At 75.0% G+C, this 56,457-nt stretch carries 52 protein-coding genes and 3 pseudogenes (1 of these 55 only partly in view); 31 read left to right on the top strand and 24 right to left on the bottom strand.

Annotated features, from left to right (window positions below; genetic code table 11):
- Positions 1–275, top strand: partial view of a class I SAM-dependent methyltransferase gene (locus tag ACFFKU_RS07670; protein WP_380136937.1) — the 3' end only. 988 nt of this gene lie to the left of the window's left edge; 275 of the gene's 1,263 nt are visible here — the last part of the coding sequence; the start codon falls outside the window, past its left edge; the stop codon is at positions 273–275.
- Here the strand turns inward: ACFFKU_RS07670 and ACFFKU_RS07665 are convergent.
- Positions 260–559, bottom strand: coding sequence for a DUF1540 domain-containing protein (locus tag ACFFKU_RS07665; RefSeq protein ID WP_380136936.1), 300 nt, complete (start codon positions 557–559; stop codon positions 260–262). The genes ACFFKU_RS07670 and ACFFKU_RS07665 overlap by 16 nt on opposite strands.
- 107 nt (positions 560–666) lie before the next feature.
- Positions 667–1,812, bottom strand: coding sequence for a phosphoserine transaminase (serC, locus tag ACFFKU_RS07660; RefSeq protein ID WP_380138038.1), 1,146 nt, complete (start codon positions 1,810–1,812; stop codon positions 667–669).
- 28 nt (positions 1,813–1,840) lie between these two features.
- Here serC and ACFFKU_RS07655 point away from each other — a divergent pair, with 28 nt between their 5' ends.
- Both ACFFKU_RS07655 and ACFFKU_RS07650 read left to right on the top strand, forming a co-directional pair.
- The gene (locus tag ACFFKU_RS07655) at positions 1,841–2,275 is read left to right on the top strand and encodes a DUF1810 domain-containing protein (RefSeq protein WP_380136935.1); all 435 of its coding nucleotides are present in this window, start codon (positions 1,841–1,843) and stop codon (positions 2,273–2,275) included.
- Positions 2,276–2,472: 197 nt separating this feature from the next.
- Entirely contained in the window at positions 2,473–3,102 is a 630-nt protein-coding gene (locus ACFFKU_RS07650) for a maleylpyruvate isomerase family mycothiol-dependent enzyme (RefSeq protein ID WP_380136933.1), read from the top strand.
- 16 nt (positions 3,103–3,118) lie between these two features.
- Here ACFFKU_RS07650 and ACFFKU_RS07645 read toward each other — a convergent pair whose 3' ends face one another.
- Positions 3,119–4,228: a Gfo/Idh/MocA family protein gene (locus ACFFKU_RS07645; RefSeq protein WP_380136932.1), complete on the bottom strand. Its 1,110-nt coding sequence runs from the start codon at positions 4,226–4,228 to the stop codon at positions 3,119–3,121.
- Positions 4,229–4,366: 138 nt separating this feature from the next.
- Positions 4,367–5,593 (bottom strand): ROK family transcriptional regulator, encoded by a 1,227-nt coding sequence (locus ACFFKU_RS07640; RefSeq protein WP_380136930.1) that lies wholly within the window; start codon positions 5,591–5,593, stop codon positions 4,367–4,369.
- A 144-nt stretch (positions 5,594–5,737) separates the two neighbouring features.
- Here ACFFKU_RS07640 and ACFFKU_RS07635 point away from each other — a divergent pair, with 144 nt between their 5' ends.
- Together ACFFKU_RS07635 and ACFFKU_RS07630 are read left to right on the top strand one after the other, a co-directional pair.
- On the top strand, positions 5,738–6,922 hold the full coding sequence (locus ACFFKU_RS07635) for a Gfo/Idh/MocA family protein (protein WP_380136928.1): 1,185 nt from the start codon (positions 5,738–5,740) through the stop codon (positions 6,920–6,922).
- Positions 6,919–7,713: a sugar phosphate isomerase/epimerase family protein gene (locus ACFFKU_RS07630; RefSeq protein ID WP_380136927.1), complete on the top strand. Its 795-nt coding sequence runs from the start codon at positions 6,919–6,921 to the stop codon at positions 7,711–7,713. The genes ACFFKU_RS07635 and ACFFKU_RS07630 overlap by 4 nt, the downstream gene beginning before the upstream one ends.
- Before the next feature lie 102 nt (positions 7,714–7,815).
- Here ACFFKU_RS07630 and ACFFKU_RS07625 read toward each other — a convergent pair whose 3' ends face one another.
- Positions 7,816–8,004, bottom strand: coding sequence for a hypothetical protein (locus tag ACFFKU_RS07625; RefSeq protein WP_380136926.1), 189 nt, complete (start codon positions 8,002–8,004; stop codon positions 7,816–7,818).
- 151 nt (positions 8,005–8,155) lie between these two features.
- Between ACFFKU_RS07625 and pdxH the strand changes: the two genes are divergently transcribed.
- The 4 genes from pdxH to ACFFKU_RS07605 are packed head-to-tail and all read left to right on the top strand — an operon-like array spanning position 8,156 to position 12,280.
- On the top strand, positions 8,156–8,836 hold the full coding sequence (gene pdxH / locus ACFFKU_RS07620; RefSeq protein WP_380136925.1) for a pyridoxamine 5'-phosphate oxidase: 681 nt from the start codon (positions 8,156–8,158) through the stop codon (positions 8,834–8,836).
- Between the two features lie 50 nt (positions 8,837–8,886).
- Positions 8,887–9,735: a nitrilase-related carbon-nitrogen hydrolase gene (locus ACFFKU_RS07615; RefSeq protein ID WP_380136923.1), complete on the top strand. Its 849-nt coding sequence runs from the start codon at positions 8,887–8,889 to the stop codon at positions 9,733–9,735.
- A 37-nt stretch (positions 9,736–9,772) separates the two neighbouring features.
- Positions 9,773–11,191 (top strand): dihydropyrimidinase, encoded by a 1,419-nt coding sequence (hydA, locus tag ACFFKU_RS07610; RefSeq protein WP_380136922.1) that lies wholly within the window; start codon positions 9,773–9,775, stop codon positions 11,189–11,191.
- A gap of 48 nt (positions 11,192–11,239) precedes the next feature.
- Entirely contained in the window at positions 11,240–12,280 is a 1,041-nt protein-coding gene (locus ACFFKU_RS07605) for a TIGR03842 family LLM class F420-dependent oxidoreductase (protein ID WP_380136920.1), read from the top strand.
- Here the strand turns inward: ACFFKU_RS07605 and ACFFKU_RS07600 are convergent.
- A complete protein-coding gene (locus ACFFKU_RS07600) occupies positions 12,226–13,092 on the bottom strand; it encodes a putative protein N(5)-glutamine methyltransferase (RefSeq protein WP_380136919.1) in 867 nt (288 codons plus the stop codon). The two genes, ACFFKU_RS07605 and ACFFKU_RS07600, sit on opposite strands and share 55 nt — an antisense overlap.
- An 85-nt stretch (positions 13,093–13,177) precedes the next feature.
- Here ACFFKU_RS07600 and ACFFKU_RS07595 point away from each other — a divergent pair, with 85 nt between their 5' ends.
- A complete protein-coding gene (locus ACFFKU_RS07595) occupies positions 13,178–13,699 on the top strand; it encodes a mycothiol transferase (RefSeq protein ID WP_380136918.1) in 522 nt (173 codons plus the stop codon).
- A 3-nt stretch (positions 13,700–13,702) separates the two neighbouring features.
- Here the strand turns inward: ACFFKU_RS07595 and ACFFKU_RS07590 are convergent, their stop codons facing one another.
- Entirely contained in the window at positions 13,703–14,794 is a 1,092-nt protein-coding gene (locus ACFFKU_RS07590) for a fatty acid desaturase family protein (RefSeq protein ID WP_380136916.1), read from the bottom strand.
- A gap of 519 nt (positions 14,795–15,313) precedes the next feature.
- Between ACFFKU_RS07590 and ACFFKU_RS07585 the strand changes: the two genes are divergently transcribed.
- The 7 genes from ACFFKU_RS07585 (at position 15,314) to ACFFKU_RS07555 (ending at position 27,253) form a co-directional block, all read left to right on the top strand.
- The gene (locus tag ACFFKU_RS07585) at positions 15,314–17,587 is read left to right on the top strand and encodes a HelD family protein (protein WP_380136915.1); all 2,274 of its coding nucleotides are present in this window, start codon (positions 15,314–15,316) and stop codon (positions 17,585–17,587) included.
- A gap of 60 nt (positions 17,588–17,647) precedes the next feature.
- Entirely contained in the window at positions 17,648–18,670 is a 1,023-nt protein-coding gene (locus tag ACFFKU_RS07580; protein ID WP_380136913.1) for a sigma-70 family RNA polymerase sigma factor, read from the top strand.
- Positions 18,671–18,736: 66 nt separating this feature from the next.
- A complete protein-coding gene (locus ACFFKU_RS07575; protein WP_380136912.1) occupies positions 18,737–21,157 on the top strand; it encodes a helicase-associated domain-containing protein in 2,421 nt (806 codons plus the stop codon).
- A gap of 10 nt (positions 21,158–21,167) precedes the next feature.
- Positions 21,168–21,998, top strand: coding sequence for a DUF4190 domain-containing protein (locus ACFFKU_RS07570; RefSeq protein ID WP_380136911.1), 831 nt, complete (start codon positions 21,168–21,170; stop codon positions 21,996–21,998).
- 60 nt (positions 21,999–22,058) lie between these two features.
- Positions 22,059–23,732 carry a DNA repair helicase XPB gene (locus ACFFKU_RS07565; RefSeq protein WP_380136909.1) on the top strand — a complete coding sequence of 558 codons (1,674 nt, stop codon included), beginning with the start codon at positions 22,059–22,061 and terminating at the stop codon, positions 23,730–23,732.
- A gap of 77 nt (positions 23,733–23,809) precedes the next feature.
- Positions 23,810–24,970 (top strand): FIST signal transduction protein, encoded by a 1,161-nt coding sequence (locus ACFFKU_RS07560; RefSeq protein ID WP_380136907.1) that lies wholly within the window; start codon positions 23,810–23,812, stop codon positions 24,968–24,970.
- A gap of 33 nt (positions 24,971–25,003) precedes the next feature.
- A complete protein-coding gene (locus ACFFKU_RS07555) occupies positions 25,004–27,253 on the top strand; it encodes a putative bifunctional diguanylate cyclase/phosphodiesterase (protein WP_380136905.1) in 2,250 nt (749 codons plus the stop codon).
- 37 nt (positions 27,254–27,290) lie between these two features.
- On the opposite strand, the gene ACFFKU_RS07550 is transcribed toward ACFFKU_RS07555, so the two are convergent.
- Positions 27,291–28,604, bottom strand: coding sequence for a C45 family autoproteolytic acyltransferase/hydrolase (locus tag ACFFKU_RS07550; RefSeq protein ID WP_380136904.1), 1,314 nt, complete (start codon positions 28,602–28,604; stop codon positions 27,291–27,293).
- Positions 28,605–28,714: 110 nt separating this feature from the next.
- Positions 28,715–30,778, bottom strand: a complete 2,064-nt coding sequence (locus ACFFKU_RS07545) for a M3 family metallopeptidase (RefSeq protein ID WP_380136902.1) — start codon at positions 30,776–30,778, stop codon at positions 28,715–28,717.
- Between the two features lie 164 nt (positions 30,779–30,942).
- On the opposite strand from ACFFKU_RS07545, the pseudogene ACFFKU_RS07540 reads away from it, so the two are divergent.
- Positions 30,943–32,350, top strand: a pseudogene (locus ACFFKU_RS07540) (MFS transporter).
- Here the strand turns inward: ACFFKU_RS07540 and ACFFKU_RS07535 are convergent.
- The gene (locus tag ACFFKU_RS07535; protein WP_380136901.1) at positions 32,284–32,961 is read right to left on the bottom strand and encodes an SDR family NAD(P)-dependent oxidoreductase; all 678 of its coding nucleotides are present in this window, start codon (positions 32,959–32,961) and stop codon (positions 32,284–32,286) included. The pseudogene ACFFKU_RS07540 and the gene ACFFKU_RS07535 sit on opposite strands and share 67 nt — an antisense overlap.
- Positions 32,962–33,229: 268 nt before the next feature.
- Between ACFFKU_RS07535 and ACFFKU_RS07530 the strand changes: the two genes are divergently transcribed.
- Positions 33,230–35,176, top strand: coding sequence for a PhoX family protein (locus ACFFKU_RS07530; protein WP_380138037.1), 1,947 nt, complete (start codon positions 33,230–33,232; stop codon positions 35,174–35,176).
- A gap of 7 nt (positions 35,177–35,183) precedes the next feature.
- On the opposite strand, the gene ACFFKU_RS07525 is transcribed toward ACFFKU_RS07530, so the two are convergent.
- Both ACFFKU_RS07525 and ACFFKU_RS07520 read right to left on the bottom strand, forming a co-directional pair.
- The gene (locus ACFFKU_RS07525; RefSeq protein ID WP_380136900.1) at positions 35,184–35,594 is read right to left on the bottom strand and encodes a DUF3037 domain-containing protein; all 411 of its coding nucleotides are present in this window, start codon (positions 35,592–35,594) and stop codon (positions 35,184–35,186) included.
- A complete protein-coding gene (locus ACFFKU_RS07520; RefSeq protein ID WP_380136899.1) occupies positions 35,591–36,370 on the bottom strand; it encodes a HipA family kinase in 780 nt (259 codons plus the stop codon). The genes ACFFKU_RS07525 and ACFFKU_RS07520 overlap by 4 nt, the downstream gene beginning before the upstream one ends.
- A 76-nt stretch (positions 36,371–36,446) precedes the next feature.
- Here ACFFKU_RS07520 and ACFFKU_RS07515 point away from each other — a divergent pair, with 76 nt between their 5' ends.
- The 3 genes from ACFFKU_RS07515 (at position 36,447) to ACFFKU_RS07505 (ending at position 40,176) form a co-directional block, all read left to right on the top strand.
- The gene (locus ACFFKU_RS07515) at positions 36,447–37,172 is read left to right on the top strand and encodes a response regulator transcription factor (protein ID WP_380136898.1); all 726 of its coding nucleotides are present in this window, start codon (positions 36,447–36,449) and stop codon (positions 37,170–37,172) included.
- A gap of 5 nt (positions 37,173–37,177) precedes the next feature.
- Complete coding sequence (locus ACFFKU_RS07510) at positions 37,178–38,680, top strand: sensor histidine kinase (protein ID WP_380136896.1); 1,503 nt, start codon at positions 37,178–37,180, stop codon at positions 38,678–38,680.
- 170 nt (positions 38,681–38,850) lie between these two features.
- Positions 38,851–40,176, top strand: a complete 1,326-nt coding sequence (locus tag ACFFKU_RS07505; protein ID WP_380136895.1) for a S1C family serine protease — start codon at positions 38,851–38,853, stop codon at positions 40,174–40,176.
- Between the two features lie 70 nt (positions 40,177–40,246).
- On the opposite strand, the gene ACFFKU_RS07500 is transcribed toward ACFFKU_RS07505, so the two are convergent.
- Entirely contained in the window at positions 40,247–40,834 is a 588-nt protein-coding gene (locus ACFFKU_RS07500) for a DUF4031 domain-containing protein (RefSeq protein ID WP_380136894.1), read from the bottom strand.
- Between the two features lie 215 nt (positions 40,835–41,049).
- Between ACFFKU_RS07500 and ACFFKU_RS07495 the strand changes: the two genes are divergently transcribed.
- A complete protein-coding gene (locus ACFFKU_RS07495) occupies positions 41,050–41,340 on the top strand; it encodes a WXG100 family type VII secretion target (protein ID WP_380136892.1) in 291 nt (96 codons plus the stop codon).
- A 128-nt stretch (positions 41,341–41,468) separates the two neighbouring features.
- Here the strand turns inward: ACFFKU_RS07495 and ACFFKU_RS07490 are convergent, their stop codons facing one another.
- Positions 41,469–41,591 (bottom strand): hypothetical protein, encoded by a 123-nt coding sequence (locus ACFFKU_RS07490; protein ID WP_380136891.1) that lies wholly within the window; start codon positions 41,589–41,591, stop codon positions 41,469–41,471.
- A gap of 156 nt (positions 41,592–41,747) precedes the next feature.
- Between ACFFKU_RS07490 and moaA the strand changes: the two genes are divergently transcribed.
- Positions 41,748–42,875, top strand: coding sequence for a GTP 3',8-cyclase MoaA (gene moaA, locus ACFFKU_RS07485; protein WP_380136889.1), 1,128 nt, complete (start codon positions 41,748–41,750; stop codon positions 42,873–42,875).
- 5 nt (positions 42,876–42,880) lie between these two features.
- Complete coding sequence (locus ACFFKU_RS07480; protein ID WP_380136888.1) at positions 42,881–43,210, top strand: MoaD/ThiS family protein; 330 nt, start codon at positions 42,881–42,883, stop codon at positions 43,208–43,210.
- A 4-nt stretch (positions 43,211–43,214) separates the two neighbouring features.
- Here ACFFKU_RS07480 and ACFFKU_RS07475 read toward each other — a convergent pair whose 3' ends face one another.
- Genes ACFFKU_RS07475 through ACFFKU_RS07465 form a run of 3 tightly spaced genes read right to left on the bottom strand, consistent with a single transcriptional unit; the run spans position 43,215 to position 46,209 of the window.
- On the bottom strand, positions 43,215–44,654 hold the full coding sequence (locus ACFFKU_RS07475; RefSeq protein WP_380136887.1) for a flavin-containing monooxygenase: 1,440 nt from the start codon (positions 44,652–44,654) through the stop codon (positions 43,215–43,217).
- Positions 44,651–45,748: an FO synthase gene (locus ACFFKU_RS07470; protein ID WP_380136885.1), complete on the bottom strand. Its 1,098-nt coding sequence runs from the start codon at positions 45,746–45,748 to the stop codon at positions 44,651–44,653. The genes ACFFKU_RS07475 and ACFFKU_RS07470 overlap by 4 nt, the downstream gene beginning before the upstream one ends.
- Positions 45,745–46,209: a molybdenum cofactor biosynthesis protein MoaE gene (locus ACFFKU_RS07465; protein ID WP_380136883.1), complete on the bottom strand. Its 465-nt coding sequence runs from the start codon at positions 46,207–46,209 to the stop codon at positions 45,745–45,747. Before ACFFKU_RS07465 ends, ACFFKU_RS07470 begins: the two co-directional genes overlap by 4 nt.
- A 14-nt stretch (positions 46,210–46,223) precedes the next feature.
- On the opposite strand from ACFFKU_RS07465, the pseudogene cofC reads away from it, so the two are divergent.
- The 4 genes and pseudogenes from cofC to ACFFKU_RS07445 form a co-directional block, all read left to right on the top strand.
- Positions 46,224–46,916 (top strand): annotated as a pseudogene (gene cofC, locus ACFFKU_RS07460) (2-phospho-L-lactate guanylyltransferase); the annotation flags it as partial.
- A 42-nt stretch (positions 46,917–46,958) separates the two neighbouring features.
- Positions 46,959–48,254, top strand: a pseudogene (gene cofG, locus ACFFKU_RS07455) (7,8-didemethyl-8-hydroxy-5-deazariboflavin synthase CofG); the annotation flags it as partial.
- A gap of 5 nt (positions 48,255–48,259) precedes the next feature.
- The gene (locus ACFFKU_RS07450) at positions 48,260–48,853 is read left to right on the top strand and encodes a suppressor of fused domain protein (protein ID WP_380136882.1); all 594 of its coding nucleotides are present in this window, start codon (positions 48,260–48,262) and stop codon (positions 48,851–48,853) included.
- A gap of 50 nt (positions 48,854–48,903) precedes the next feature.
- On the top strand, positions 48,904–50,043 hold the full coding sequence (locus tag ACFFKU_RS07445) for an acyltransferase family protein (protein WP_380136881.1): 1,140 nt from the start codon (positions 48,904–48,906) through the stop codon (positions 50,041–50,043).
- On the opposite strand, the gene ACFFKU_RS07440 is transcribed toward ACFFKU_RS07445, so the two are convergent.
- The 4 genes from ACFFKU_RS07440 to ACFFKU_RS07425 form a co-directional block, all read right to left on the bottom strand.
- Positions 50,044–50,439: a hypothetical protein gene (locus ACFFKU_RS07440; protein ID WP_380136879.1), complete on the bottom strand. Its 396-nt coding sequence runs from the start codon at positions 50,437–50,439 to the stop codon at positions 50,044–50,046. It lies immediately after the preceding gene.
- Between the two features lie 150 nt (positions 50,440–50,589).
- Positions 50,590–52,218 (bottom strand): chaperonin GroEL, encoded by a 1,629-nt coding sequence (gene groL, locus ACFFKU_RS07435; protein WP_380136878.1) that lies wholly within the window; start codon positions 52,216–52,218, stop codon positions 50,590–50,592.
- Positions 52,219–52,477: 259 nt separating this feature from the next.
- The gene (locus ACFFKU_RS07430; RefSeq protein ID WP_380136876.1) at positions 52,478–52,681 is read right to left on the bottom strand and encodes a cold-shock protein; all 204 of its coding nucleotides are present in this window, start codon (positions 52,679–52,681) and stop codon (positions 52,478–52,480) included.
- A 390-nt stretch (positions 52,682–53,071) separates the two neighbouring features.
- Complete coding sequence (locus ACFFKU_RS07425) at positions 53,072–53,377, bottom strand: DUF3263 domain-containing protein (RefSeq protein ID WP_380138035.1); 306 nt, start codon at positions 53,375–53,377, stop codon at positions 53,072–53,074.
- A gap of 243 nt (positions 53,378–53,620) precedes the next feature.
- On the opposite strand from ACFFKU_RS07425, the gene ACFFKU_RS07420 reads away from it, so the two are divergent.
- Positions 53,621–54,277: a uracil-DNA glycosylase gene (locus ACFFKU_RS07420; RefSeq protein ID WP_380138034.1), complete on the top strand. Its 657-nt coding sequence runs from the start codon at positions 53,621–53,623 to the stop codon at positions 54,275–54,277.
- A 23-nt stretch (positions 54,278–54,300) separates the two neighbouring features.
- On the opposite strand, the gene ACFFKU_RS07415 is transcribed toward ACFFKU_RS07420, so the two are convergent.
- Entirely contained in the window at positions 54,301–54,474 is a 174-nt protein-coding gene (locus ACFFKU_RS07415) for a CsbD family protein (protein WP_380136875.1), read from the bottom strand.
- A gap of 122 nt (positions 54,475–54,596) precedes the next feature.
- Positions 54,597–55,100 (bottom strand): OsmC family protein, encoded by a 504-nt coding sequence (locus tag ACFFKU_RS07410; protein ID WP_380136874.1) that lies wholly within the window; start codon positions 55,098–55,100, stop codon positions 54,597–54,599.
- 50 nt (positions 55,101–55,150) lie between these two features.
- Between ACFFKU_RS07410 and ACFFKU_RS07405 the strand changes: the two genes are divergently transcribed.
- Positions 55,151–55,357, top strand: coding sequence for a DUF1737 domain-containing protein (locus ACFFKU_RS07405; protein ID WP_380136873.1), 207 nt, complete (start codon positions 55,151–55,153; stop codon positions 55,355–55,357).
- A 22-nt stretch (positions 55,358–55,379) separates the two neighbouring features.
- Here ACFFKU_RS07405 and ACFFKU_RS07400 read toward each other — a convergent pair whose 3' ends face one another.
- Entirely contained in the window at positions 55,380–56,291 is a 912-nt protein-coding gene (locus ACFFKU_RS07400) for a diacylglycerol/lipid kinase family protein (protein ID WP_380136872.1), read from the bottom strand.
- Between the last annotated feature and the right edge of the window lie 166 nt (positions 56,292–56,457).

Genomic DNA, 56,457 nt, shown 5'->3' with positions numbered 1-56,457 from the left:
ACGTGCTCACCGACACCCTGCGGGCGCTCGTCCTGCAGGCGCTCGGCTACCGCGTCGAGGTCGTCGAGTTCGTCGACTCCAAGCACACCCCCCGCAACGCACTGCTGCGCGCGGTGCGGACGGGATCCGCACCGCGCGCAGCGGTGGTGGAGCGTTTGGCCGAGTTGGACGAGCTCACGACGACCTGGGGCGTCGAGCCCGTGCTCGCGCGGATGCTCTCAGCGGAGCTGGACGCCGCGCGGGTCGACGCGAGGGCGGATCAGGCCGCCGAGTAGGTCAGGCACTCGGTCTCGCCCGAGGCCGAGGTCCCCATCTCGACCGCGGAGGCGGTGCAGGTGAGGTCGGTGTTGTGGGAGCAGTCGGCCAGCTGGCAGGCGCCGACGACCGGCTTGGCCGCCGAGCCGTGCTTGGTGGGCAGACCGAGGAAGGTGCCGCAGTGGTTCGCGCCGTGGTCGCCCACCGTGATGGCGGGGGCGTGACAGCTGACGTCGGAGTTGAAGGTGCAACCGCTGACGGAGCACTGGTGGATGGGGGTGAGTTCCAGGTTCACGGAGGCCATGAATCGACCATAACCGCGAGAATGCGCTCCCGCCACCAAGGAATGCCATACCTGGCCTGTTCCGCAACTATTTAGAAAAGGCCTCCGGAACGTAATTCGGAGAATGGTCAGGCTTTCCTGAGCTCTTCGACCACCGCGTCCACGCACCGGGTCAGCGCCCGGACGTCGTCGGGCTCGACCGCCGGGAAGACCCCGATCCGCAACTGGTTGCGGCCCAGGCTCCGGTAGGGGAAGACGTCGACGATCCCGTTGTGTCGCAGCACCTTCTGCACGGCCTCGCTGTCGATGGAGGGGTCGAGGTCGATCGTGGCGACCACCGTCGAGCGGGCCTGCTCCTCGGCCACGAAGGGCGAGGCCCACTCCCGCCGCTGCGCCCACCCGTAGACGACGTCGGCGGACTCCGCGGTCCGGGCCGCGGCCCACGACAACCCACCCCGTTCGAGCAGCCACTCGATCTGCTCGGCCAGCAGGACGAGCGTGGCCACCGCCGGGGTGTTGTAGGTCTGGTCCTTGCGGGAATTCTCCACCGCGAGCCGCAGGTCCAGGGAGGCCGGCGTCCAGCGCGTGGTCGCGAGCTCCTCGACCCGGCTCAGCGCGGCGGGCGAGAGCAGGGCGACCCACAGCCCCCCGTCGGAGGCGAAGCACTTCTGCGGCGCGAAGTAGTAGGCGTCGGTCTGCGCGACGTCGACCGGCAACCCCCCCGCTCCCGACGTGGCGTCCACCAGGACCAGCGGCCCTCCCTGGTCGGGGCCCGGCCCCGCGGGACGGCGCACCGGGGCCATGACGCCGGTAGAGGTCTCGTTGTGCGGCCAGGCGACCGCGTCGACCCCCGGGGCCGGCGCCCCCAGCGCGGGCAGCGTGCCCGGTTCTCCGCGGACGACCACCGGGTCGGCCAGGAACGGGGCGGCCTGCGCGGCCTGGGCGAACTTCGCCGAGAACTCCCCGAGCACCAGGTGCTGCGAGCGCTCCCGGACGAGCTGGAAGGTCGCGACGTCCCAGAAGGTCGTGCTGCCCCCGTTGCCGAGGACCACCTCGTAGCCGGCCGGGAGGGCGAACAGCTCGGCCAGCCCGGCCCGGACCCGCCGGACCAGCGACTTCACCGGTGCCTGGCGGTGGGAGGTGCCGAGCACGTCGCGGCCGGCCTGCACCAGGGCATCGACCTGCTCGGGCCGCACCCGGCTCGGTCCGGAACCGAACCGGCCGTCGACGGGGAGCATCTCGGCGGGCAGCAACGTCTCGGTCACGTTGGAAATCCTCCCAGCTTGGTGGGACGGTTCGGGCATGGCCCACGAGCACGACGACTTCGACCTGGACCGCTTCGTCGCGGCGCAGGAGACGACCTACGCGACGGCGTTGGCCGAGCTGCGGGCGGGTGACAAGCGGAGCCACTGGATCTGGTGGGTCTTCCCGCAGATTGCCGGGCTCGGGCCGAGCCCCACCTCCGTCAAGTACGCCGTCTCCTCCCTCGACGAGGCCCGCGCCTACCTGGCCCACCCCGTCCTCGGACCGCGCCTGCACGAGGCCGCCCGCACCCTGCTCGACCTGCCCCCGACCGACGACGCGGTGGCCGTGCTCGGCGGGGTCGACGCGATGAAGCTGCGGTCGTCGATGACCCTGTTCGCGGCCGCCGACCCCGACGACGAGACCTTCGAGGCGGTCCTGGCCCGTTTCTTCGACAGCCAGCACGACCCCCACACCCTCCGCCGCCTCGCCTGACCCACCCCGCCCCCTCCCCCTCCCCGTGATCAAGGCATCTTCCCCTCCTGCCGCACGGGTCACACCGGGCGCGTGACGGGCGGTGCGGGAGGGGAAGATTCCTTGATCACGGGGGGACGGGGTGGGGCCGGGGAGGGGGGTGGGCGGTCTGCGGCGATCCGCCCTCGGGCGCCGGAGGCCGGTGCCAGGATCACGGCATGGACCTGTTCGCGGAGATCGCCGCCGAACGGCGGGCGCTGGCCGACCACCTGGCCGACCTCGGCCCCGAGGGGCAGCGCACCCCCAGCCTCTGCGCGGGGTGGACCGTCCACCACGTGGTGGCGCACCTCGTCATGCCGATGGAGGTGAGCCTGCCGCGCGTCGTGCTCACGATGCTGCGGACCGTCGGCGACTACGACCGCGCCAACGACCGCATCACCCGACGGCTCGCCCGGCGCCCGTTCGCCGAACTGCTGGGGGTCCTGCGCGACCGGGCGGACTCGCGGTTCACCCCGCCCGGGCAGGGCCCGGACGCCCCGCTGCTCGACGTCGTCGTCCACGGCCTCGACGCCTGCCGACCGCTGGGGCGGAGCCGGGACGTCCCGCCGGCCCGCCTGCGGCGGGTGCTCGACCACGCCGCCGGCGCCCCGAAGGGGCTGGCCCCGAAGGGCGCGCTCGCGGGGTTGCGGTTCGAGGCCGACGACCTCGACTGGGCGCACGGGGCCGGCCCCGGGGTGCGCGGGCCGGCCCAGGCCCTGCTCCCGGCCCTGACCGGACGGGCCGGGAGCCTGGACGACCTCACGGGGGACGGGGTGCCGCTGCTGCGCCGACGCCTCGCCCGGAGCTGAGCCGGCCCGCGCCGACTCAGCCGCGCGCGACCGGGGCGGGACGCTCGCAGGTCTCGGAGATGGTCTGCACGCCCTTCTCGAACGTGGCCGCCTCCATGGCCTCGAGGACCTCCAGGACGTGCAGCGCGAACTGCCCCGTCGTGCGGTGCGGGGCCCCCTCCAGCGCCTGGACGAGGTCGAGGACGCCGTGCCCGCGGAAGGGGCGCAGACCCTCGTCGCGGGTCGCCGGGAGGACCGGCGGGAGTTCGCGCCACTCCTCGTCACCGCGCTGCTTGATGAGCACGGGCAGGTCGTGGTGGTTGGGGTCGGGCAGCTGCAGCGTGCCCTCGGTCCCGTAGATCTCCAGGTGGGGCAGCGTCGTGTCCCAGATGTCGAAGGACAGCACGGTCGTCACCAGGGCCCCGGACGCGGTGCGCAGCAACGAGGTCGTGTGGGTGGGGACGGTGACGTCGACCGCGTCCACGACCCGGTCGGGGGCGGTCACCGGGATCCGCGGGGTCGGGATCGACGTCGCGCCGACGACCTCGGTGACCGGGCCGAGCAGGTTCACCAGGGCGGAGAGGTGGTACGGGCCCCAGTCGAGCAGGGGGCCGCCCCCGGGGGCGTAGAAGAACGCCGGGTTCGGGTGCCAGGTCTCCACCCGGGAGGAGCGGACGAACGAGGTCGCCGCGAACGGCGTGCCGATCAGGCCGTCGTCGATGGCGGCGCGCGCGCTCTGACCGGAATTGCCGAGGAACGTGTCCGGGGCCGCCCCGAGCAGGCGCCCCGCGTCGCGGGCCTGCTGCAGGTTCTCCCGGGCGGCGGCGACGGTGGCGGCCAACGGCTTCTCGGAGTACACGTGCTTGCCCGCCGCGAGCGCGGCGCGGGTCACCTCGGCGTGGACCACGGGCGGCGTGATGTTGACGACCACGTCGACGTCGGGGTCGGCGTAGAGCTCCTCGGCCGTCCCGTAGGCGGGGATCCCGTAGGTCTCGGCCTGGCGGCGCGCGACGTCGACCACGACGTCGGCCACGCGGACGATGGGCAGCCCGCCGATCCAGGCCAGGCCCTCGGCGTAGGCGGGGAAGATCTTGCCGGTGCCGACGACGCCGATGCGCGCCCGGGTCGGGATGTCAGCGGTGCTCACGGTGGGGAACCTCTCGTGTCGGTGGTCGGTCCGCCAGGATCGGCGGGCCGGGTGGATGAGACCGGGCACGAGGGCGTCGCCATGCAAACACCCCCGCTCCACCCCGGTCAAGCGGGTCGGGCCTCGGGTCGGGACGGGTCAGGCCGGGTGCAGGAGGTCCCCGATCCGGGCCGGGGACAGCAGGTGCTCCAACCCGAGGACGAGCGCGCCGGTCGTCGCCGCCCGCTCCCCCAGGACCCCGGTCGTGAGCGTGAGACGGCGGGTCGCCAGGGGCAGGGCCCGCCGGTACACGACCGAGCGCACCCCGGCGAGCAGGTCGTCGGAGGCCGTGGCCAGCGGACCGCCGAGGACCACGCGCCGGGGGTTGTAGACCGAGATGAGGGTCGCGGTGACCTGGCCGATCACCTCGGCCGCCTCACGGACCGCGCGCAGCGCCACCCCGGAGCCCTGGGCCACCCGCTCGCAGAACCCGGCCTCGTCGAGCCCGGCGAACTCCGCCGACACCGCGGCCGCGGCGGCGAGCATCGCGGGCACGGCGGCGACCGCCTCGACGCACCCGGTGTTGCCGCAGCTGCAGACCGCCCGCGTCGCCACGGGGGCCGGGATGTGCCCGAGGTCGCCGGCCGCCCCGTCGGCCCCGTGGTGCAGGGCCCCGCGGCTGTCCACGATGCCCGCACCGATGCCCGTCCCGACGGTGACCAGGACGAGCGGGCACTCCTCGGGGGCGAGGCTGCGCGCCTCCCCCAGCGCCATCAGGTCGGCGTCGTTGTCGACCAGCACCTCGTGGCCGAGCGCGGCCCCCAGGAACGCCGCCACGCCGAACCCGTCCCAGCCGGGCATGATCGGCGGCCGCACGGGCACCCCCGCGGCCACGTCGACCGGGCCGGGCAGGCCCACGACGACGACGCCGGGGCGCTCCGTCGCATCCGACGGCTCCCCCGGCTCGGCGACCAGCGCGCGCACCGCGTCGACGACGGCGCCGAGCACCGCCTCCGGACCACGGGCCAGGGCGACGTCGAGCACCCGTTCCCCCCGCCGCCGGCCGGTGAGGTCGTAGAGCCCGACGCGGTGGCGCAGGGTCCCGACGTCGACGGTGACGACCCGGGCGGCGTCGGGCCGCAGCCGCAGCCGCCCCGCGGGTCGTCCGCGCCCGGGGGCCCGTTCGGGCGGGTCCTCCACCAGCAGGCCGGCGTCGAGGAGCCCCTGGACGTGCTGGTGCACGGCGGTGCGCGACAGTCCCGAGGCCTCGGCCAGGTCGAGGCGGTGCCGGACCAGCCCGGCCGCCACCAGGCGGGCCAGGCGGGCACGGATCTGCGCCACCTCCGGGCGCAGGGGTGAGGGTTCGACGCCGAGTCTCAGCTGCACGGGACCAGTGTGCGCATATCCTCCGCCAAAAGCACAAGGCCGGGTCCTTGGCGAACATGAACGCCTCGCCTAGCGTCGTCCTCGGATGAGACCGGCACGATCCGCCACCCCGGAACGAGCCCCGACTCGATGAGGAGTACCGCGATGCCGAGCACCGACGTGCCCGGATCCCCCGCCCCGCAGACCCAGCACACCCCGGCCCGGCGACGGTTGCGCGTCGCGATCCTCGGCGCGGGCATGATCGGCGAGGTCCACCGTCGCGCCGCCCTGCTGGCCGGCGCCGAGGTGGCGGGCGTCCTCGCCTCCACCCCGCAACGCTCGGCCGAGGTCGGCGCCGCCTGGGGGGTCCACGGCTACGCCGACCTGGCCGAGGTCCTGGCCGACGACGTCGACGTCGTGCACGTCTGCACCCCCAACGCCCAGCACGCCCCGGCCGCCGCCGCCGCGCTGTCCGCGGGCAAGCACGTGGTCTGCGAGAAACCGCTCGGGATCTCCCTGGCCGAGGCCGAGGCGCTCGCCGCGCAGGCCGAGGCGTCGGGACTCGTCGCGACGGTGCCCTTCGTCTACCGCTACCACCCGCTCGTCCGCGAGCTGCGCGCCCGCGTCGGGTACGGCGAGTTCGGCACCTGGAACCTGCTGCACGGCTCCTACCTGCAGGACTGGATGCTGGCGCCCGAGGCCTCGGGCTGGCGGGTCGACCCGGCCGCGGGCGGGCCCTCGCGCGCGTTCGCCGACATCGGCTCGCACTGGTGCGACCTGGTCGAGTTCGTCAGCGGCGTGCGGTTCGCCGACCTCGTCGCCACGGTCTCGATCGTCGTGCCGGAACGTCCGGCCGCGGGCGGGAAGGCGTTCTCCGGCGACTCCGGCGGCGAGCTCGTCCCGGTCAGCACCGAGGACTCCGCCCTCGTCCTGCTCCGCACCGGCGACGGGGTGCCCGCCTCGACGGTCATCAGCCAGGTCTCGGCCGGTCGCAAGAACCGGTTGTGGTTCGAGCTGGACGGATCCCGCGGCAGCGCGGTCTTCGACCAGGAGAACCCCGAGACCGTCTGGCTCGGCGGCCCCGAGGTGGACCGCGTCCTGCACCGCGACCCGGGCGCCGGTTCCCCCGAGCAGCGCCGGCTCGCGACCCTCCCCGCCGGCCACGCCCAGGGCTACGCGCAGTGCTTCGAACTGTTCGTGGCCGACACCTACGCCGCGATCCGCGGTGAACGACCCGACGGCCTTCCCACGTTCGCCGACGGCGCCCGCTCGGCCCGCATCGTCGACGCCGTCCTGCGCTCGGTGGACGAGGGAACCTGGACCCCGATCTCGAACGGAGCAGAATCGTGAGCACCCCCGGAACCCTCTCGGTACAGGTCTACAGCGTGCGCGACGCGTACGCCGCCGATCCCGCGGCCGCCCTGCAACGCCTGCGCGACATCGGTTTCCGCCACGTCGAACCCTTCGGGCTGGGCGAGGCGGGCGGCGCCGCGAAGGCGACCGCCCTGCGCGCGCACCTCGACGCGGCCGGCTTGAAGGCCTCGGCCGTGCACGCCAGCCTGCCCGAGGACCTCGACGAGCTCGTCGAGCAGCTGCGCACCCTCGACGTCGACACGGTGTTCGTCCCGGTCCCCGCGGCCGTGCACGGTTTCGCCGACAAGGGCTTCGACAGCGGCGTCTTCGACGACGCGGACACCCTCGACGCGTTCACCGACGCGCTGCTGCAGGCCGCGGCCACGCTGCGCGGCTCGGGAATCTCCCTCGGCTACCACAACCATTGGTGGGAGTGGGCTGAGCTGCCGGGCGGGCAGCTCGGCTACGACCGGTTCTGGGACCGGGCCGGCGACGGGCTGCTCGCCGAGCTGGACGTCTACTGGGCCCGCGCCGCGGGGCAGGACCCCGCCCAGGTCCTGGCCCGGCTCGGTTCCCGCGCCGCCTCGCTGCACCTCAAGGACGGCCCGGCCGTCCCCGACCAGCCGCAGGGCCCGTTCGGCAGCGGGGTGGTCGACGTCCCGGGCGCCATCGCCGCCACCGGCGCGCGCTGGCACGTCGCGGAGGTCGACACCACCGACGGCGACCCGTTCGACCTCATCGCGGGCAACGTGGCCGCGCTGCGCGAGCAGGGCCTCTCCGACTTCTGACCCGCCCGGACCGGGCCGGCTGCGGCACAGGGGGACCGTGCGCTCGATCATCGAGCGCAGGGTCCCCCTGTGCCGTCCGGGGTCATGGCAGGGCCGGTCCGCTCAGTGGTCGACGTTCTCGTCGGCGTCCTCGGCCGCCTCGGCGAAGCCGGTGTCGTTGCCGTAGCCGTCCTGGGCGGGGCCCTTCAGGCTGCGGTCCTCCCCGTGCTCGGCAGAGGTGCCGGGCTCGTCGGTGCTGCGGGGGGCCTCGTCGGTGTCCGGTCCGGGGTTCTCGGGGTGTTCGCTCGACATGCGTTCACGGAAACACCGACCCGGCCCGCGCGCACCCCGACGCGACCCCGACGCGACCCCGACGCGACCCCGACGCGACCCCGACGCGACCCCGACGACGCGCGGGCCCGTCCGCGCCACACCGGAAGGTCGCTGCCCCTACCCTCGCGGCATGGAAGACCCCGCCCGTCGTCGCGTCGACTACGCCGACGTCCCCTTCGGCCCGCTCGACCTCGCCTCGACCCCACTGACCCAGTTCGAGCGCTGGTACTCCCAGGCCGTCGAGGCCGGGCTGCCCGAGGTCAACGCGATGGCCCTGGCGACCGCGGGGGCGACCGGACCGAGCCTGCGCACGGTGCTGCTCAAGGGCTTCGACGCCCGGGGCTTCGTCTTCTACACGAACCTGCACTCGCGCAAGGCGCGGGCCATCGCCGTCGAGGCCCGGGTGTCGCTGCTGTTCGGCTGGATCGGGATGCAGCGCCAGGTCGCGGTGCGCGGCCGCGCCGAGCAGGTCTCGCGGGAGGAGACCGAGGAGTACTTCGGCTCGCGCCCCTACGGTTCGCGGATCGGGGCCTGGGCCTCCCAGCAGTCCGAACCCCTGGCCGACGCCGAGACCCTGCAGCAGCGCGTGCGCGAGCTCGCCGAGCGCTGGCCCGACACCGGGTCCCCCGACGACGTCCCGACCCCGCCGCACTGGGGGGGCTTCCTCGTGCGCGCGGGCGAGGTGGAGTTCTGGCAGGGCCGGCACTCCCGCCTGCACGACCGGCTCGTGTTCGTGCCGACCCGGCCCGGCGGACGCCCCGCCCCGCTGGACAACCCGGCCTCCTGGCGGGTCGAGCGCCGCCAGCCCTGAGGCGGAAGGGGTCTTGTGGATCGGCCGCGGCGCAGGCAGGCTCAAGCGGCATGACGACCGTACGCGTTGCGCTGACCCAGACCACCTGGACGGGTGACGAGGAGAGCATGGTCGCCCGGCACGAGCAGTACGCCCGGGACGCCGCCGCGCAGGGGGCGCAGATCATCTGCTTCCAGGAACTGTTCCACGGCCCCTACTTCGGGCAGGTGCAGGACGCCGCGTACTACCGCTACGCACAGGCGGTCCCCGGGCCGTTGACCGAACGGTTCTCCGCCCTGGCCGCCGAGCTCGGGATCGTCGTGGTCCTGCCGGTCTACGAGGAGGAGCAGCCCGGCGTCCTCTACAACACCGCGGCCGTCCTCGACGCCGACGGTCGTTACCTCGGCAAGTACCGCAAGCACCACATCCCGCACCTGGACCGGTTCTGGGAGAAGTTCTACTTCCGCCCGGGCAACCTCGGCTACCCGGTGTTCGAGACCGCCGTCGGTCGGGTCGGGGTCTACATCTGCTACGACCGCCACTTCCCCGAGGGCTGGCGCGCCCTGGGTCTCGGCGGCGCCGAGATCGTCTTCAACCCCAACGCGTCGAAACCCGGCCAGTCCAACCGGCTCTGGGAGCTCGAACAACCCGCCGCGGCCGGGGCCAACGGGTACTTCGTCTGCGTCCCGAACCGCGTGGGCTCCGAGACGGACGAGTTCGGCGAGATCGCGGTCCCCTTCTACGGCACCTCCTACGTGGTCGACCCCCGGGGGAACTTCGTCGGGGACAAGGGGTCGGGCACCGAGCCGGAACTCCTGGTGCGCGACCTCGACCTCGACCTGATCCGCGAGGTGCGCTCCGACTGGCAGTTCTACCGCGATCGTCGCCCGGACTCCTACGACGCCCTCGTCCGCCCCTGACCCCGGCCCCGCGGCACCCGACGAACGGAGGACGACGATGACCCGGATCCTCATCAGCGGCGGGACGGTGGTCTCCGCGACCGGCGCCACGCCCGCCGACGTCCTGCTCGACCGGGAACAGGTGGCGGCGCTGCTCGCCCCCGGCGCGGGCGAGGCGTTCACCGTGGACGAGACCGTCGACGCGAGCGGGTGCTACGTCGTCCCCGGCGGGGTCGACGTGCACACCCACATGCAGATGCCCTTCGGGGGCACCGAGGCCTCCGACACCTTCGAGACGGGCACCCGTGCGGCGGCGTGGGGCGGGACGACGACCATCGTGGACTTCGTGGTGCAGCGCACCGGCGAGGTGGTCGAGGAGGCGCTGGCCGCCTGGCACGCGAAGGCCGAGGGCAACTGCGCCGTCGACTACGGGTTCCACATGATCCTCGGCGGGGTCGACGAGAACTCCCTGGCGGCGATGGACCGCCTGGTCGAGCACGAGGGCATCACCAGTTTCAAGCTGTTCATGGCCTACCCCGGGGTGTTCTACTCCGACGACGGCCAGGTCCTGCGGGCGATGCAGAAGGCCCGGGCCAACGGGGCGACCGTGATGATGCACGCGGAGAACGGGATCGCCATCGACGTGCTCGTCCAGCAGGCCGTCGCGCGCGGGGACACCGATCCGGTCTTCCACGGCATCACCCGACCCGAGGCGATGGAGTCCGAGGCCACGCACCGCGCGATCCGGCTGGCCGAGGTGGCCGGCGACACCCCGCTCTACATCGTCCACCTGTCGGCCTCGCGGGCCCTGGAGGAGATCGCCCGGGCCCGCTCGGAGGGTCGCAACGTGTTCGCCGAGACCTGCCCGCAGTACCTGTACCTGACGCTGGAGGACCACCTCGGCGCCGGGGGGCCGGGCAGTTTCGAGGGCGCCAAGTACGCCTGCTCCACCCCCCTGCGCTCCAAGCACGAGAACCACGCCCGCGACCTGTGGCGGGGGTTGCGCACCGACGACCTGGCCGTGGTCTCCACCGACCACTGCCCGTTCTGCTTCAAGGACCAGAAGCAGCTGGGGCGCGGGGACTTCTCCAAGATCCCCAACGGGATGGGTGGGGTGGAGCACCGGATGGACCTCGTCCACCAGGGGGTGGCCGACGGTCACCTCTCCCTGGCCCGCTGGGTCGAGACCTGCTCGACCACCCCGGCCCGGATGTTCGGGATGTACCCGCGCAAGGGGGTGCTCGCGCCGGGGTCCGACGCCGACGTGGTCGTCTACGACCCGGCGGCCCGGTCCCGGATCAGCGCCGCGACCCACCACATGAACCTGGACTACTCCGCGTTCGAGGGGTTCGAGCTGAGCGGCGGGGTGCGCACGGTGTTCTCCCGGGGGACGAAGATCCTCGACCGGGGGACGTTCACCGGTCGCCCGGGCCACGGCCGCTACGTCCGCCGCGGACTCTCGCAGTACCTGCGCTGACCTCGTCGCCCCACCACCCCCGTCGCCCCACCACCGGAAGGAGAACCCGTGGACCTCGGGGTCGTCCTGCAGTGCACCCCGCCCGCGGCCCGGGTGGTCGAGCTGGCGCGGAAAGCCGAGACGTACGGGTTCAGCCACGTCTGGACGTTCGACTCCCACGTCCTGTGGGAGGAGCCGTACGTCATCCACTCGGCCATCCTCGGCGCGACCCGCACCGTCGTGGTCGGGCCCATGGTCACCAACCCCGCGACCCGGGAGTGGTCGGTGACCGCCTCCACCTACGCCACGCTGAACGAGCTGTACGGGCCGCGGACCATCTGCGGGATCGGCCGCGGGGACTCCGCGGTCCGGACGCTGTCGGGGAGACCCACGACGTTGGCCACGCTGCGCGAGGCCGTCCACGTGATCCGGGAGCTGGCCAACGGCCGGGCGGTGGAGCACCGCGGGCAGACGCTGCGCCTGCCCTGGGCCCCGGTGACCGGGCCCACGAACGCGACCCAGGTGTGGGTCGCCGCCTACGGCCCCAAGGCGTTGCAGCTCACCGGCGAGGTGGCCGACGGGTTCATCCTGCAGCTGGCCGACCCCGACATCGCCGCCTGGACCATCGGCAGCGTCCGCCGCGCCGCCGAGGCGGCGGGACGCGACCCGGCCTCGATCCGGATCTGCGTGGCCGCCCCCGCCTACGTGACCGACGGCAGCGAGACCGAACTGGCCCACGCCCGTGAGCAGTGCCGGTGGTTCGGCGGGATGGTCGGCAACCACGTCGCCGACCTCGTCGCCCGCTACGGCGACGACGGCTCGGTGCCGGCGGCCCTGACCGACTACATCGCCGGGCGGCAGGGCTACGACTACAACGAGCACGGGCGGGCCGGGAACCGGCACGCCGACTTCGTGCCCGACGCGATCGTCGACCGGTTCTGCGTGCTGGGATCCCCCGCGCAGCACGTCGAGCGGTTGCAGCAGCTGCAGGAACTGGGGGTCGACCAGTTCGCGGTGTACCTCCAGCACGACGCCAAGGACCGCACGCTGTCGGCCTACGGCGACGTGGTGCTGCCGGCCGTCCGCCCGTCCGGGGCCGCGCTCGGCTGAGTCCCCACGACCACCACCGTCCCGTCGGTCTCGTCGTCCCGGGTGCCCTCGTCGTCCCGGATGCCCTCGTCGCCGCGGTCGCCCGTCTCGCCGGCCGCAGAGAGCCCCGCCGCCTCCAGCGCGGCCAGGGCGCCGGAAACCTGGGGGTCCGCGACCTCGCTCAGCAGGACCCCGCCCGGGCGCAGCCAGCCCGGTGCCACCGCGGCCAGCCGGCGCAGGACGTCGAGCCCGTCCGGGCCGCCGTCCAGCGCCCACCGCGGTTCGTGCTCCCGCGCCTCGGGCGGCAGCAGCGCGATGGCCGCCCGCGGCACGTAGGGGACGTTCGCCACCAGGACGGCCACCCCTCCCCGCAGCTGCACGGGCAACGGCGCGTCGAGGTCCCCGAGCCGGACGCGGTCAGCGGGCAGGTTGCGCCGGGCCCAGCCGACGGCGACCGGGTCGACGTCGGCGGCCCACACCTCGACCGCGGGCGCGGCAGCCAGCACGGCGGCCCCGATCGCCCCCGCCCCGCAGCAGAGGTCCACCACCACGTCGCCGGGCCCGACCCGGGCGAGCACGGACCGGACCAGGGCCTCGGTGCGGCGGCGCGGGACGAACACCCCGGGCCCCAACCGGATCCGGACCCCGGCGAAGACGACCCCGCCCAGCACGTGCTCCAGCGGTTCCCCGGCCACCCGGCGCTCCACGAGGACCCGGAGCTCGGGCGCGGAACCAGCGGCCGCGAGGAGCAGGTCGGTCTCCTCCTCGGCCCAGACGCACCCGGCCGCCCGCAACCGGGTCACCACGGCGAGCCGCTCGTCCGGGTCCGTCACCCGGGAAGTCTGGCAGGACCCCGCCCCGGCCCCGGGTGCGCGCGGTCGACCGGCGACCATGGCCGGGGCCGGTCAGGCTGGGGCGATGACGCCCATCGACCTGCTCACCGACGCGCACGCGCGGATCCCCGGTGCGGTGCACGGGGTCCTCGACGGTCTCGACCCCGCCCACCTCACCGCGCGACCGGACCCGGGGACGAACTCGATCGCCTGGCTGCTCTGGCACCTCACCCGGGTGCAGGACGACCACGTGGCCGGGGTGGCCGGCCGGGAGCAGGTCTGGACCGCCCAGGGCTGGGCCCGCCGGTTCGCCCTGCCCCTGGACGACGCCGACACCGGCTACCAGCACACCCCGGAGCAGGTGGCCGTGGTCGACGCGTCCGCGGCCGACCTCGCCGGCTACCACGACGCCGTGCACGAGCACACCCGCGCCTACCTGGAGACCCTGTCGCCGGACGACCTCGACCGGGTGGTGGACGACGCCTGGGACCCGCCGGTCACGCTCGGGGTCCGGCTGGTCAGCGTGATCGACGACGACGTCGCGCACGCGGCCCAGGCGATGTTCCTGCGGGGGATCCTGCAGCGGGCGGCCGGGACGACCGGGTGAGGGCTAGGCGCGCAGCTGCATCCGGACGGGGCAGCGGAACGGGTTGCGCGCCACCAGTCCCACGTCGTTGAGGTTGCGCACGATGTCGCGGTAGGCCCCGGCCAGCGTGGTCTCGGTGTAGGGGATCCCCTGTTCCTGGCAGAACCTCACCACGATCGGCTTGGCGGCCCGCAGGTTGGGCCGCGGCATGCTCGGGAACAGGTGGTGCTCGACCTGGAAGTTCAGCCCGCCCATGAACAGGTCCACGAGCCGGTTGCCGCTGATGTTGCGCGACATGCGCACCTGCCGGGAGATGAAGTCGAGCTTGGCCGTGCGCTCCACGATGGGCATGCCGACGTGGTTCGGCGCGAAGGAGCCGCCCATCGACAGCCCGAACGCGGCCAGGTGGACGCCGGCGAACGCGGCGGCCCGACCCGGGCCGAGCAGCGTGAACAGCGTCGTCGCGTAGATCGCCCAGTGCAGGAGGATCAGCGCCACGTCGGCCCGTCGGCCGCGCCCGCCCACGAGGAGCGCCTTCACGCTGTCCACGTGCAGGTTGATCCCGGCGACCAGGAGCAGCGGGAAGAAGAACCAGCCCTGGCGGCGGGTGAACCAGGCCAGCAGTCCGGTGCGCGAGCGGGCGGCGTCCTCGTGGAACGACACGACCTGGGACTCGATGTCGGTGTCGATCCCCCGCTGGTTCGGGGACTGGTGGTGCTTGGTGTGCTTGCCCATCCACCAGCCGTAGCCGAGGCCGGTGACCAGCGCGGCGAAGATGCGCGCGGCGATCTCGTTGCGCCGGTGCGAGGCGAACATCTGCCGGTGGGCGGCGTCGTGGCCGAGGTAGGCGAACTGGGTCAGCACCAGCGCCAGCGGCGCCCCCAGCAGCAGGACCAGCCAGGAGTCGCGCAGCAGCACGACGCCGGCGACGACGGCCGCGAGCGCCAGCGTGGTCGCCGCGATGCGGACCGCGTAGGCGCCACGGCGGCGGGCCATCAGCCCCAGCGCCTGCACCTCGGCGGTGAGGCGGGCGTAGGGGCTGCGCGGGACGCGGGCGGGGCGCTCGACGCCGTGGGCGGGCTCGAGCGGGCCGGCCGGGGTCAGGACAGGTTTCACAGGTTCTCCGGGGGTCGGGACCGCGAGGGTGCGGACGGGGGCCGCACGGTGACGGCCTGGCGATGCCCGGGTGGTCGACCCGTCGAGAGCACGGCTGAGGGATCGCGCCGTCCTCGACAGCGCGTCAGGGGTCCAACGTACGGGACCGTAGGTTCGTGCCCCACCCCCTCCACGGGATCCACCCGCCACCGGGCCCGGCACCGCGCCCCCGTCCGGCCCCCCGACCGGCCCCGCACACGGCCCCGGGGCGCCGCCAGGACGGTGAGGGGCCGGGTGGAGACCGGCGGGGCACCCCCCGGGGGGGTGGCCCACCGGTCCATCCCGGGTCCATCGCCGTCCTGGGGGATGCACCGCCAGGCCGACGAGAGGGCCGATCCCGTCGTTGGATCGGCCCCGAGGAGAACGCCGCGGGGCGCCGCCAGGACGGTGAGGGGCCGGGTGGAGGCCGGTGGGGCACCCCCTAAGCTCTTCCGGTGCCGTTTCTCCGACGGCCCGCCGCCGAGAAGGGAACGCCTCCGCGTGGATCAGCCCGACCGGACCCGTGCGGACGTCGACGCCGCCGAGCTGGCCGCCGAGGACGCGCACGTCGGAGGCCTCTACGCCCGGCTGGACGCCCTGCGTGCGCAGACGTCGGACCAGCTCGCCGAGGTGCGCCGCACGAAGGCCACCGGGACCCACCAGAGCCGCTTCGAGCGGGACGCGTTCGCGACGCTGTACGAGGACCGGCTGAGCCAGCTGTGGTCGGTGGAGAACCGGCTCTGCTTCGGCCGGCTGGACCTGCGACCGGGCACCCCCGACCCGCGTCGTTACGTGGGGCGGATCGGGCTGGCCGACGAGCGGGGCAACCAGCTGCTCGTCGACTGGCGCGCGCCCGCGGCGCAGGACTTCTACCAGGCGACCGCGGCCGCGCCCCGCGACGTGGTCCGGCGTCGGCACCTGCTGACCGCGGGCCGTTCGGTGACGGGGCTGGACGACGAGGTCCTGGTCGCCGACGCGGGCGGCCGCACGACCGGTGACGCGGCGCTGCTCGCGGCGGTCAACGCGCCGCGCACCGGACGCATGGGCGACATCGTGGCGACCATCCAGGCCGAGCAGGACCGCGTGATCCGGGCCTCCGAGCGCGGGGTCCTCGTCGTGCAGGGCGGGCCGGGGACGGGCAAGACCGCGGTCGCCCTGCACCGCACGGCCTACCTGCTCTACACGCACCGCGACCGCCTGGCGCGCAGCGGGGTGCTGCTGCTCGGGCCGAGCCCGGTGTTCCTCCGCTACGTCGAGCAGGTGCTGCCGGCCCTCGGGGAGACCGGCGTGGTCACCCTGACCCTGGCCGAGCTGTTCCCCGGGGTCGTGGCCCGCGGGTCGGACTCCCCCGCCGCGGTCGCGGTGAAGGGGTCGCTGCGGATGGTCGACGTGCTGGCCGCCGCGGTCGCCGAGCGGCAGCGGGTCCCCGCGCGGACGATCCGCCTCGACCTGGACGGGACCCGGGTGCAGCTGCGGCCCGAGCAGGTCGCGGCCGCCCGCACGCGGGCCCGGCGCAGCCGTCGCCCGCACAACGAGGCCCGGGTCGTCTTCGTGCGCGAGGTCCTGCAGACCCTGGCGAACTCCCTCGCGCGCGCCCGGGGGGTCGACGCGGTCGAGGAGCGCGACGACCTGCTCCAGGAGCTGCGCGAGTCGATCGACGTGCGCCGCGAGGTCAACCTCTGCTGGATGCCGCTGACCCCGCAGAAGGTCCTCGCGGGCCTCTACCGCAACCCCGACCGGTTGCGGGCGCTCGCGCCCGACCTGGACCGGCGCGAGCGCGCGGCCCTGCACCGCGACGAACCGACCGCCTGGTCGGAGGCCGACGTGCCGCTGCTGGACGAGCTCGCCGAGCTGCTCGGGGATCTGGACGACGCGACCTCGGCGCAGGCCCGGCGTGAGGCCGAGCGCGAGGAGCAGGTCGCCTACGCCCGCAAGGTGCTCGAGGAGTTCGAGGCCTCCGGGGTCGGCAACGACTACGTCAGCGCGGAGCTGCTGGCCGACCGGTTCGCGACGTCCGGGCCGGTCGGGACCGTGGCCGAACGGGCGGCCGCCGACCGGACCTGGGCCTACGGCCACGTCGTCGTCGACGAGGCGCAGGAACTGTCGGCGATGGCCTGGCGCCTGGTCGAGCGCCGGTGCCCCAACCGGTCGATGACCCTCGTCGGCGACGTCGCCCAGACCTCCTCCCCCGCCGGGGCGCGCAGCTGGGCCGCGGCGCTGCGTCCCCTGGTGGACGACCGCTGGCGGTTGGAGGAGCTGACCGTCAACTACCGCACGCCCGCGCGCATCGCCCGGGTCGCGGCCGACGTGCTGCGGGCCGCCGGGATCGAGGCGACCCCGCCGACCCCCGTCCGCGAGGGCGAGCACGACCCGGTGGCGATCCCCCTGGCCGGCCCCGACGACGTGGCCGGGGTGCTCGCCGCCCTCACCGCGGCCGTCCCGGGCGAGGGCGAGGGACGGTTGGCCGTGATCGCGGCCGAGACCACGGGCCCGCTGGGCTCCGACGCCCTGCGGGCCGCGGCCCGCACCGCCCTCCCCGCGGGCACGGTCGCCGAGGGGCCCGACGACCTGGACGCCCCGGTCTCGGTGCTCGACGTGCACCGGGCCAAGGGTCTGGAGTTCGACGTGGTCCTGCTCGTCGAACCGGCCGCGATCCTGCGCCGCCCGCGAGGGGCCAACGACCTCTACGTGGCCCTGACCCGCGCCACCCAGCACCTGCTCGTCGCCCACGCCGAACCGCTGCCCGCCGGGGTGCGGGTCCAGCCCGCGTCCTGACCTCGACGGACCCCGACGACCCCCTCCCGCGCCGGGGGCGTGTGTGCTGAGCTGTCCCCCGTGTCGACGATCGAGGGTCCCGCCACCACCGCCACCGGCCCCGGGCTGAGCGCCGAGGAGCTGCAACCCCGGTTGGCCGAGCACCGCGGCGAGCTGACCGGGTACTGCTACCGGATGCTGGGGTCGGCCTTCGACGCCGAGGACGCGGTGCAGGAGACCCTGCTGCGGGCCTGGCGGAGCATCGGCGGGTTCCAGGGACGCTCGGCCCTGCGGTCGTGGCTCTACCGCATCGCCACCAACGTCTGCCTGACGATGATCGAGTCGCGGGGTCGGCGGGCCCGCCCGGTCGACCTCAGCGCGAGGGCCTGGGAGCCGGTCGAGGCGTCCTTGGCCGCGCGGCGCGGCGAGGAGGCCTGGCTGGAACCGATGGTCGACGACCGGGTGCTGCCGACCGTGGGCGACCCGGCCGACCTCGCGGTGGCGCGGGAGTCCATCCGCCTGGCCTTCGTCGCCGCCCTGCAGCACCTCCCGCCCCGGCAGCGCAGCGTCCTGATCCTGCGCGACGTGCTGCGCTGGAAGGCGGACGAGGTCGCGGCGCTGCTGGAGACCACGACCGCCTCGGTGAACTCGGCCCTGCAGCGGGCCCGGGCCACCCTGAACGAGCGGGGCGTCGACCGGGACGAGGCGCCGATGGAGCTCTCGGCCGCCGACCGCGCGTTGCTGGACCGCTACGTGGACGCGTTCGAGTCCTACGACATGGACGCCTTCGTCCGCCTGCTGGCCGAGGACGTCACCCAGAACATGCCGCCGTTCGAGATGTGGTTGCAGGGCCCGGCCGACGTCACCGCCTGGATGACCGGGCCGGGCAAGGAGTGCGTCGGCTCGCGCCTCGTCCCCGTCGCGGTGAACGGACAACCCGCCTACGCGCAGTACCGCCTCGTCGGTGGTCGGCACCTCCCCTGGGCGCTGCAGGTGCTCGACGTGCGCGACGGTCGGATCCGGGCGATCACCTCGTTCCTGGACACCCGGTTGTTCGCGCACTTCGGCCTGCCGACCGAGCTGCCGCGGGCGGGGACCGCCTGACGTCCCGACCGGGGCGCCCGTCGCGAGCGCCGTGCGGTGAGCGGTCGCGCACCTAGACTCGGACGGATGTGCGCCGCCGCCCCCCGCACCCTCGCCGAGGAGTTGCGCGCCCGCAGCGACGAGGAGCTGGAGCAGCTGCTCACCGCGCGCACCGACCTGGTGACCCCGCTGCCGACGTCGACGACGGCGCTGGCGACGCGCTCGGCGACCCGCGCCAGCACCCAGCGGGCCGTGGACCGCTTGGAGACCCCGGCGCTGCAGGTGGCCGAGGTGCTGGCCGTCCTGCCCGACCCGGTGTCGATGACCGCGGTCTCCAAGGCGTGGGGCGCGCGCGCGAACGACGTCGTCGCCGACCTGCGGCGGCAGGCCCTGGTGTGGGGTCCGGACCGGGCGCTGCACCTCATCTCCGCGGTCCGGGACCTGCTCGGGCCCTACCCCGCGGGCCTCGGTCCGCCGCTGGCCGACGCCCTGGGGCGGCGCTCCCCCGCCCGCCTGGCCGAGCTGCTGGAGGACCTGGGGCTGGACCCGGCCGGGGACCCGGAGGTGGCGCTGTCGCGGCTGGCCGCGCACCTCGGTGCCGCCGACGCCGTCGAGGCCCTGCTCGCGGGCGCGCCGGAGGGGGTCCGCGAGGTCCTGGCCAAGCTGACCTGGGGTCCGCCGACCGGGGCCGTCGAACGCGCCGACCGGCAGGTGCGGGCCGCCACCTCGGCGAGCCCGGTCGACTGGTTGCTCGCGCACGGGCTGCTGGCGGTCGCCGGGCCGGGCACGGTCGTGCTGCCCCGCGAGGTCGGGATGGTGCTGCGCGGCAACCGGGTCCACCGCTCCCCCGGGCGGCAGGCGCCCGCGCTGACGGGCGCTGCGCGGCGACCGGCGCAGGTGGCCGGGGCCGGGGCGGAGGCCGCGGCCGACGCGGTCCGGCTGGTCGAGGAGCTGGCCCGGACCTGGGGGGTGGCGCCCCCGCCGGTGCTGCGGGCGGGCGGGGTCGGCGTCCGGGAGCTGCGGCGCACCGCGGTCGCCCTCGAGGTCGACGAGGCGACGGCGGCCCTGGTGGTCGAGACGGCCTGGGTGGCCGGGTTGATCGCCGACGACGGCGAGGTCGAGCCCCGCTGGCTGCCGACCCCGATGTTCGACCTGTGGGCCGAGGACGACGTCGCCGAGCGCTGGCTCTCCCTGGCCGGCGCCTGGCTGGGCACGACCCGGGTCCCGGCCCTGGTCGGGACCCGGGACGCCAAGGACTCCGCCCGCAACGCGCTGGGCCCCGACCTGGACAAGCCGTCGGCCCCCGTCGTCCGCTCGGCCGTGCTGGCCGAGTTCGAGGCGCTGCCCCCCGACCACGCCCCGACGGCGGACGACGTGCTGGCCCGGCTGCGCTGGCGCACGCCGCGGCGCAGCGGTCGGTTGTTCGCCGACCTCGTGCAGTGGACCCTGCGCGACGCGGGCTGGTTGGGGTTGCTCGGGGCCGGGGCCCTCACCCCGGCCGGTCGCGCGCTGCTGCAGGGCGACGACGAGGGCGCGGTCGCCGCGCTGCGGGCCGCGCTGCCGGCCCCGGTGTCGGAGATCCTCGTGCAGGCCGACCTGACCGCCGTGGCCCCCGGGCCCCTGGTGCCCGAGCTCGCCCGCCGGCTGGACCTGCTGGCCCGGGTGGAGTCGCGCGGGGGCGCGACGGTCTACCGCTTCGACGACGCCTCGGTGCGACGCGGGTTGGACGAGGGACTGACCGCCGACGACGCGCTCGCCTTCCTCGGACGGGTCTCGGCGACCGGGGTGCCGCAGCCGCTGGAGTACCTGATCCGCGACGTCGCCCGTCGGCACGGCCGGGTCCGGGTCGGCCGGGCCGGCGCCTACGTCCGGGCCGAGGACCCTGCCCTGCTGACCCAGCTGCTCTCCGACAAGCGTTGTGCCGCACTGGGTCTGCGGGCCCTCGCCCCCACCGTGCTGGTCTCCGCCGCCGAGGGCGAGGAGGTGCTGGCCACCCTGCGGGCCGCCGGGCTCGCCCCCGCCGCCGAAGGTCCCGACGGGGAGCTGGTGCTGCGGCCCCGCACGGCGCGGCGGACCTCGCCGCGCCCGGTCCCCCGACCGGTCAGCGGTGAGCCCCCGCCGCCCGCCCAGGCGTTGGTCGGGGCGGCGGTCAAGACGTTGCGGGCCGGGGACGTCGACGCCGACCGGGCCGAGGCCCGGCGCGCGGCCACCCCGGACGCGCCCCGCCTGCCCGCCCTGGACCCGAGCACGTCGATGGCCATGCTGCGCGAGGCCGCGGCGTTCCGGCAGGTGGTCTGGATCGGGGTGGCCGACCGCGACGGCGTCGTCCACCGCAGCCTGGTGGAACCCATCCAGGTGGAGGGCGGGCGGATCACCGCCTTCGACCGCTCCGAGCAGGCGGTCCGCGTCTACTCGGTGCACCGGGTGACGGGGGTCGCCGCGGCGCCCGGCGAGGCCCCGGTCCGGGCGGGGCGCGAGCGCTCGGTGGAGGGCTCGGCGACGTCGTAGGGTCGCAGGCATGAGCGAGCAGCCGCCCCCGCGCGACGAGGGACGAGACGGCACGGGCTCGGACGGCACGGGCTCGGACGGCACGGGCTCGGACGGCACCCGGCGCCTGCCCACCGGGGCGGGCGACCCGTGGTCGAGCCCCGGCGGCACGTCGGGGGCGTCGCAAAAACCCACCCGGGCCTTCGACCCACGACCCGGCGCCCCGACCGAGTCGTTCGCCGCCCGCCCCGACGCGGGCGACCCCTACCGGTCGGAGCCCTCCGGCGCCGGGGCTCCCGTGCCGACGGGCACCGGCTGGGCGGCGGACCCCTGGTCGGCTGGCTCGACGGGCGCGCCGGCGTCGGCACCGCGTCCCGCCCCCGACGGGGGTGCTGCACGCGACGGCTGGCCCGCGCAGTACGGCCAGGCCGGGCCGTACGGGCAGTCCGCCCCCTACGGGAGTGCCGGGCAGCACGGGCACCCCGGCCAGCACGGGGACCCCGGGCAGTACGGCTGGTCCCCCGGCGCCCAGCCCCCGCTGCCGCCCGTGGCGGGTCTGGCCCAGGGGGTCCTCTGGACCGGGGTGGGCTCGCTCGCGCTGTGGCTGCTGAGCGCGGGCCTGCTGAGCTGGATCCCGGCGATCGTCGCCCTGGTGCTGGCCCCGGGAGCGCGACGCGCGGTCCGGGCCACCCCGGGCGGACGCGGCCAGGGTCACGTCACCGGCGGGGTCGTGTGCGCCTGGGTGGCGCTGGGCCTCTCGTTGCTGACGGTGGCGATCGTCGCGGTCCTCGCCGTGTCCTGGATCGGCGTCCTGGGGGCGAGCACCTGGAGCGACCCGGGCGCCCCCTGGGAGAACGTGTGACCCCCGCCGCAGGTACGACCACCGCGGAAGCACCCGGGGGCGAGGAGTGTTGAGCCTGCCGTGAACGACGGCCCCCTCATCGTCCAGAGCGACAAGACCCTGCTGCTGGAGATCGACCACGAACGGGCCCCGGCCTGCCGGGCGGCGATCGCCCCCTTCGCCGAGCTGGAACGGGCCCCCGAGCACGTCCACACCTACCGGTTGACCCCCCTGGGCCTGTGGAACGCCCGCGCCGCCGGGCACGACGCCGAGCAGGTGGTGGACACCCTGCTGGAGTTCTCCCGCTACTCGGTACCGCACTCCCTGCTGGTCGACGTGGCCGAGACGATGGCCCGCTACGGGCGGCTGCAGCTCATGAACGACCCGGCCCACGGGCTCGTCCTGCACGCCATCGACGCCCCGGTGCTCGAGGAGGTCCTCCGCTCCAAGAAGGCCTCCCCCCTGCTCGGAGAGCGGGTCGCGCCGGACACCGTGCTGGTGCACCCGAGCGAGCGCGGCAACCTCAAGCAGGTGCTGCTGAAGCTCGGTTGGCCGGCCGAGGACCTGGCCGGGTACGTCGACGGCGAGGCGCACCCGATCGACCTGGCCGAGGACGGCTGGACCCTGCGGCCCTACCAGTCCGACGCGGTCGAGAACTTCTGGCACGGCGGTTCCGGCGTCGTCGTCCTGCCCTGCGGGGCCGGGAAGACGCTCGTCGGCGCGGGGGCGATGGCCCGGGCGCGCGCGACCACCCTGATCCTCGTCACCAACACCGTCTCGGCCCGGCAGTGGCGCGACGAGCTGCTCCGGCGCACCTCGCTGACCGAGGACGAGATCGGTGAGTACTCCGGGGCCCGCAAGGAGATCCGTCCGGTGACGATCGCGACCTACCAGGTCGTGACCACCAAGCGGAAGGGGATCTACCCGCACCTGGAGCTCTTCGACGCCCGCGACTGGGGCCTGATCCTCTACGACGAGGTCCACCTGCTGCCCGCGCCCATCTTCCGGATGACCGCCGACCTGCAGGCCCGCCGCCGGCTGGGGCTGACCGCGACCCTGGTGCGCGAGGACGGTCGTGAGGGGGACGTGTTCTCCCTCATCGGCCCCAAGCGCTACGACGCACCGTGGAAGGACATCGAGGCCCAGGGTTACATCGCGCCCGCGGACTGCGTCGAGGTCCGGGTCACGCTGCCGGACTCCGAGCGCCTCGTCTACGCCACCGCCGAGGACGAGGACCGCTACCGGTTGTGCTCGACCTCGCCCGAGAAGTCGCGCGTGGTCGAGAAGTTGGTCGCCCAGCACGCCGGCGAACCGACCCTGGTCATCGGGCAGTACATCGACCAGCTCGACGACCTCGGTCAGCGCCTCGACGCCCCGGTCATCAAAGGCGAGACGACCGTCAAGGAGCGGCAGCGCCTGTTCGACGCGTTCCGCAGCGGGGAGATCACCACCCTGGTCGTCTCCAAGGTCGCGAACTTCTCCATCGACCTGCCCGAGGCGAAGGTCGCGATCCAGGTGTCGGGCAGCTTCGGCTCCCGCCAGGAGGAGGCGCAGCGGCTCGGTCGGGTGCTGCGCCCCAAGGGCGACCACGGTTCGGCGCGGTTCTACACCGTCGTCTCCCGCGACACCAAGGACCAGGACTTCGCCGCCCACCGGCAGCGGTTCCTGGCCGAGCAGGGCTACGCCTACCGGATCGTGGACGCCGACGACATCGACGGCGGCGTCCCCGACGCCGACGGGGTGCTGCCGGACTGACGGCTCGCCCGCCGGGTCAAGCCGCCCGCCGCGGCGACCGATGGAGTCCCGTGGACCAGCGGAGCACCGATCGGTGGATGGGTACGGGGCGCGTCGAGCAGGCGGACGACCTCGCGGGCCCGGTGCTGGCCGCGCGGGTCGCGACGGCCGTCGCCGAGGCGTTGGCCGGGCGGACCGCCGCGCTGGTCCTCGCCCACGTCGACCACCGGCTCGACCTGCCCCTGGTGACCGCCGCCCTGCAGGCGGCGGCGGGGGCCGCCCCGGTCCTCGGCGCCACCACCGGCACCGTCTACAGCGGCACCGACGAGCAGCCCGCGGTCGTGCTGGTCACGGCCCTGGGCGGGGACGACCTGCAGGTCGGCGCGGCCGTCGACGCCCGGCCCGACCCGACCGAACGGGCGACGGTGGTCGCCGAGCGGGCCGCGCTGGGGGTCGACTCCCCGCACCGACTCATGATCATGCTCCCCAACGGGACCGCGGGCGACCAGCAGGCCATGGTCCTCGGCGCCTACGACGTCCTGGGGCCGGCGGTGTCCATCGTCGGCGGGGGCGCCGACGGAGACCTCGAGACCAACCGCTCCTGGCAGTTCCTGGGGACGACCATCGTCGAGAACGGCCTGGCGGCGGCCGTCCTGGGCACGGACCGACCCGTCGGGGTGGCCGCGGCGCACGGGTACTCGCGGCTCGGCCGGGGCATGGTCGTGACCGACTCCGACGGGCAGCTGCTGCGCGAGCTCGACGGCCGGCCCGCGCTCGACGCCTACCTGGACAACCTGGCCGACGCCGGGATCGACGTCGGCGACCGTGACGACGAGGCCGCGCTGACCCGGCTCGCCTTCGCCCACCCCCTCGGCCTGGCCCGACGCCGGCGCGACGAGGCGCGCACGATCGTCAGCCTGGACCTCGCCGCCCGGACCATGACCTTCGTCTCGACCGTCGAGGCCGGCGGGCTCGTGCACCCGCTGCAGGGTGACGAGCAGGACATGCTGGCCGGCGCCGCGCAGGCGTGCGACCAGGCCGTCCGGGCCCTCGGCGCCGACCCTGTGGGCATGGTGCTGTTCAGCTGCATCGCCCGGCGGGCCCTGCTCACCGAGGAGGGCCGGCTGGCCGAGCTGGACGCCGCCCGCGACGCGGGCTGCCGCGGGGAGGTCACCCTCGTGCACAGCTGCGGCGAGATCGCCCGCGTGTCCGGGTCGGCCGGGTGCCACAACCAGACCGTCGTCGCGCTGGCCTTCTGAGCGGGCCCGGGGGGGGAACACGTGGACGGGTCGATGAACCTGCAGCTGGTCGAGCTGCTGACGCTGCTGAGCAAGCAGCCGGACGCCACCGCGATGGCGACCCGCGCCGCCCGCTGGGCGGCCGAGGCCCTCGACGCCGAGACGGCCGCCGTCGTGCGCGCCGGGGTCGTGCTGGCCGGGGTCGGCGTGCGCACGGGGGCGAACCCGCTGGTCGGCGAGGTGCTCGCGGCCGCGGGTCGCCCCGAACCGCTCGACCTGCCCGAGCTGCCCCGTGCCTTCGTCGCCGCGGCCCCGGTCACCGACCGCGGACCGCAGCCGACCCAGCTGGTCCTGGCCCGGGCCGAGGAACCCTTCGAGGTCGAGGAGCGGCTGCTGCTGGTCGGGACCGGTCGCCTGCTCGGCCAGGCCCTGCAGTCGGCCCGGGCGCTGAGCGACGAGCGCGAGCACCGGCGGCGCAGCGAGGCGCTCGCGACCGAGCGGGAGCAGCTGCTGGGCACCCTGCGCGAGCGCGAGCAGCTGCTCAGCAGCCTGCTCGACCTGCAGCAGGCCGTGGCCCGGCGCCGTCCGGTCGAGGAGGTCCTCGACCTCCTCGCCGCCCGGGCCCGGGGCGTCCTCGAGGGCGACGCGGTGGTCGTCGTCCTCGAGGACCCGCTGCACCCGGAGGCCCTGCGCGTGGTCGCCCGTGACGACCGGCCGGGCGCCCTCCCCTGCGCCGCGGCCCTCGCCCACGCCCGCGCGGCCCTCGCACCCGCCGGCCCCGGGCGCGGGATTCACCCGGGCTGCGTCTGGCACGTGGCGCCGGTGCGGGCCCAGGGCCGGGTGGTCGGAGGCGTCGTGCTGCTGGACCCGACCGGTCGGACCGAGGGACGCGAGCACCTGCTGGGTGCCTTCGCCGAGCACGCGAGCACGGCCCTGAACGACGAGTACACCTCCACCTCGCTGCGCGCCTCGTACTACGACCAGCTCACCCGGCTGCCCAACCGCACCCTCTTCCTGGACCGGTTGGCCCAGGGCACCGGGGGCACCGGGGGCACCGGCACGCAGGGCACCGGCGCGCAGAGCGGTGACCCGGGTGAGGGCGGGCTGGCCCTGCTCTACGTCGACCTCGACGGGTTCAAGGCGATCAACGACCGGCACGGCCACCAGGTCGGCGACCTGGTGCTGGCCGCCGCCGCGGCCCGGCTGCAGACCGCGCTGCGCACCCAGGACACCGCGGCCCGCCTCGGCGGCGACGAGTTCGCCGTCCTGCTGCACGACGTCACCCCGGAGCAGGCCGTCGCGATCGCCCGCCGGTTGCAGGACCAGCTCGCCGAACCCGTGCTGCACGAGGGGACCGCCCTGCGCGTGGGCGCGAGCATCGGGGTGGCCGTCGTCGGGCACGAGGGCACCACCCCGGCGTCCCTGGTCCCCGACGCCGACGCGGCGATGTACACGGTCAAGGGGGCCGCCCGCGGGCCCGAGGCCGACGGCGTCGGACTCTTCCACGCCGAGCTGCACCGCGCCCGCACCGCCCGCCTCCGGCTCGAGGCCGACCTGGCCCGCGCGGTGGAGACCGACGAGTTCGTCCTGCACTACCAGCCCGTCGTGGACCTCGAAGGCCGCCCGCTGGGGTGCGAGGCGCTGCTGCGCTGGCAGCACCCGGAGGACGGCCTGCTCTACCCCGACCGGTTCGTCGGGGTGGCCGAGCGCTCCGGGGCCATCGCCCGGATCGGGGCGCTCGTGCTGCGGCAGGCCTGCCGGCAGGTGGCGCGCTGGCGCCGGGAGGGGCTGACGGTGGACGTGGCCGTCAACCTGTCCGGCGCCCAGCTGCGCCCGGCCCTGCTCGGCGAGGTCCGGGCCGCACTGGCCGAGGCCGACCTGCCGGCCACGGCGTTGACCTGCGAGGTCACCGAGACCGTGCTGGTCACCGAGGCCCACGCCATCGCCGTGCTCGCCGACCTGCGCGCGCTCGGCGTCCGGGTCGCCGTCGACGACTTCGGGACCGGCTACTCCTCGCTGGCGGCCCTGCGCCGCCTGCCGGTCGACGTGCTCAAGATCGACCGCTCGTTCGTGGCGGCGCTGGACCAGCCGGGCGACGCGGCCATCGTCGAGGCGGTCCTCCGCCTGGCCCAGGCCCTGGACCTCGACGTGGTCGCCGAGGGGGTCGAGACCGAGTTCGAGGCCCGGGTGCTGCGCGAGCTCGGCTGCCCGACCGGCCAGGGTTACCGCTGGGCCCGTCCGCTGCCGGCCGAGGACTTCCGGGCCTGGTGGGCGGCCCGCGTCGGGACCGGCGCCCTCGTCTGAGGGGTCTCGCGCCGACTGCCGCCGGTCTCGCGCGTCGTCAGTGCCAGCGCGCCCAGGCGGCCTGCTTGGTGGTCCCGGACAGGGCCGCGACCTGAGCCCAGGAGCCCTGCTCGGCGATCCGCCGGGCGGACTCCCCCAGGGCGAGCCCGACGTGGCCGCTGAGCCCGGTGAGCAGCGCGAAACCCTCGCCGCTGCCCCGGCGGGCGAGCTCGTCGATGCCGGCCCGGACCAGGGCGGCCAGGTCGGCGGAGGACCGGTCGGCCCAGTCGGCGGGCAGCTCGGCCACCGGCTCGGCGGCGGCCGTCGCGCCCGGACGGTCGGGGGTCGCGGCGGGGTCGGGGGCGTCGAGGTTCGGCATGGTGGACCAAGTGTCGGCGTCGCCGAGGATCACGTCCACCGTGGCGTCCGGCGAGTCGAAGCGCCGCTCCCACACGATGCCGGGCCAGCGGTACGTGAGCGTGCCCTCGGCCGGGCGGTAGTCGGCGGTGAACACCGTCCCGAACCCGTGCGCGTAGTCGCGGGTGTAGAGGGGCGCCTCGAGCAGCGCGGCGACCATCGCGTCGGCGTCGGCCCCCTCCTCCTGCAACCCGCCGAGCAGGTCCAGCCGTTCCACGCTGCGGTAGCGCGCGGCGTGCGCCGGGTCGACCGGCTCGGTCCACCGGTGGTTGGTGGCGCAGGAGACCGGGCGGATCTCCGCGGGCCGGTCGGGCCCGACGTGCGCGGTCACCGAGGCGCCCGTGGCGTCGAGGAGGGTGACGTTGTAGGTCATCGCGATCGGCAGCCGGGCGAGGACCCGACCCGCCTCCTCGACGTCGGTGCAGGTCTCCAGGAGGTAGCGCAGCACCAGCGGGATCCCGAAGCCCTCCCCGTGGGCGCGGTCGCCGCCGAAGGTGAGGGAGACGACCAGACCCGCGTCGTTCATGCCGTCGAGCAGGCCCCACAGGCAGTCGCCGGTGCCCAGGACCGGGCGGCGGTAGTCGGTGGACAGGCTGGTCTGCTCGAACAGCCCCGGTGCGTAGTCGTAGTTGCGGGCCAGGGCGGGCGCCGGGTCGAGGGCGACGACCTGGCTGCAGGCGGCCGGGGCGAAGGCGGGCAGGTTCCACTGGGTGAGGAAGACCGCGGCGTCGTCGTCGTCGCCCGTGAGCGCGACGAGCTGCTCCCAGGTCTCGTGCAGCTCGGGCATGTGGGTCTGCAGCGCGGCCTCCGCCTCGGCGCGGGTGGGGCGCGCGTCGCGGCCCTCGGAGAGGTGGAAGCGGCGGTAGGCGGGCCACGTCGCGTCGAACAACGCCTGCCAGCGGGCGCCGGGACGGGCCTCGGTGATGCCGAACATGGTGAACGGGTACGTGGTCATGGCGTCAACGCTAGGTTGACGATGGCGGCTCGTCAACTCGATCTTGACGCTCGCCCGGTCCCGTCCAACGCCCCCCGCTCCCGGGCCCCTCCGGGGTCGACGGCGGCGGCTCACCCCACCGCCGCGAGTCCCCGTCGGCGCAGCAGCGGCTCGATCCGGGCGTCGCGACCGCGCACCTCCCGGTAGGCCTGCAACGGGTCGACCGACCCCCCGCGGGCCAGCAGACCGCGGCGGAACCGCTCGCCGTTGGCCCGGGTCAGCCCGCCGTTCTCGGTGAACCACTCCACGGTGTCGGCGTCGAGGACCTCGCTCCAGATGTAGGCGTAGTAGGCGGCCGCGTAACCCCCCGCGAACACGTGGGCGAAGTACCCGCTGCGGTAGCGCGGCGGGACGGCCGGTACGTCGACCCCGGCCGCGCGCAGGGCCGCGGCCTCGAACTCCTCGACGTCGGTGACCGCGGCGGCGTCGACCGCGCCCAGCCCGTGCCAGGCCTGGTCGAGCAGCGACGCGGCCAGGTACTCCGTCGTGGCGAAACCCTGCCCGCTGCGCTCGGCCGCCCGCAGCGCCTCGGCGGTCGCCACCGGCAGCACCGCGCCGGTCTCGACGTGGCGGGCGTACCCGACCAGGACGTCGGGGTCGAACGCCCACATCTCGTTGACCTGGGAGGGGAACTCCACGAAGTCGCGCGGCACGGAGGTTCCCGAGAACTGGGGGTACCGGACGTCGGAGAGCAACCCGTGCACGGTGTGCCCGAACTCGTGGAACAGGGTGACGACCTCGTCCGGGGTGAGCAGGGCCGGGGCGCCCGCGGGCGGTTCCGCGACGTTCAGGCAGTTCACCACCACCGGCCGCTGCCCGAGCAGACGCGACTGCTCCACGAAGGAACTCATCCAGGCCCCGCCCCGCTTGGCCGGCCGGGCCCACGGGTCGAACAGGTACGATCCGACCGGACCGTCCTCGTCGAACACCTCGAACACCCGGACCCCGCGGGAGTACCCGGGCAGGTCGGGACGCGGTTCGAACCGCAGGCCGTACAGACCGTGCGCGGCGGCGAAGACCCCGTCGACCAGGACGCGGTCGAGCTCGAAGAACTCCCGCAACCCTTCCGGGTCCAGGTCGAAACGCTTGCGCCGCAGCCGGGCCGCGTAGTAGGCGTGGTCCCAGGGTTGCAGCGGTCCCTCGTGACCGTCGGCGTGCAGGAGTTCTTCCAGCTCCGCGATCTCCGCCCGGGCGTTCGCGACCGCGGCCGGGACCAACCGGTCCAGCAACCCGCGCGCCGCCGCGGCGGAACCCGCGGTCTCGTCGGCCACCACCCACTCGGCGTGGGACGCGAACCCCAGCAGTTCCGCGCGTTCGGCCCGCAGCCGCACCGTCCGCAGCACCAGGTCGACCGTGGGGTGCGGACCTCCGGCGCTCCCCCGGGCCACCGCCGCGCGGTGCACCCGTTCCCGGACGTCGCGCCGGACCAGCGACTCCAGGACCGGTTGCGGGGTGGGCAGCACGAGGGGGAGCAACCACCCGGCCTCCCCGCGCACCTCGGCCGCCGCCCGGGCCCGCTCGACCTCCGCCGCGGACAGTCCCTCCAGCTCCGCGACGTCGGTGACCAGGACGGCGCGGGCGTTGGCGTCGGCCAGCAGCTCGGTGTCGAAGGCGCTGGTGAGCGAGGAGAGCTCGGCGTTCAGCGCCCGCAGGCGTTCCTGGTCGTCCGGGGCGAGCAGCGCCCCGGAGCGGGCGGCGTCGTCGTGCAGCCGCTCGAGCAGGCGGCGGGACTCCGGGTCGAGCTCGTCGCGATCGGCGTGCAACGCGGCGATGCGCGCGACCAGGCGGGGGTCCAGCCGGACCGCGTCGGCGTGCGCGGCCAGCAGCGGGGCGAACTCGGCCCGGACCGCGTTCATCTCCTCGTCCGCGTCGGTCCCGAGCAGGTTGAAGAACACCGCCCCGACCCGTCCCAGCAGACGTCCGCTGCGCTGCAGCCCGGCGAGGAACTCCGTGGCGGGAAGGTCCTGGGCGAGCAGGTCCTCGAGCTCGGCGCGGTGCTCGGCCATGCCGGCCCGCAGGGCGGGGGCGTAGTGCTCGGTGCGGATCTCGCCGAACGGCGGGAGCTCGTAGGGCAGGGTGCTGGGCGCGGAAAAGGGGTTGTCCGGGGCGAGCGCGCGGTCCACGGTGGCGTCCATCGGCCGATCGTGTCAGACGCCCCCGACGCGACGCCGATGAGTTCCGCGCCCCGTCGCGGTCCCCCGTTCAGCGACGCCCGTCGACCGGCCCGGTCGGTGGACCACCGAGGAGAGGAGCCCCCGTGCCCGAGCGCGACGCCCCGACCCCGCGTCCCCGGCTCGACCTGCGCCGCGGCGACCAGCGCGTCTTCGCCCACCTGCTGCTCAGCAACGGTGCGGTCAACATCCTCAACTACACCGTCTGGTTCGCGGTGACCTTCTGGGTCTACCTGGAGACCCGGTCGGTCTTCGCGACCGGGATGATCGCCGGGATCTTCGTGGCCGCGACCGCGGCGACCGGGATCTGGTTCGGCAGCCTCGTGGGACGACCACCGCAAGAAGGACGTCCTGCAGGGCTCGGCCGTGGCGTCGTTCGTCGTGTACGCCCTCAGCCTGGCGCTGTACCTGCTGACCCCGCCGGAGCGGTTCACCGACGTCGGTTCGTGGTCGCTGTGGGTCTTCGTCGTGCTGCTCATGCTCGGGGTGATCGCGGGCAACCCGCGCAGCATCGCGCTGCCGACACTCGTCACCCTGCTCGTCCCCGCCGACCTCCGCGACCGCGCCAACGGCCTGCTGGGCACGGTCAGCGGGGCCTCGTTGCTGGTGACGTCGGTGATCAGCGGGGTCCTGGTCGCGACCGGGGGGATGCTGCACGTCCTGCTGCTCGCCCTCGTGGTGCTGGCCGCCTCGGTGGTGCACCTGGCCCGGGTGCAGGTGCCCGAGCACCGGACGGTCGCGACGGGCGACGCGACGCCCGGGCCGCGTCAGGGGGTGGACCTGCGCGGCACCTGGCACCTGGTCCGCGGGGTCCCGGGCCTGGTCCCGCTCATCGCGTTCACCTGCTTCAACAACGTCATCGCCGGCAGCTTCATGGCCCTGATGGACGCCTACGGACTGTCGTTGGTGCCGGTGCAGGTGTGGGGGCTGCTCTGGGGCGGGCTGAGCGCCCTGATGATCGTCGGGGGTCTGCTGGTCGCCCGGGTCGGGCTCGGCTCCCGTCCGGTACGGATCCTGCTGCTGGTCAACCTCGCCGCCTGGGGGGTCACGGTCCTCTTCCCGCTCCTCGCCTCGGTCGTGACGCTCACGGTGGCGATGGCGGTGTTCATGACCCTGATGCCGTTCGCCGAGGCCGCCGAGCAGACCGTCCTGCAACGCGTCGTGCCCTACGAGCGGCAGGGCCGGGTGTTCGGCTTCGCCCAGAGCGTCGAGCAGTGCGCGGCCCCGGTCACGGCCTTCCTGGTGGGCCCGCTCACCCAGTTCGTCGTCGTCCCGTTCATGACCGACGGGGCCGGCGCGGCGGCCATCGGTGGCTGGTTCGGGACCGGGCAGGCCCGCGCGATCGCCCTCGTGTTCGTGGTGACCGGTGTCCTCGGGGTCCTGGCCACGCTGGTGGCGCTGGCCAGTCCGCAGTACCGGGCGCTCTCCGCCACGGTCGCCGCGGTCGCCGCGACGCCCCCGCCCGCGACTCAGGACCCGTCGACCACCACGTCCACGGTCCAGGCCCCCTCGGGCTCGGAGTGCAGCCGCCAGTAGTGCTCGGCGATCCGGTCCGGGTCCAGCGAGGTCCCCGGGGCGATCACCCCGACGACGGTGACGCTGCCGACGTGCACGTGGGCCGGGGCCAGCTGCTCGTGCAGGACGGTGACCGCCGCACGCAGCGCCGACTTGCCCAGGGTCAGACTGGCGTGGGCCGGGTCCGGGACGAGCCCCGGTCCCCCGCCGGTGACCAGGAACGTGCCCGCCCCCGCCGCGCGCATCCCCGGGGTGAGGACCTGGGCGGTGGTCACCGCCCCCACCACGTCCACGGCGAGCGCGTCGAGCAGGTACTCCGCCGAGGCCTCGAGCAGGTCGTCGGCGGCCACCAGCCCCACGTTGTAGACGACCACCGCGGGGGTGACCCGGTCGGCGACCTCCAGCAGGGCGGCCCGGAACCCCACCGGGTCGGCCGCGTCGGCGATGACCGTCGTGACCGCGACCCCGCCCGCCCGCAGTTCCGCGGCGAGCGGGTCCAGGGTCTGCGGCGTGCGCGCCACCAGGGTGAGGGCGAACCCCTCCCGGGCGAAACGTCGGGCGACGGCCGCCCCGAGGCCCGGCCCGGCCCCGACGACGACGGCGTGGCGCGGGTCCAGGGGGCCGCTGGGCACGGGGTGACTCCTCGGGTCGGGGGCGACGGTCACCCCGCATGCTGCCCGAGGGGTCGCGATCCGGCCCGCGCGGACGAGGGCAGGTGTGCCTCACCTTGCTTCACAACCGCCGCACAGGATTCACGTGGAGGTCACGCTCCCGTCCTCCCCCCGGCCCGGCGACGTTCCTACCGTCGCCGCCGTGACCCCCCACACGCCCTGCTCCCCGTCCGCCGGAGCGACCGCGCTCCCCCTCCTCGACTACCGGCCCGCCGGTCGCCGAAGCCCGATGACCTGCCACTACCGGTGCGCCACGTCCTGCGCCCGGCCCGTCCCCAACGAGAGCGACAACGCCTACTTCGGCGACGTCGTCCGGGCGGCGGTCTCGCGCCGCGGCGTCCTGGCCGGACTCGTCGGCCTCGGCGTGGCCGGCGCCGCCCTGCAGCAGGCCGCGCCGGCGAACGCGGCCGACGGTGACGCCCGCCTCTTCGCGATGCCCTACGCGCCGGGCCACCAGCTCGACTTCGACGCCATCGCACCGGTCCCCGGTGAGGCCGACTCCTTCGACGTGCCGGCCGGGTGGGCCTGGGCGCCGATCATCTCCTGGGGCGACCCGATCCTGCCCGGGGCGCCGGAGTTCGACATCGACGCGCAGAGCCCCGAGGCCCAGGAAGGGCAGTTCGGCTACAACAACGACTACACGACGCTCATCCCGCTGCCCGGGCGCACCGACCGCGCGCTCCTGGTGTGCAACAACGAGTACACCAACGAGGAACTGATGTTCCGCGGGTTCGTCGACGCGGCCTCGGCCACCGACGAGCAGCTGCGCATCTCGATGGCCGCGCACGGGATGTCGGTGGTCGAGGTGCGCCGCACCGACGCCGACTCCCCGTGGGGCTACGTCCGCGACTCCTCGTTCAACCGCCGGATCACCCCGGGCACCGAGTTCTCCTTCACCGGGCCGGCGCGCGGGTCGCGACTGCTGCGGACCACCGCCGACCCGGCCGGCACGACGCCCGTCGGGACGTTCGGAAACTGCGCCGGCGGGACCACCCCGTGGGGCACGGTCCTCTCGGGCGAGGAGAACTTCAACGGCTACTTCGCCGCTCCCGAGGAGACCGACGACGCGGCCGAGAAGCGGTACGGCGTCACCGAACCCGGCCGCGGCTGGGAGCGGGTCGACCCGCGTTTCGCCACGACCGTGGAACGCCAGGAGCCCAACCGGTTCGGCTGGATCATCGAGGTCGACCCGTTCGACCCGACCTCGACGCCGAAGAAGCACACGTCGCTCGGGCGGTTCAAGCACGAGGGCGCCACGATCTCCCTGGCCGCCGACGGCCGGGCCGTGGCCTACATGGGCGACGACGAACGCTTCGACTACGTCTACAAGTTCGTCTCCCGCGAGCGCTTCCGCGAGGGAGACCGGGCGCACAACCTGACCCTGCTCTCCGAGGGTGACCTCTACGTGGCCCGCTTCACCGGCGACGGCGCGGAGGACCGACGGGCCGACGGGCGCGGGGAATGGCTGCCGCTGCTCACCGACGGGGTCTCGCGCGTCCCCGGGTTCTCGGTCGAGGAGGTGCTCGTGCACACCCGGCTCGCGGCCGACACCCTGGGCGCCACCAAGATGGACCGCCCCGAGGACGTCGAGCGCAACCCGGTCAACGGCCGGGTCTACGTCGCCTGCACCAACAACACCCGTCGCGGCACGGTCGACGACGAGGGGGTGCCCCGTCCGGGCATCGACGAGGCGAACCCCCGTCCGGAGAACAAGGACGGTCACGTCGTGGAGATCTCCGAGGACCTCGACGACGCCGCGGCGACCGCGTTCTCGTGGAACCTGGTGCTGGTCTGCGGCGACCCGGCCGCGGCCGACACCTACTTCGGCGGGATCGACAAGGACCTGGTCACACCGATCTCCTGCCCCGACAACGTCGCGTTCGACACCCGCGGGAACCTCTGGATCTCGACCGACGGGAACACGTTGGGCAGCAACGACGGGCTCTACGAGGTCACCGTCGACGGTCCGCAGCGGGGTCTGGTCCGGCAGTTCCTCTCCGTCCCGACCGGGGCGGAGACCTGCGGACCCGTCATCAACCCCGACGGCGTCGTGCTGGTCGCCGTGCAGCACCCGGGCGAGGTCGACGGGGCCTCCCCCGACGCCCCGGCCTCGCTGTTCCCCTACGACGGCACCGGTCAGCCCCGCCCGAGCGTCGTGCAGGTGTGGAAGGTCTGAGCCCGGCTCAGCGGCCGACGACCAGGCGGGTGAACAGTCTCCGGAGTTCACCCGCCGGGTCGGCGGTCCGCCCGCAGTGCACGGGCGAGGTCTGCACGACGGTGCTGCGCGGGGCGGTCAGCCAGCGGAACCGCGCCCCCGCCGCCTCCCCCGCCCCGGAACCGGCCGTCCCGGCGCAGACCCCCTCCCAGGCCGCGACGTGCCGCGTCACCGCGTCGAGGTCGGCGTCGGGGGCCAGCACCCGCAGCCGGTCGCTCGGGTCGGCGGTCAGCGCGCCGAGGAACTCGACCGGACGGCACCACAGGACCACGCCGGCGTTGAGGAACTCGGCCCGCTCGACCCGCGGCACCACCCGGATGACCGCGTACTCGTAGACGTGCAGCGGGCCCGGCCCCGGCGGCGGGGTCGCGGCGCTCATCGGGCGGCCCGCTGGACCGCGGCGAGCTCGTCGACCCAGGGCCGCGGCCCGGCCAGGCGGCCCGCGAGCCACTCCCGGTAGGCGGCCCGCACCTCGCCGACGTCACCGAAACCCGGCTCGTCGGCCAACCATTTGTCACCGACCGCCCCGACCACGGCCTCCAGCACGTCGGGGTCGAGCGCCGCGGCGCTGGCGGCGTCGACCGTGGTGACGTCGGCGGCGGCCCGCAGCAGCAGGTGGTCCTCGGCGTGCCGCAACGGCCGGGCGACGCTCGCCGCGGAACGGGCCCAGTCGTGGTGGAAGTACAGCGCCGCACCGTGGTCGATGAGCCAGGGCCGCCCGCCCCACCACAACGCGTTCGGGTTGCGCCAGGACCGGTCGACGTTCAGGCAGAACGCGTCGAACCACAGCACCCGTGCCGCCCACCCGGGGTCGACCGGGTCGACGGCGGGATCGAACGACAGCGCACCGGGCAGGAAGTCCATCCCCAGGTTGGTGCCGACGGAGCGCAGCAGCAGGTCCTGCACCTCCTCGTCGGGCTCCCCGCGCCCGATCACCGGGTCCACGTCGACCAGCACCAGCTCGGGGACGTCCAGCCCCAGGGCGGCGGCCAGCCCGGCGCACAGGATCTCGGCCACCAGCACGCGGCGCCCCTGCCCCGCACCGACGAACTTGACCACGTACATGCCGTCGTCGTCGGCCTCGACCAGACCGGGCAGGCTCCCGCCCTCGCGCAACGGGGTCACGTAACGCGTCGCGACGACCGACCTCAGCACCCGGCCGAGTCTGCCATCCGAACGACGTTCGGCAGACTCCCAGGCAGCGTCCAGGCAACGGGAGCAGACTCGCAGCGTGCGCAACGTCAATCCACAGGCGAGGTCCGCCGAGGCCCGTCTGCTCGTCGTGGACGACGAGCCCAGCATCCGCGACCTGCTGGCCACCAGCCTGCGCTTCGCCGGCTTCGAGGTGGCCGCGGCCGCCGACGGGGCCGAGGCGATCCGGCTGGCCGAGGAGTTCCGCCCGGACCTCGTGGTCCTCGACGTCATGCTCCCCGACCTCGACGGCTTCACCGTCACCCGCAAGCTGCGCGAGCGCGGACGGGTGGTGCCGGTCCTGTTCCTCACCGCGCGCGACGACACCGCCGACAAGGTGGCCGGGCTGACCGTCGGCGGGGACGACTACGTGACGAAACCGTTCAGCCTGGAGGAGGTCGTCGCCCGGATCCGGGCGGTGCTGCGCCGCACCGGCGCCGGGGCGGGACCGGACTCCGGCCGCCTCGTCTTCCACGACCTGGAGCTCGAGGAGGATTCCCACGAGGTCCGTCGCAACGGCCAGGTCGTCGAACTCTCCCCCACCGAGTTCAAACTCCTCCGCTACCTGCTGATGAATCCGAACCGGGTGCTGTCCAAGGCGCAGATCCTCGACCACGTCTGGGACTACGACTTCAACGGCGAGGCGGGGATCGTCGAGAGCTACATCTCCTACCTGCGCCGCAAGCTCGACACCGAGGGGCTGGACCCGTTGATCCACACCAAACGCGGTGTGGGTTACGTCCTGCGGTCCCCGCAGCGGGTCTGAACCGCGTGGTCCGGCCGAGCATCCGTCACCTCACGCTGCAGTCCCGGCTGCTCGTCATCACGGCGCTGCTGCTGCTGGCCGCGATGACGACGGTCGGCGTGGCCTCGACCCAGCTGCTGCGGCAGAACCTGGAGAGCCAGGTCGACGACGCGTTGCAGGAGAACGCGGTCGCGGTCACCGCGTCGCTGCCCGACCTGCTCGCCACCGGGCGCCTGCTGCTGCTGTCCGACACCTACCTCGAGGTCAGCGACGCCGACGGCAGCTCACCGCGGGCGTTCTGCACCCGCAGCGCCGGGGACGGCTGCGCCGCGGCCCCCGCCCTGCCCGCGCTGACCGCCGACTACGTCGCCCGCCACCAGGGTCGACCGCTCACCCTGACCGACCCCACCGGGACCACGAGCTGGCGGGTCGTGGTGGTGGCCGACCCGACCGCCCCGGTGAACATCGCGGTCGCCCTCCCCCTGACCGAGGTCGAGGACACCCTCGACCACTTCCGCACGGTCGCGGTGCTGGTCGGGTTCTCGGTCCTGGTGGCCGGGACGGCCCTGGCCGCGCTCGCGATCCGGCGGTCCTTCCGCCCGCTCGCCGACATCGAGTCGACCGCCGAGGCGATCGCCTCGGGGAACCTGTCCCGCCGCATCCCCGCGGCTCCGCCGACGACCGAGGTCGGCCGGCTCGGGGCGGCGCTGAACGCGATGCTGACCCGCATCGAGCGGAGTTTCCGCGCGCAGGAACGCTCCGAGGAGCAGATGCGCCGCTTCGTCGCCGACGCCAGCCACGAGCTGCGCACCCCGCTGGCCGCGATCCGGGGGTTCGCCGAGCTGTACCGGCAGGGCGCGGTCCGCGGCGAGGAGGACGTGGCCCGGGTCATGGGCCGGATCGAGGCCGAGTCGACCCGGCTCGGCCGGTTGGTCGAGGACCTGCTGCTGCTCGCCCGCCTCGACGAGGCCCAGCGGCGCAGGGCCGCCGAACCCGAACCCGTCGACCTCGCCGTGCTGGCCTCCGACGCGGTCCACGACGCCCGCGCCCTGTCCCGCGACCGCGAGGTGCGCCTGACCGGGATCCTCGCGGGCAGCGGGCCTGGTCCCGCCGTCGTGCTGGCCGACGACGCCGGGTTGCGGCAGGTGGTCACGAACCTGCTCGCCAACGCCGTCCACCACACCCCGCCCGGCACCCCCGTCGAGGTGGCCGTGGGTCGCGTGCAGGGACCCGGCGGCCCCGAGTCGGTCCTCGAGGTCCGCGACCACGGCCCCGGCCTGACCCCCGAGCAGGCCGAGAGGGTCTTCGAGCGCTTCTACCGGGTCGACGCCTCCCGTATGCGGGGCAGCGGCGGCGGCTCCGGCCTGGGGCTCGCCATCGTCGCGACCATCGTCACCGGGCACGGGGGGACCGTCGCGGTCGACGAGACCCCCGGCGGCGGGGCCACCTTCCGCCTGCGGTTCCGGGCCGCCGGGCACCCCGGCCCCGACCCCGACCTCGACGACCAACCCGGTCCCGACGAGCGCTGAGGCGCCCGCCCACCGCGGATCGCCGGCGGGCGTCCATCCGCGTCTCACAGACAGGTTCCAGGCAACGTCGAGGACGGTTCAAGCCTGACGACGCAGAGTGGTCGTCGTAGGGGCGGCCGAGACCGACCCGCCGACCACCTGACCGACCTCAACCCCGAGGTGAGAGCACCGTGAACCACGACGACCGTCGGGCCTCCGACACCATGACCTTCCCCGGTCCGCCCGAGCGGGCCAGCTACGACCCCTGGGCCACCCCGGGTGGCGGGCAGCCCCCGCACCACGGCGGCGGGGACGGCGGCTCCGGCGGCGGGGGCGGCGGGTCGCACGGCCCGCGCCGGCCCGGATGGCTGGCGCTGGGCGGGGCCGCGGTCGCGAGCGCCGTCGCGGCCAGCCTGCTGACCGCCGGCCTGGTCGGTGCGTTCGGCCAGGCCCCCGCCGACGGCGGGGACGGCGGCACCGGTACCGGAACCACGACCTCCTCGGTCCCGGTCCCCGGCGTGAGCCAGACGACCACCGACTGGCAGAAGGTCGTCGCGGCCGTCGAGCCGAGCGTCGTGACCATCACCGTGCAGTCGGCCTCCGAGGAGGGCGAAGGCTCCGGCATCGTCTACGACAGCAAGGGCCTGATCGTCACCAACAACCACGTGGTGAGCGGCGCCGGCAGCGACGCGACCATCACGGTGACCCTGAACGACGGCCGCGAGTACCGGGCGACCGTCGTCGGCACCGACCCGGCCACCGACCTCGCCGTGATCAAGCTGCAGAACGGCCCGACCGACCTGCCCGCGGCGACCTTCGCCGACTCCGACCAGGTCGTGGCCGGGCAGCCGGTGATGGCGCTCGGGAACCCGCTGGGCCTCTCGGGCACGGCGACGACGGGCATCGTCTCCGCGGTCGACCGCCCGGTGCTGACCCAGACGTCGAGCCAGCAGTCGGCCGACCCGTTCGGCGGGTCGGGTCAGGGTGCGACCGCCGAGACCGCGGCCACCGACGCGATCCAGACCGACGCGGCCATCAACCCGGGCAACTCCGGCGGGCCGCTGCTGGACACCGCGGGCCGGGTCATCGGGATCAACTCCTCGATCGCCTCGCTCAACGGTTCGGAGTCGCAGCAGTCGGGCAGCATCGGCGTCGGCTTCGCCATCCCGGCGAACGAGGTGAAGCTCATCGCCGACCAGCTGATCGCGACCGGTTCGGCCGAGCACGCCTGGTTGGGCGTGAGCCTGGCCCAGCAGCCGGCCACGGTGACCGTCGACGGCGCCGGACGCTCCGGCGCCGGGGTGGCGGCCGTGCAGTCCGGCACGCCGGCCGCGGAGGCCGGGCTGCAGGCCGGCGACGTGGTCACCGCGGTCGACGGCAAGGCCGTCAACGGGTTCGAGTCGCTCACCGCGCAGATCCGCGGCATCAAGGTCGGGACGACGGTGCAGCTGACCGTCGTGCGCGACGGTCGGCAGCAGACCCTGGCGGCGACGCTGAGCGCCCGCCCGCAGGACTGACCCGCCCCGGCCCCCGCGACTCCCGGCGGACGGACGCCCCCTCCCCCGCCGGGTCGACGAGCCCTCCCCCTCAGGGCTCCACCAACGGCGCCCACCAGACCTCCGGGTCCTGGTGGGCGCCGTCGGCGTCCCCGGTCCGGGTCCCGGTCCCGGTCCCTGCCCCGGGCGGCAGCAGCGTCCAGACCACCTCGTGCTCGACGCGGCGGGCCCCTTCGGCCCTCACCCAGTGCCGACGGAAACCCAGGACCCGGGCCCCCGCCTGGTCGGGGGCCTGCGCCACCCGCCGCGCCCCGGCGGCGTGGAGCACGACGTGGCCGACCACGGACTCGGGCACCCGCGCGCAGCGGACAAGATCCGTGCGCCGGTCGGGCCCCTCGGAGCTGGCGAGCACCTTCTCGCCGCGCCGCTTCGGGGTGCGCAGCCCCGACTCCCGCAGGACCCGCAGCACCCGGCGGGTGTCGACCGGGTGCGCACCGAGGGCGACCGCCTGGGGCAGCAGCTCGGCGGGGACGTCGTAGTGGTCCCCCTCGAAGGCCCGGCGGGGCACCTCGAGCCGGGCGGCGAAGTCGTGCAGCTCGGCCAGGGAGTGGTCGCTCACCAGGTGGGCCCACCAGCGGCCGTGGGCCGGGTGCTCGGCACGGTCGACGTAGACGGTCATGCGCGACCGGGCCCACGCGGTCCGGCCCCGCCGTCGGCGGCTCCGGGTCGGGGCCGGGTTCGGGGTCGTTCCTCCACAGGGGAGATTCTGCCCCGGTCCGACCCCGCGCTGTGGACGACGGGAGAAGGGGGCCCGGTCGTTCCTAGCGTTCCTCCCGACCGGTCCGCACGGGCGGCCGGCGGGCCCGCGGGTACGTCCCGCAGGAGGAGCGCACGATGAGCCGGTTCGAGGTCGACAGCGCCCAGATGGCGGCGACCAGCTCGGCGGTGCAGTCGTCGTCGTCGGCGGTCGCCGGTGAGGTGGCGGCGCTGATGCGCAACCTGGAGGCGCTGCCCTCCAGCTGGCGGGGGCAGGCGTCCTCGGTGTTCCAGGAGCTGGCCCAGCGCTGGCGGGTGACCCAGGACCGGGTCCGGCAGGACCTCGACGACATCAACCGGGCCCTGGCGGCCGCGGGTCAGCAGTACGCGGAGGTGGAGGCCGCCAACGCCCGGATGTTCGCTGCGTGAGTCGAGGGGGCGGGCCTCAGCGGGCGCGGCTCCACGGGCCGCCGACCGGGGTCCCGCGCCAGGAACGACGACGGGCCGACCCCTTCGGTGGGGCCGGCCCGTCCGGGGTCCGGTGGTGACGGCGCATCTCAGGCGGCGGCCGCCAGCGGCGTCGACTCCTGCAGCGGGGTGATCCAGCGCATCTCCAGGTGGCGCTGACCCTGCGTATCGGTCACGGTTACCCAGACGGCCTGGGGAGCGGTCGTGTTCATCATGATGCACCTCGCGTTCATCTGTTGTTCACCTAGAACCTAGTCCTCGGCCACCTGGCTCGGCAACCGGAGCCGTTGTGACGTAGCTCATAGGTGATGGCCGGTCACCAACGGTCGCGACGAGGAGGGTGGTTCCCGGTCACCTACGCTGGCCCCGTGACCGTTGTCTCGTTGGGCGTGCCCCGCGTCGGACCTCCGGACGCCGCCCGACGCGCCGGAGCGGGCGAGGACGCCCCGGACCTGGCCAGCTTCGCCTCCGGCCCGCTGGCCGACACCCATGGCCGGGTGGCCCGGGACCTGCGGGTCTCCCTGACCGACCGCTGCAACCTGCGCTGCCACTACTGCATGCCTCCCGAGGGGCTGCCGTGGCTGGAGAAGGCGGAGACCCTCGACGACGCCGAGACGATCCGCCTCGTCACCCTCGCCGTGCGCGAGCTCGGGGTGGACGAGGTGCGCTTCACGGGAGGTGAGCCGCTGCTGCGCCGCGGCCTCGAGGACGTCGTCGCGGCCACCGCGGCCCTGACGACCGCCACCGGGGGACGCGTCCGCACCTCCCTGACCACCAACGGCATCGGTCTGGCCCGACGGGCCGCCGGGCTGGCCGCCGCCGGCCTGGGACGGATCAACGTGTCGCTGGACTCGTTGCGGCCCGAGCGGTTCGCGGCCATCACCCGCCGCGACCGGCACGCCGACGTCCTGGCCGGGCTGCGCGCCGCGCAGGAGGCGGGGCTGACCCCGGTCAAGGTGAACACGGTGCTGCTGCGCGGGGTCAACGACGACGAGGCCGCGGACCTCCTCGGCTGGGCCCTGCGCGAGGGGTACCGGCTGCGCTTCATCGAACAGATGCCGCTGGACCCGCACGGGACCTGGCAGCGGGCCGACATGATCACCGGCGCCGACATCCACGACCGTCTGGTGGCAGGCGGTTACCGCCTCACGCCCCTGCCGGGCCGGGGCTCGTCCCCGGCGGAGGGGTTCGCCGTCGAGGGTCCGGCCGGTCCCGGTGGATCGACCCTGCGCGGGGAGGTGGGGCTCATCGCCTCGGTCACCGCGCCGTTCTGCGGGGACTGCGACCGCACCCGGCTGACCGCCGACGGGCAGGTCCGCACGTGCCTGTTCTCCACGACGGAGACCGACCTGCGCGACGCCCTGCGCGGCGGGGCCGACGACGCCGAGCTGGCCGCGCGCTGGCGGCGGGCCATGTGGGGCAAGCTGCCCGGCCACGACATCGACGACCCGGCGTTCCTGCACCCCACCCGTCCCATGAGCTCGATCGGAGGATGACACCCGTGCCCCGGCCCACCGCCCCGTCCTCCCCGGCACCGGTCCCGGCACCGACCCCGGCCGCCGCGGACCCGACCGGGCCCGAGGGGACCGTCCTCGTGCGGTTCTTCGCGGGCGCCGCCGCCGCGGCCGGCCGGGAGGAGCAAGCCCTCCCCCTGACCGGACCCGTCCCCCTCGCCGCCCTCCTCGACCGGCTCATCGGGCAGCACGGTCCCGACCTGGGCCGCGTGCTGGGCGCGTCGACGTTCCTGCTCGACACCGTGGCGGCCCGGCGCGACGACGTCGTGGGGCCGGGGTCGACCCTGGACGTCCTGCCCCCCTTCGCGGGCGGCTGAGCCCTCAGCCCCGCCCGAACGGGGCGGGGTCGAAGGTGCCGTTGCGGGCCCGGAACTCCGCGGCCGAGCCCGGCCAGACGAGCGTGAGCCGTCCGCTCACCGGGTCCCGGTACCAGCTGCGGCACCCGTCCAGCCAGACGGTGCCCGCCGCCATGGCGTCGATCTCCCGCGTGTACGCGTCCTCGGCCGCCGCCGAGACCGCCAGCGGGCGCGGGTCGGCGTCGAGGTGGTCCAGCGCGCCCAGGAGGTAGTCGATCTGGGCCTCGATCGTGGTCAGCGCCGAGTTGTGGCCGAGGCCCGCGTTGGGCCCGCCCAGCACGAACAGGTTCGGGAACCCGGTCACCACGGTCGAGGCCACCGACGTCATCCCGCGCGCCGACCAGTGCTCGGCCAGCGTCGAGCGTTCCCCCCGCACCCGCTCGGCGTAGGGCGGCCGGGCCGCCCGGAACCCCGTGGCCAGGACCAGGGCGTCGACGTCGTGCTCCCGCCCGGCGGCGGAGACCACGGTGCGGGGGCCCGTGACCGCCCGCAGCGCCGTCGGTTCCAGCCGGACGTGCGGCAGCTGCAGCGCCGGGTAGTAGTCGTCGGAGAGCAGGACCCGGCGGCAGCCGATCTCGTGCTCGGGCCGCAGCCGCGCGGCCAACCCCGGGTCGCGGACCTGCCGGGCCCGGTGCTGCTCGGCCCGCTCGCGGGCCCGCCGCAGGGCCGCCGCCTCACCGCGACGGGCGGGAATCTGCCCCTCGAGCTCGGCGAACACCTGCTGCCGGTCGCGCTCCCCCGCCCGCCAGGGCCCGTCCCCGCGCGGCACGATCCACGGCGCGCTGCGCTGGAACACCACGAGACCGGCCGCGACCCGGGCCAGTTCGGGGACCACCTGCACCGCCGAGGCACCGGTGCCCACGACCCCGACCCGGGCCCCGCGCAGGTCGAGGTCTCCGGGCCAGCGGGCGGTGTGCACGACGGGTCCGGCGAGGTCGGCCAGACCGGCCACGTCGGGGAACCGGGGTTCGGTCAGCCGGCCCGCCGCGAGGACGAGCGTGCGGGCCCGCACGGCTCCCGCGCTGGTCTCGAGCTCCCACCGGCCGTCGACACCACCCGCGGACCCGTCCCAGCGGGCGCGCAGCAGCTCCGTCGACAGGCGCAGGTTCTCGCGCACCCCGTCCCGGCGCCCCAACGAGCGCAGGTGCTCCTGGATCTCGGCCCCGGGGGCGAAGACCCGGCTGTGGTCCACCGGCGCGAAGGAGAGGGAGTAGAGCGGGGCCGGGACGTCGCAGGCCACCCCGGGGTAGACGTTGTCGCGCCACGTGCCGCCCACCTCGGGCGCCCGCTCCAGGACGACGAAGCTCTCCCGCCCGCGCCCGGCCAGCCGCAACGCCGTGCCGAGCCCGGCGAAGCCCGCCCCGACGACGGCGACGTCGACCTCGGTCCGGTTCCCGGTGCTCACGCGGGGCGGTGTCGACCGTAGGTCGTGCTGCGCTCGCGCGGGGGGCGACCGAGACGGTCCGCGAGCGCCGCGACGTCGGCCCGGCTCAGCCGACGACCCGCCTCGGCCCCCGCGGCGGGGTCGAGGAGGCCGTCGACGAGCAGACCCCCGACGTCGTCGGCCCCGCTGCGCAGGGCCACCTCGGCCAGCGGCAGCCCGAGCTTGGGCCACGCCGCCTGCACGTGGTCGATCCGCCCGGTCAGCAGGAGCCGGGCGACGGCGTGCACCGCGCGGACCTCCCGCTCGTCGCGGGGGCGGGCCAGCCGGGCGGGGCCGTGCAGGCCGGGCGTGTAGGGCATGGCGATGAATTCGGTGAACCCCCCGGTGCGCTCCTGCAGCACCGTGAGGGCCCGCAGGTGGGCGACGACGTGGGCCGGGGTCTCGACGTGCCCGTGCACGAGGGTGGCGGTCGAGGGCAGCCCGTGCCGGTGGGCGGCCTCCACGGTCGCCAGCCACGCGGCTGCGGACGTCGGGGCGGCGGACGTCGGGGCGGCGGACGTCGGGGCCGCGGGGTCGCCCGGCCCGGTCAGGGCTGCGCGCACCCCGTCGTCGAGGACGAGCGCCCCGGTACCGGGGACCGATCCGAGACCCGCCGCGCGCAACCGCCCGAGCAGGTCCCCGACGGCGATCCCGTCGCGGGCGGCGGCGTCGGCGATCTCGGCGGGCCGGAAGGCGTGCAGGTGCACGGGCGCGGCCGTGGTGACGAGGACCACCAGGGCCTCCAGCTCGGCCCCGCCGACCCCGGCCGGCAGCGGTCCCTGGACGCAGATCTCGGTGGCCCCGAGGGCGTGGGCCTCGGCCACGAGCGCCCGCGTGCGGTCCGGGTCGGCCAGCGCGGTCGCGGTGTGCAGGTTGCGGTTCACGACGAAACCGAGGCGGTCGCCGACGGTGGTGGCGCGCCGGGCGTCGGCCAGGGCGGTCAGCCGGTCGAGCTCCGGACCGGAGGCGCCGAGCAGGGCCACCGCCTCGGCGTCGGTGAGCCCCGCCGGGTCGGTCGCGGCCCGCGCCAACGCCTCGGCGAGGGGGCCGGCCCCGGCGGTGGGGACGGGGGTCACGGGCAGGCGACCCACTCCGAGGTCCCGTCGGCCAGGTGCTGGTGCTTCCAGATCGGTACCCGGTCCTTGATCTCGTCCACGAGCCGGGCGCAGGTGCCGAAGGCCTCGGCGCGGTGGGCCGCGGAGACCGCGACGGCCAGGGCGCAGTCCCCGACCGCCAGCGGGCCGACCCGGTGGGCGACCGCGACGGCGTCGACCGCGGAGGTCTCGACGACCTCGGCCACCACCCGGGCCAGCGTCTCGCCGGCCGTGGGGTGGGCGACGTACTCCAGGCCGAGGACGGCGCGGCCGTGGTCGTGGTTGCGGACGTTGCCCGCGAAGGTGGCGACCGCGCCCGCCACCGGGTCGGCCACCAGGGCGGCGAAGCCGGCCACGTCGAGCTCCTCGGGCCCCACCCGGACCAGGGTCACGCGGCGTCCGGGGGTGCTCAGCCGGGAATCGTCCCGGGTGGGGGTGCTCACCCGGGTCAGGGTACGTGCGCGAGACTGCGGTGGTGGCACGTGGCACCCAGGCGGACCTCCCCGGCGACGGGGGCGCGGAACGGGACGGTCGGGACGGATCCGCCGGCCCCGACGCCGAGGGGGGCGCGACGGTTCCCGGGTGGACGGTGGTGGTCCCGGTGAAGGGGGGCAGCGCCGCCAAGACGCGGCTGGGGCTGCCGGAACGACAGCGCAGCGAACTCGCCCTGGCCATGGCCCTGGACTGCCTGGACGCCGTGCGGGCCACCCCGTCGGTCAGCTCGGTGCTGTGCGTGAGCGACGACCCGGTGGTGCGCGAGGCCGTCCTGGAGCTGGGGGTGGTGGTCGTGCCCGCCGGGGGCCCGGGGCTGGACCGGGCCGTCGTGGCCGGCCTCGCGGCGGCCGCGGGGGCGCCGTCGGCGGGTCCGGTCGCCGTGCTGGTGGCGGACCTGCCCGCCCTGCGCCCGGTCGATCTCGAGCACGCCCTCCGCGACGCGACGACGGGCCCGGGACCGGTCTTCGTCGCCGACGCCGACGGGACGGGCAGCGTCCTCGTCGCCGACCGGGACGGTGCCCCGCCGCACCGGTTCGGGCCGGGTTCGGCGGCCGCGCACCGCACCGCCGGGGCCCGGGCCCTGAGCGACCCTCTGCCCTCCCTGCGCCGGGACGTGGACACCCCGGCGGCCCTGACCGCGGCGGGGACGCTGGGTCTCGGACCGCGGACCGCGGCCCTGCGGGCCCGGACCACCCCCCTGCCCGCCCCCCGCCGCCGGCCCCGGTCGACGACGTCCGCCGACCCGCACCGCGACCGTCCCGGTCCGGAGCGCGTGGCCGCCGCGGTCGCCGACCTGCGTCCCGGCACCCCGCCCGCCGACGTGGAAGCGCTGCTCGCGGCCCGGGGGCCGGAGCTCGCCCGGGTGCTCGCGGCGGCCGCGACCGTGCGCGACGTCGCCCTCGACCGGGCCGGGCGCCCCGGCGTGATCACCTACTCCCGCAAGGTTTTCCTGCCCATCACGCGGTTGTGCCGGGACCGCTGCCACTACTGCACCTTCGCCACCACCCCGAACCGGGTCCCGAGCGCGTTCCTGTCCCCGGCCGACGTCCTGGCCGTGGCCCGGGCCGGGGCCGAGATGGGCTGCAAGGAGGCGCTGTTCACGCTGGGCGACGCCCCGGAGGACCGCTGGCCCGCGGCCCGCGCCTGGCTCGACCGGCACGGTCACGCGAGCACCCTCGACTACGTGGCGGTTCTGGCCGAGCTGATCCTGGCCGAGACCGGGCTGCTGCCCCACCTCAACCCGGGGGTGCTCGGTGCCGCCGCGCTGCGGGACCTGCGGCCGCTAGCCCCCTCGATGGGGATGATGCTGGAGACGACGTCGCGCCGGCTGTGGAGCGAGCCCGGGCAGGTCCACCACGGCTCCCCGGACAAGGACCCGGCCGTGCGGCTGCAGGTGCTCGCCGACGCCGCGGCCGCCGAGGTGCCGTTCACGACGGGCATCCTCGTGGGCATCGGCGAGACCCTCGCCGAGCGGGCGGCGACGGTGCTCGCCCTGCGCGCGGCCGCCGCCGCGGGCAACGTCCAGGAGGTGATCGTGCAGAACTTCCGGGCCAAGGACGACACCGCGATGCGCGGCGAGCGCGACCTCGACCACCAGGAGTACCTCGCCGCGATCGCCGTCACGCGCCTCGTGGTGGACGCCGACGTCTCGGTGCAGGCCCCGCCGAACCTGTCCGACCCGGGGCAGCGGGCCGACCTGCTCGCTGCCGGGGTGGACGACTGGGGCGGGGTGTCGCCCCTGACCCCGGACCACGTCAACCCTGAACGGCCCTGGCCGCAGCTCAACGAGCTCGCCGCGACGACCCGGGCGGCCGGCCTCGAGCTGGGTGAACGCCTGACCGCCCATCCTCGGTTCGTCCTGGACGCCCTGACCGGCTCCGAACGCTGGATCGACGCCCGGCTGCACCCGGCCGTGGCCGCGCTGGCCGACCCGGCCACCGGCCTCGCCCGGGCCGGGGCCCGGCCCCGCGGGCGGGGTCTGCAGCTGCGGGACGCCGGGTGAACCCCACCGACGACGGCCCCACCGACGCCGAGGTTGCGATGGCCCGCTACGCCGCCGCCCGGCTGGCCCCGGGTGCCCCGCTGCGGGTGGAGGAGTTCGAGGACTCCGCCGGCCGGACGCGGCTGGACGTCGCCGTGTTCCCCGACGTCCCGGTCGCCGGCCTGCACACCGTGGCGACGCTGTCGCTGCACCGCCACGCCGCGGCGGTCGCCGACCCCGCCGACCCGGTCGAGCTGCTGACCGTGCTGGAGTCCCCCGACGTCGACCTCGTCGCGGGCCTGCTGGCCGCCTGCTGCTTCGCCCTGGTGGCCGAGGGGGAACCCGCCCGGGCGGGGACGGTGCTGCCCGACGTGGCCGGCGACCTCCTCGAGGTGCCCGTCCCCCACCTCGTCCTGACCGCACCCGGAAGCTTCCCCGGGCTCTCCCGCTACCGCCTGGCCGACGGTGTCGACGTCCACTGGCTGCAGGCGGTCCCGCTGCACGAGACAGAACGGCGGCTCCTGCAGGAGCGCGGTCTGGACGCGCTGGAGGACGCGTTCGAGGCGGCCGGTGTGGACGTCGCCGACCTCTGGCGCAACCCCGTCGTCTGACCCGGCCCGTCGACCGGCGCCGACCCGGCGGGCAGGCCATGATCGGCGGCGTGACCCGTCCAGGGCCGTCGGTCGGCGGTGTCGGTGACCGGGCGCCCCACGGTCGCCTGCGCAGCCTCGACGCGCTGCGGCTGCTGGCCGCGCTCGGGGTGGTGCTGTTCCACTTCACCGCCCGTGACCACACCCGGTTCGGGTCGCTGCCGACGACCGTCTTCCCGCACCTGTCCGCGGTGACCGTGTACGGCTACGCCGGCGTGCACCTGTTCTTCGTGATCAGTGGTTTCGTCGTGGTGCGGTCGGCCCGCGGCCGGGGGGTGGCGACCTTCCTGGCCTCGCGGATCACCCGGCTCTACCCCGCCTACTGGGCGGCGGTGCTGATCACGGCGGCGCTGCGCTGGGCGCTGCCGAGCATCGACGACCGCAGCCCGGTCGAGGTGCTGCTCAACCTGACCATGGCCCAGGACCTGCTGGGGGTGCGCCGGGTCGACGGCGTCTACTGGACGCTCTGGGTGGAGTGGCAGTTCTACCTGCTGCTGGTGCTCCTCATGGTCGCGGGCCTGACCCGGGGGCGGCTGGTGCTGACCGCCGGGTGGTCGGCCACCGTCGGCACGGCTCTCGCGCTCCTCCTCGGCCCCGGGGCGCCGGTGCTGGCGGGCTTCCTCCCGGTCTTCGCGGCGGGGGTCCTCCTGCACGTGCTGCACGACGAGGGCCCGACCCCGGGGCGCTGGCTGCTGCTGGGCCTCGTCTGCGCCGAGGCGGCCGTGCTGGCCACGTTCCGGCAGGGCGAGGGGGTGGCCCGGATCGTCAGCGGGGTCCAGGTCCGACCCGTGGTCCTCGCCCTGGTCGTCCTGGCGGCGGTCGCCGCCGTCGCGGTGTGCGCGCTGGTGCCCGCGGTGCGCGACCTGGACCTCGCGGTCCTCACCGCGGCCGGGACCCTCACCTACCCGCTGTACCTGACCCACGAGTACGTCGGCTGGGCGCTCATCGGGGCCACCCGCGGACTCCTGGGGGCGTGGGGGGCCCTCGCAGCGGCCGTCCTCGGCTGTCTGCTCCTGGCCGCCGTCCTGCACCGGGTCGTCGAGCGACCGGTCCAACCGCGGCTGCGGCGGTGGCTGCAACCCCGCCTCGCCGCCCTCGGCGCGCGGCTGCCCACGTCCCTCCACGCCCGGGCCGTCGGTCCCGGGCGGTGATCAGGGACGCAGCCGGGCCGGGGCCTTGGCCTGCCACGCGGCGGTGAGGGCGTCCCGGACGTCGTCGGCGCGGGCGGCGTCGAGGGCCACGAGGTACCCGGCGAAGCGGGCGAAGTGTTCGATGTCGAAGAACCCCGGACGCTCCTCGGCCAGCACGGCCGCCTTCTCCCCCAGGTCCTCGGTGACCAGGGCGACCAGCGGACCCGTCGGCGCCTCCACCGGGGGGTCGGCGGCGCGGAACCGCTCCTGGTCGGCCTTGGTCAGCGGCCGCACCCAGGCGAACTTCCGCCCGGCCACCGCCCAGGCACGGTGTCCCCACGTCGTCGTCTCGCCGACCTCGGGCAGGGCCGTCACCGCGGCGACGAACCCGTCGAGGTCGAGATGCTCCTCGGACATGAACCTCTTGTAGCGCAGCGGGGCCGCTGCTGCCCAGCGCCGGACGGACCGGTCCGGGCGGACGCCACGAGGGCGGCCCTCCGAAGAGGACCGCCCTCGTGGGTGGAACGGGTACCGCGGGGCCGCCGGGCGGCCCGGGTCAGGCGTGGATCAGAAGTCCATGCCGCCCATGCCGCCGTCGCCACCGGCCGGGGCCGCGGAGGCCTTCTCCGGCTTGTCGGCGATGACGGCCTCGGTGGTGAGGAAGAGCGCCGCGATGGAGGCGGCGTTCTGCAGCGCGGAGCGCGTCACCTTGACCGGGTCGTTGATGCCCGCGTCGAGCAGGTCGACGTAGTCACCGGTCGCGGCGTTGAGGCCGAAACCGGGGTCGAGGTTGCGGACCTTCTCGGCCACGACGCCACCCTCGAGACCGGCGTTGACCGCGATCTGCTTGAGCGGGGCCTCGATGGCGACCTTGACGATGTTCGCCCCGGTCGCCTCGTCGCCGACGAGCTCGAGCTTCTCGAAGGCCGCGACACCGGCCTGGATGAGGGCCACGCCACCACCGGCGACGATGCCCTCCTCGACGGCCGCCTTCGCGTTGCGGACGGCGTCCTCGATGCGGTGCTTGCGCTCCTTCAGCTCGACCTCGGTCGCCGCGCCCGCCTTGATGACGGCCACGCCGCCGGCGAGCTTGGCGAGACGCTCCTGGAGCTTCTCGCGGTCGTAGTCGGAGTCGCTGCGCTCGATCTCGGCGCGGATCTGGCCCACGCGACCGGCGATGGCGTCGGCGTCGCCGGCCCCCTCGACGATGGTGGTCTCGTCCTTGGTGACGACGACCTTGCGGGCGCGGCCCAGCAGGTCGAGGTCGGCGGTGTCGAGCTTGAGCCCGACCTCCTCGGAGATGACCTGGCCACCGGTGAGGATGGCGATGTCGCCGAGCATGGCCTTGCGGCGGTCACCGAAGCCGGGGGCCTTGACGGCCACGGACTTGAAGGTGCCACGGATCTTGTTGACCACGAGGGTCGCGAGGGCTTCGCCCTCGACGTCCTCGGCCACGATCGCCAGCGGCTTGCCGGACTGCATGACCTTCTCCAGCAGCGGGAGGAGGTCCTTCACCGAGGAGATCTTCGAGTTGAGGATCAGCAGGTACGGGTCCTCGAGGACCGTCTCCTGACGCTCGGCGTCGGTGACGAAGTAGGGCGAGATGAAGCCCTTGTCGAACCGCATGCCCTCGGTGAGCTCCAGCTCGAGCCCGAAGGTGTTGCTCTCCTCGACGGTGATGACGCCTTCCTTGCCCACCTTGTCGAGGGCTTCGGCGATCAGCTCGCCGATGGAGGCGTCACCGGCGGAGATCCCCGCGGTGGCGGCGATCTGCTCCTTGGTGGTGACCTCCTTGGCGGCGCCGAGCAGCTGCTCGGTCACGGCCTCGACGGCCTTCTCGATGCCGCGCTTGAGGCCGAGCGGGTTCGCCCCGGCGGCCACGTTGCGCAGCCCCTCGCGAACGAGGGCCTGGGCCAGGACGGTCGCGGTCGTCGTGCCGTCACCGGCGACGTCGTCCGTCTTCTTGGCGACCTCCTTGACGAGCTCGGCCCCGATCTTCTCGTAGGGGTCCTCCAGCTCGATCTCCTTGGCGATGCTCACACCGTCGTTGGTGATCGTGGGGGCGCCCCACTTCTTCTCCAGCACGACGTTGCGGCCCTTGGGGCCCAGCGTGACCTTGACGGCGTCCGCGAGCTGGTTCATGCCGCGCTCGAGGCCGCGACGAGCTTCCTCGTCGAAGGCGATGATCTTGCTCATGCCTGGTGTTCCTCCCGAATGGGGCGGTGGCTGGTCGGACCGGCGCCCGCGACGGACGACCTGCCGGACCGGGGTCACGTCCCCCGGGCACCGCAGGCCTCACCGGACCGACCGGGAGTGCGAGGCTCCCGGGTCGAGATGCTGACACTGCTGTCACTCTCGACTCGAGAGTGCCAACCTCATGTTGGCACTCTCCCCGGGCGAGTGCAAACCGCCGGGGGTCGCCCACCAGGTCACCGGGAGGAGCTCCCGGACGGGCTCAGATCGCGCGGACGGACTCGGCCTGCGGACCCTTCTGCCCCTGCCCGACCTCGAACTCCACCCGCTGACCCTCCTCGAGGGAGCGGTAGCCGTCGGCGACGATCGCGGAGTAGTGGACGAAGACGTCGGCGCCACCGTCGTCGACGGTGATGAACCCGAAACCCTTCTCCGCGTTGAACCACTTGACGATGCCCTGAGCCATTGCGTTCTCCAGTGGTGCGATCAACCGAGGGCGCCGACGGTGCGTCACCGGCAGCGGGTCTCACCTGCGCCGCCGGGGACGGGGGCGAATGATCGACCGGTCGTCAGCGTAGTGGCGTGCCGCCCGGATGGGCAGGGAATGAACGACAAACGTGAACGGGTGAACGTCACAGGAATGTCACGAATTAAATGCGCGGTGAGCAGGACCGGGGTCAGAGGGCGCCGACGACGTCGAGCAGGGGCCGGGCCACGGCCCGCACCAGCGCGAGCGCCGCGAGGAGCAGCAGCAGGGCGACCACGACCCAGACCACGACGAGGACCGCCACCCCGAGCGGAGACCGGCGGGTGCGGTGCGCCCCGCGCCGCTGCGGCAGCTGGCGGCCGCGACCGCTCAGGGCTGGACCCCGAGGCGGCGGGCTGACCGGTTGCGCTGGCGGGTGGACCGCATCCGGCGCAGCCGCTTCACGAGCATGGGGTCGTGGCGCAGGGCCGCCGGGGAGTCGATGAGGGCGTTCAGCAGCTGGTAGTAGCGCGTCGGCGAGAGGTCGAAGAGCTCACGGACCGCCTGCTCCTTGGCCCCGGCGTACTTCCACCACTGCCGCTCGAAGGCCAGGATCTCGGCCTCGCGCCGGCCGAGCCCCTCGGGGAGCCCCGCTCCGGCCGGACCGTCGTGGTCCGTCCCGGGGCCGGTCCCCACCTGCTGCTCGACCCGCTGCACCGCGTCGCCGTCCACGCGCGACCGCCTCCCCCGTCATCGTCCTGCGCCCTCACCTTAGGCAGGAACTACACGGCTGTCATTCCCCGCCCGGCGCGTCGCCCGGCCCCGGCGCGCCTCGACTAGGTTCGGCGGGTGACTCCCGCCGCAGGCGTCCCGCCCGTCCCGCCCGCCCCGTCCGAGCCGGCCGTCGGGACTCCTGACGGCGACCCCGCGGGGCTCGGCCTGGACACCCTGGACGCGGGGTGGGCGCGGGCCCTGGCCCCGGTCCACCCGCGGCTGCGCGAGCTCTCGGCCTGGCTCGCGACCGAGGCCGACTGGCTCCCCGACCCGGCGTGCGTGCTGCGGGCGTTCCGCCAGCCCTTCGCGGACGTGCGCGTCCTGGTGGTCGGGCAGGACCCCTATCCGACGCCCGGCCACCCGGTCGGGCTGTCCTTCGCGGTGGAGCGTCACGTCCGCCCGCTGCCGCGCAGCCTGGTGAACGTCTACAAGGAGCTGCACGCCGACGTCGGCGTGCCCGTCCCCCCGCACGGAGACCTGACGGCCTGGACGCGGTCGGGGGTGATGCTGCTCAACCGCGTCCTCACGGTGGGGGCGGGGGCGTCGGGGTCGCACCGTCGGCGCGGCTGGGAGGAGGTCACGGCCACGGCGGTCCGGGCCCTGGCCGGACGCGGGACCCCACTGGTCGCGCTGCTCTGGGGGCGCGACGCGCAGACGCTGCGACCGCTGCTCGGCGACGTCGCCGTGGTCGAGGGGGTGCACCCGAGCCCGCTCTCAGCGTCCCGGGGGTTCTTCGGGTCCCGGCCCTTCAGCGCGATCGACGCCCTGCTCAGGGAGCAGGGCGCCGACGCGGTGGACTGGAGGCTCGACCTCGACGGGTGATCCCGCCGGACCGGGCCGCCCGGTCAGCTCTTGAAGACGTCCTTGACGTTCTCGCCGGCCTTCTTGGCGCTCGCCGCGGCCTGGTCGTTGCGACCCTCGGCCTCGAGACGCTCGTTGTTGCTCGCGCTGCCGGCCGCCTCCTTGACCTTCCCGGCGACGTCCTGGGCAGCGTTCTTGATCTTGTCTGCAGCGCTCACGACAACTCCCTCTGAGTCACGGCCCTCCTGCGCGGAGCCTCGTGGCTACACCGTAAAGCTGGGCCCCGCGGGCCGCACCCGGAGTCGATCGGCTCCGGGAGCAGGCCGACCGCCGCCGACGGTCAGCCGCGGACGACGGTCACGCTCGGCGGCGTCTGCAGGGTCTGCGCGATGACGCAGTACCGCTCGGCGAGGGAGACGAGCTTGCCCTCGGTCGCCTCGTCGGCGTCGGAGGAGAAGGAGAACGTGATGGTGACGTCGGTGATCCCGACCGGGGCCTCCTTGGACACCCCGAGCGTCCCGCGGGCGTCCCAGTGCGCGTCGACGGTGACCGAGGCCTCGCGCAGCTGCACGCCCATGGCCGTCGCGACGCTGCGCAGGGTGACCCCGGCGCACGCGGCGACCGCCTCGCAGAGCATGTCGGCCGAGCACGCCTCGGTGCCGTCGCCCCCCGCGGCCCGGTGCAGCCCGGCGCGGGTGGTGCCGGCGAACCCGTCGACGGAGACCCCGATGGTCTGCCCGTCCAGGACGGCGACCGCCCGCGCCGGGATGCGGGCCTGCTCCGGGTCCTCCCGGTAGGTGTCCTTGAGCGGCTTCTGCAGTGCACGGAGTTCGGTCGCGTCCATGCGCCGGAGGCTAGTTCATCGTCGCGACCCCGCTCGGTTAGCGTCCGGGCATGAGCGAGACGAGCACCCCGAGCCCCCGGCTGCGCTACCGGTTGCTGACCGGGCCCGACGACCGGTCGTTCTGCGAGAAGGTCTCCGCGGCCCTCGACGACGGCTACGTCCTGCACGGCAGCCCGGCGATCGCGGTCGGACCGGACGGTCCGGTCGCCGCGCAGGCCGTGGTCCTGCCGACCCCGCTCGCCCCCGGCGAGGTCTGAACCCTCCGCGGTCCGACACCCCTCAGCGGGGGCAGACCGCCCGCCAGGCGTCGGCGCGCATCTCCCAGCGCACGGAGGTGCGCGGGTCGCCCACCTCGCCGTCGGAGTTGAGGCGGAAGTGCCCGCTGCGCGCGCTCACCTCGACCACGTGGCCCCGGGCGGTGGTGACGTCCTGGCGTTCGACGTGGACCCCCTGGCGCAAGCCCCGGGCGAAGCCGACCCGCGCCCACGGCGAGGTCGACGTCGACACCACGACGTCGGCGACGCCGTCGTGCGGGTCGGCCCCGGGGACCAGGGGTGCCCCGCCGCCGATGGTCCCGCCGATGCCGACCCCGACCATGAGGACCGGGCGGTCCCCGTCGACGAGCACCTCGCCGTCGACCTCGACGCGCAACGGGTAGCCGCGCCCCGCGCTCACCCCGGCCCAGGCCGCCCCGACCGGGTAGGCCGCGGCCCCCAGCGACGACTTCCACCGCTGGGCGCGGGCCGTGGCCGAGGCGCCGATGCCCGCGTGCACCGTGTTGACCGTCACCCGGTCGAGGTCGTCGACCAGCAGCTCCAGGCCCCGCGGCGTGCCGGTCGCGGCCACGACCGCGGCGGTCACCGGTTCCAGCGGCAGCCGCAGCGACCGGGCCAGGTCGTTGCCCGTCCCCAGCGGGATGAGCCCGAGGGGCCCCACGGCGTCGGCGGCTCCCGCGTCGTGCAGCAGCTGCAGAGCGGTGTGGACGGTCCCGTCACCCCCCATCAGCACCAGCCGGCGCCCGCCGGGGTCGAGCAGGGTGTCGCGCAGGTCCTCGAGGGTCTCGGTGAGGCGCAGCTCGGCGTCGGCGTGCCGCGCCAGCTCGCGCATGACCGCGTCGAGCACGGCGGCCTTGGCCGTCCCGGCCTTGGCGTTGGCCACCGCGAGGATCCCCCGCGGTTCGTCGTCGCTCAACGGTTGCTCCTCCTCCGACGTCCCGGACGCGGACGACCCGCCCGCCCCCGACCCAACGCCCTCGGCCCCGGGTGCGTGCCCCCGGTCCCCCGGCGCAGCCGAACCTTCGCAGCATCACCCCACCCCCGCACCCCACCCCCGCACCCCACCCCCGCACCCCACCCCC

It is taken from the genome of Kineococcus gynurae, from assembly GCF_042433995.1.
Taxonomy (GTDB): domain Bacteria; phylum Actinomycetota; class Actinomycetes; order Actinomycetales; family Kineococcaceae; genus Kineococcus; species Kineococcus gynurae.
Note: the sequence above shows the minus strand (reverse complement) of the source record. Positions and strands in the feature narration are given on the sequence as shown.

Excerpts from the sequence above, each read along its gene's own strand:
- ACFFKU_RS07665 (WP_380136936.1), bottom strand. The coding sequence starts at position 559 with ATGGCCTCCGTGAACCTGGAACTCACCCCCATCCACCAGTGCTCCGTC.
- ACFFKU_RS07655 (WP_380136935.1), top strand. The coding sequence starts at position 1,841 with ATGGCCCACGAGCACGACGACTTCGACCTGGACCGCTTCGTCGCGGCG.
- ACFFKU_RS07650 (WP_380136933.1), top strand. The coding sequence starts at position 2,473 with ATGGACCTGTTCGCGGAGATCGCCGCCGAACGGCGGGCGCTGGCCGAC.
- ACFFKU_RS07635 (WP_380136928.1), top strand. The coding sequence starts at position 5,738 with ATGCCGAGCACCGACGTGCCCGGATCCCCCGCCCCGCAGACCCAGCAC.
- ACFFKU_RS07625 (WP_380136926.1), bottom strand. The coding sequence starts at position 8,004 with ATGTCGAGCGAACACCCCGAGAACCCCGGACCGGACACCGACGAGGCC.
- pdxH (WP_380136925.1), top strand. The coding sequence starts at position 8,156 with ATGGAAGACCCCGCCCGTCGTCGCGTCGACTACGCCGACGTCCCCTTC.
- ACFFKU_RS07615 (WP_380136923.1), top strand. The coding sequence starts at position 8,887 with ATGACGACCGTACGCGTTGCGCTGACCCAGACCACCTGGACGGGTGAC.
- hydA (WP_380136922.1), top strand. The coding sequence starts at position 9,773 with ATGACCCGGATCCTCATCAGCGGCGGGACGGTGGTCTCCGCGACCGGC.
- ACFFKU_RS07595 (WP_380136918.1), top strand. The coding sequence starts at position 13,178 with ATGACGCCCATCGACCTGCTCACCGACGCGCACGCGCGGATCCCCGGT.
- ACFFKU_RS07575 (WP_380136912.1), top strand. The coding sequence starts at position 18,737 with ATGTGCGCCGCCGCCCCCCGCACCCTCGCCGAGGAGTTGCGCGCCCGC.
- ACFFKU_RS07570 (WP_380136911.1), top strand. The coding sequence starts at position 21,168 with ATGAGCGAGCAGCCGCCCCCGCGCGACGAGGGACGAGACGGCACGGGC.
- ACFFKU_RS07560 (WP_380136907.1), top strand. The coding sequence starts at position 23,810 with ATGGGTACGGGGCGCGTCGAGCAGGCGGACGACCTCGCGGGCCCGGTG.
- ACFFKU_RS07555 (WP_380136905.1), top strand. The coding sequence starts at position 25,004 with ATGAACCTGCAGCTGGTCGAGCTGCTGACGCTGCTGAGCAAGCAGCCG.
- ACFFKU_RS07550 (WP_380136904.1), bottom strand. The coding sequence starts at position 28,604 with ATGACCACGTACCCGTTCACCATGTTCGGCATCACCGAGGCCCGTCCC.
- ACFFKU_RS07545 (WP_380136902.1), bottom strand. The coding sequence starts at position 30,778 with ATGGACGCCACCGTGGACCGCGCGCTCGCCCCGGACAACCCCTTTTCC.
- ACFFKU_RS07530 (WP_380138037.1), top strand. The coding sequence starts at position 33,230 with ATGACCTGCCACTACCGGTGCGCCACGTCCTGCGCCCGGCCCGTCCCC.
- ACFFKU_RS07525 (WP_380136900.1), bottom strand. The coding sequence starts at position 35,594 with ATGAGCGCCGCGACCCCGCCGCCGGGGCCGGGCCCGCTGCACGTCTAC.
- ACFFKU_RS07500 (WP_380136894.1), bottom strand. The coding sequence starts at position 40,834 with ATGACCGTCTACGTCGACCGTGCCGAGCACCCGGCCCACGGCCGCTGG.
- ACFFKU_RS07495 (WP_380136892.1), top strand. The coding sequence starts at position 41,050 with ATGAGCCGGTTCGAGGTCGACAGCGCCCAGATGGCGGCGACCAGCTCG.
- ACFFKU_RS07490 (WP_380136891.1), bottom strand. The coding sequence starts at position 41,591 with ATGAACACGACCGCTCCCCAGGCCGTCTGGGTAACCGTGACCGATACG.
- ACFFKU_RS07440 (WP_380136879.1), bottom strand. The coding sequence starts at position 50,439 with ATGTCCGAGGAGCATCTCGACCTCGACGGGTTCGTCGCCGCGGTGACG.
- groL (WP_380136878.1), bottom strand. The coding sequence starts at position 52,218 with ATGAGCAAGATCATCGCCTTCGACGAGGAAGCTCGTCGCGGCCTCGAG.
- ACFFKU_RS07430 (WP_380136876.1), bottom strand. The coding sequence starts at position 52,681 with ATGGCTCAGGGCATCGTCAAGTGGTTCAACGCGGAGAAGGGTTTCGGG.
- ACFFKU_RS07410 (WP_380136874.1), bottom strand. The coding sequence starts at position 55,100 with ATGGACGCGACCGAACTCCGTGCACTGCAGAAGCCGCTCAAGGACACC.
- ACFFKU_RS07405 (WP_380136873.1), top strand. The coding sequence starts at position 55,151 with ATGAGCGAGACGAGCACCCCGAGCCCCCGGCTGCGCTACCGGTTGCTG.